The organism is Rubellimicrobium arenae (genome assembly GCF_017916275.1).
Lineage (GTDB): Bacteria > Pseudomonadota > Alphaproteobacteria > Rhodobacterales > Rhodobacteraceae > Rubellimicrobium > Rubellimicrobium arenae.
This window is the reverse complement of sequence record NZ_JAFMST010000011.1, coordinates 57,672-114,728: the sequence shown is the minus strand read 5'-3', so window position 1 is coordinate 114,728 and position 57,057 is coordinate 57,672. Positions and strand designations below refer to the sequence as shown.

Below are 57,057 nucleotides of genomic sequence, written 5' to 3'. Positions count from 1 at the left end.
AGACGCCGTAGACCCCCGTCAGGAGGGCAGGCGCGACGCTGACGATCACCGCGACTCGGGTGGCGTGGATCAGGCTCAGGCTGCGGACATCCGCCCCCGCTTCCTTGCCGAACAGGACCATGTCCTGCGCGCCGCCCGGCATGGCGGCGAAGAACGCCGTGACAAGATCGAAGCCGCAGACCTTGCGGAAGAACGGGATGCCCACGGCGCCGATCAGCACCACGTAAAGAGGCACGATCGCGAGCGACGCGGCCATCGCCGGTAACTGCCGGAGCAACTCGGGCGTGACGGATGCTCCGACCGCCACGCCGAGCACGGTGCGGGCCGCCGTGGAGAGCTCTCCGAGACCCAGAAGCGGCGCGCCCATCAGGGCGGCGGCCAAGCAGGCCAGCATGGGGCCGAACAGGAAGGGCAACGGCAGCCCGGTTCCGAGCGCCAGGAGCAGGCCCGTCGCAGCAAGGGCGAGGGTCAGGAGGCGGCGGAGCCATGGCGCGGGCACGGCCTAGCGTCCTCGCGGGAACGTCGTGGTGCCGGGATGGCGCATCATCGGCATGGTCGGGCCGCCCCGCTGGGGGCCAGGCACCGCGTCGGGTCAGCCGACGCATGGGTCCAGGAGATCCGCATCGGCGCCGTCTCCGCCATGTTCGGAATCCGGGGCGGCACCGCTGACGGGATCCGAGAGGCGTCCGCAGGCCGGCGATCGTGGCGCAGGCCGTCGATCCGCGCTGTGGCGCCGCCTGCCGGCGGGAACCGCGATGCTCGGCAGTCGTGGAAGTGGGGCCGGATGGACAGGCCCGGGCCGACGACCGTGATGCCGTTCATCCTCGTCGTCCCTCGTGCAGTGCTGGCCTGCGGCATCGGCCCGGTTCCGGGTTCATGCCAGGGCGTCCAGCGGCTCTGCGGCACCCTCTGGCCAGGGAACCCCGGCGCGCTCGGCCTCCGCGCGGAGTTCGCCGGCGACCTCGGGGCCGACCGGAATCCCGGTGCGCCGCCGCGCCGCCTCGGTCCGCGACTCGGGTTCGCCGGGCAGGAGGATCTCGTCGGTGCCAGCGGCGCGGGGAAGCGTCTTGATGCGTTCGTAGAAGGCGTCTATCCGCGCTTCGAAGTCGGTCAGGGACAGGAACAGGTCGGGCCGGATCGCAATGAACGTATGGCCCACGTTCTGCGGCTCCGAATGGTCGAAGTAGAGGCTCTTGACCTCGCCGCCGAAGTTGGCGCCGGTCAGCACACCTGCCATCAGGTCCATCAGGGTGCCCAGGACGGAGCCCTTGACGCCGCCGAAGGGTAGGCACACGCCCTCGAAGGCCGCCTGGGCGTCCGTCGTCGGAACACCGTCCCTGTCCAAGGCGAGACCTTCGGGAATGCGCTCCCCCCGTTGTGCGGCCAGGCGGATCTTGCCCCGGGCGATGACCGTCATCGACATGTCCATGACAAAGGGCGGATGGCGGCCCCCTGGAACACCGGCGGCCATCGGACTGGCGCCCAGGAACGGGGTGCGTCCGCCCCACATCGCGATCGCGGGCGAGGAGTTGGTGAAAATCAGCGACACCATCCCGGCCTCGATCGCCTGGAGCGCATAAAGCGCGCCCATGCCGAAATGGGTGGAACGCCGCACTCCGACGAGCCCGATCCCCGACGGCCCGGCCAGCCGCACCGCCTCGTCCATCGCCAGATGGGCGGGGATGAACCCCATCGCGTCGTCCCCGTCCACCAGCGACACGGCCCCTGCGACGTTGCTGACCCTTACGTCCGGGCGGGCGTTCACCAGGCCGCGCCGGAGCCGGTCCAGGTACATCGGGATGCGCGCGACCCCATGGGAGTCGATGCCCCGGAGGTTGGCCCGCACGAGGTCAGCCCCGATCGTGCCCGCGTGATCCGGAGAAAGTCCCGCGCCGGCGAAGAGTGCCGCGGCGAAGCCGGCAAGCGCCTCCGGGGCGAAGTAGCGGGTCGTGTTCATCGCTGTTCCGGGGTCAGGACCATCGGGATCATGTGGCCGCGCGATAGCGTGCCCGGCGCCGCAGGATCGGCGGGAGCGCCACGATGAGCACAGCGATCAGGAGCAGCACGAGCGAGATGGGATGGGTCACGAACACGGTCGCGTCCCCTTGGCTGATGGCCAGCGCCCGGCGGAATTGCTGCTCGGCCAGGGGGCCCAGGATCAGCCCGACGATGGCCGGCGCGATGGGGACATCCAGGGCGCGCATCCCGAACCCGATCACGCCGATGATCCAGAGCGCCGCGACGTCCACGATGTTGTTGTTGAGCGTGTAGGCCCCCATCGTCGCGAAGATGAGGATGCCCGCGTAGAGCCAGGGCCGCGGAATGGCGAGCAGCTTGACCCACAGGCCGGCGAGCGGAAGGTTCAGGATCAGCAGCATCGCATTGCCGATGTAAAGGCTGGCGATGAGGCCCCAGACCAGTTCGGGCTGGCTGTCGAACAGCGCCGGCCCGGGCTGGATCCCATACTGCTGGAACGCGGCGAGCATGATGGCCGCCGTGGCGGAGGTCGGGAGGCCCAGCGCGAGAAGCGGTGCGAGCACGCCCGCGGCCGAGGCGTTGTTGGCCGCCTCGGGTCCGGCCACCGCCTCGATGGCGCCCTGCCCGAACTCCTCGGGGTTCTTGGCCAGGCGCTTTTCGACCATGTAGCTCAGGAACGTCGGGATCTCGGAGCCACCCGCCGGCAGGACCCCGATGGGAAATCCGATGGCGGTGCCCCGGAGCCACGGCCCCCAGGAGCGGCGCCAGTCCTCTCGGCTCATCCACTTGGAGCCGCCGTAGCCCAGGAACTCCTCCGTCTCGAAGCGATGCCGGGCGGCGGTCCAGAGCGTCTCGCCCACGGCGAACAGGCCCACGGCGACGACCACGATGTCGATGCCGTCCAGCAGTTCGCGCACGCCCATCGTGAAGCGCATCTGGCCGGTCTGGAGGTCGATCCCCACAAGGCCCATGGCAAGGCCCAGCATCAGGCTGAACACACCGCGCGAAACGGAATGGCCCAGCAGCGCCGTGACGGTCGTGAGGGCGAGGACCATCAGGGCGAAATACTCGGCCGGCCCGAACAGCAGGGCCAAGTGGACCATCAGGGGCGCCGCGAAGGTGAGGGCCAGGGTTCCGAAGGTCCCGGCGATGAACGAGCCGATCGCGGCGGTGGCCAGCGCCTGCGCCCCACGACCCCGCCGCGCCATGGCGTTGCCGTCGATGGCGGTAACGATCGAGGCGCTTTCGCCGGGGGTGTTGAGCAGGATCGAGGCGGTCGAGCCGCCGTACATCGCCCCGTAGTAGATCCCGGCGAACATGATGAAGGCCGAGGTGGGATCGGCGCCGTAGGTCACCGGCAGCAGGAGCGCGATGGTCAGGGCCGGTCCGATCCCCGGCAGCACGCCGATGGCCGTTCCCAGCGTCACGCCCACCAGCGACCAGAACAGGTTGATCGGGGTGAGCGCCACCGCGAAGCCGTGCAACAGGGCGTAAACGGTATCCATGCGTCGCTCCCCTCGCCGTCAGCCCAGAAGGCCCGTGGGTTCCAGAACCGGCTCGATCCATTCCCCGACGGGCAGGTTGAGCCCGAGTCCGCCGTCGAAGATCACGAACACCAGGATCGTGAGGACAAGCCCGATCACCGCGCTGAGCAGCCAGGCCCGGCTGCCGAAGCCGCGTGCCACGCCCATGAACAGCAGCGTTCCCGACAGGACCCATCCCAACCGTTCAAGAAGCAGGACAAAGGCGAGAAGGGAGCCGCCCACGATCAGGACCGCGGGCCAGTCGATGGGAGGGATCGGCGTCATCGGCGTATCATGCGCCCGGGCGTCATAGAGAAGCCGGACGCCGACCGCCAGAAGCCCGGCGGCGATCAGGGACGGGAACACCCCCGGCCCCACGACCGTCCGCGCGGCCACGGCGGGAGCGGTCCATGTGCCCCAGGCGATATAGGCGGCAAGGACGCAGGCGATGAGGCCCAGGATGGCTTCGCCGATGCGGAAAGCTCCCATGCTGTGCGTCCTCCCCTCTTGGTCTCAGAGCACGCCGGCTTCCTGCAACGCGGTCTGAACGCGGGTGTTTTCCTCTTCGAGGAAGGTGCGGAATTCATCGGCGGGCAGATAGTTGTCCGTCCAGCCCCGCTCCTGAAGCAACTGGGACCAGGCCTCGGTCTTGACCATGGCATCGACCGCGGCGGCCAGCGCGGCCTTGTCCTCGTCGGACATCGCGGGATGGGCGGCGATGCCGCGCCAGTTCGTCACGGCGAGGTCGACGCCACCTTCCTGGAAGGTCGGCACGTCCACGCCTTCGATCCGTTCGGACCCGGAGACGCCCAGGGCGCGAAGGTCGCCGGATTCGATCTGCGGCGCGAACTCCTCGTAGCCCGAGATGCCGACCGTCGTCTGCCCGCCCAGGATCGAGGCCAGCACCTCGCCGCCGCCGGCATGCACGACGTAATTGATCTGGGTGGGGTCCACCCCAGCGGCCTTGGCGAAAAGGCCCGCGATGACGTGGTCGATGCCCCCGATCGAGCCGCCCGCCCAAGACACGCCGGCCGGGTCGGCCTTGAGGGCGGCCACGAGGCCCTGGAGGTCCTGGATCTCGGAATTGGCCGGGACGACGATCACGTCGTTCTCGCCCATGAGCCGGGCGACCGGCTCCACATCGGCCAGCGTGACGGGTGAGCCTGTCGTCAGGATGCCGCCGACGAGCGCGAAGCCCAGCACCATGGCGGCCGGTCCGCGCGGGTTGGAGGTCACGAACTGCGCGAGCCCCACGGTCCCGCCACCGCCCGCGACGTTCTCCACCTCGATCCCCGAGGCGAGCCCTTCATCCGTCATGACCTGCTGGATCGCGCGGGCCAGCTGGTCGTAGCCCGAGCCGGCGCTGGACGGCGCGAGGATGGACAGCGACTCCAGCGGCGCCGCGTCCTGGGCGGCGGCTGGCAGCGCCAGAAGCGAAACCGCGACCGCGGCCAACGTCCGTCGAGTGATCACGAACATGATGTCTCCTCCCCTTCAAGTGCTCTTGTTGTGGCGGGCCACAGCCCTTCTCCGGCTGTGGACCGGGCTCAGTCCGGCGATGCCAGCGCCTGACAGACCCGCGACGTAAACTCCTCGGTGCCCAGATCGCCGCCAAGGTCGCGGGTCCGCGTGTCGGGATCCGCCAGCGTCCTGTGCACCGCCTCCTCGATCAGAGATCCGGCTTTGCTCAAGCTAGGGTTCCCGTGGCGCTGGCCAAGCCAGTCGAGCAACATGGCTGCCGACAGGATCAGCGACGTGGGATTGGCCACTCCCTTGCCGGCGATGTCGGGGGCCGAGCCGTGCTGCGCCTGTGCGACGCAGATCGTGTCGCCCGCATTGATCGACCCCCCCAGTCCGAGGCTGCCGCAAAGCTCGGAGGCCTCGTCGGACAGGATGTCGCCGAACATGTTGGTGGTGACGATCACGTCGAACCGGCCGGGCGAACGGATCAGGTGCGCTGCGGCGGCATCCACGATCAGTTCGTCGAGGACGACATCGGGAAACTCTGCCGCGACCTTGCGGACCTCGCGCAGGAACAGGCCGTCGGACAGCTTGAGGACGTTCGCCTTGTGCACCGCCGTCACCCGGCCCCGGCGACCCTGCGACAGCCGGAAGGCGGCGCGCGCCACCCGGGCCGAGCCGCGCGCGGTGATCTTCCGGACTGACAGGGCCATGTTCTCGTCGGGCATGAACTCGCCCGTTCCCGCGAACATGTTCCGGTCGGAGTAGAAGCCTTCCGTGTTCTCCCGCACGATCACGAGATCCATGGGCGCCCGCAGCACCGAGAAATCGGGATGCGACCGACAGGGCCGGATGTTCGCATAAAGCTCGAAGCCGGTACGCAGCTCGGCCGAGGGGTTCGGGCCACCCTTGTCCTTGGGCGGGTACTCGTAGTGCGAGACGGGGCCGAGGATCACGCCCTCGACCTCGGGAATGCGACGGATCACCGCCTCCGGAAGGGTCGTGCCCTCCGCCGCGAGCGAGGCGAGGCCGATCTCCATTCGCTCCACCGTCAGGCCGAGATGCGACCGATCCTCAAGCGTGGCCAGCACGCGCAGCGTCGCATCCGTGATCTCCGGCCCGATGCCGTCCCCCGGCAAGGCTAGCAAGCGCATCTGCCCACGCTCCTCGTTCGTTCGGCCCGACGGACGTGACGTGGATCCGGGGCAAGTCGCTGAACGAGCTAGCGCGCGGGTGCCGTCTGCAAGGGCGTGGCCGCATCCGAACGGCTGGCCCGGCCCAGCCGCCGCGGTCGAAGCCTCAGATCAGCCCGGCCAGGCCAGCCCGGGCCAGCGCGATCCAGGCGGACAGGTGCAGGGTCCAGACCAGATTGGAAAGCAGCGTCGAGGCCAGGAAGATGGTCCAGTCCCGAAGGGCGAAGCCGTTGTAAAGATGGCTGCCCCGCCGGAGATAGAGCGTCGCCACGACGGGATCCTCCAGGCAGGACAGGATGAAGAAGGCCGGGATGTCCCCTGACCGGATCACGCCCGACACGGCGCGGCGCCACGGCGCCGTCCCTTCGAGCTGCCGCAGATCCTTGATGCTTTCGAGGAGGAGAAAGTCCCGACGGCTCCAGTCGTACACTCGGAGGACGGCGATGTTGACGAGGACCGACGCCGCCGCCATCGCCGCCCCGCCCGCGACATAGCCCAGCCAGAGCAGCGCCGCGGGATAGGCCACGTAGTCGAACAGGTAGTCGGTCCCCTTCTTGAGCACCAGGCCCATGAGGAAGACACCCAACCTGTGTCGCACGTCAGCTGAAGATGGCGCCACGGGGTCCTGCATCCAACGCCCAGCCGGGTTCGTCGGCGGCGGCACAGGGATAGGCATTCCACAGCGGCGACAGCACGCGACGGCCCTGGGTCAGCCGCGCGATCTGGGGCCGTTGTCCGGTCTCATGGCTGACCTTGCGAAACGCCGGATGCACGACCCGGTCGAAGAACTCGGCCGTCCTGCAGTCCGCGATGAAGTCCTCGAAAAGGACAAGGCCGCCGGACAGGAGCCGGAAGAACTCGACATAATATTCCATCGCGGAGCCTGCGGTTCGGCCAAGGACCGAGCCGATCTCGATGTGACGGGGAGCGGACGTTCCCATCACCTCGCCGAGCTTCCGGTGATGATAGGCGACGAGATTCTCGCCCGACCCGGTCTCGAGCGCATTCAGCGGCTGCCCCTCGGCCCGGGTGTGCTCGATGAGCTTCTGCTTCCTCAGGACGATGTGCCGATGTCGGTTGCGCCCGAGAATGATTGGCATGGTCACCAGCGCCCGTTTGTAGCCGTTGTGGGCACAGAAGCGGTCGGCCCCATGTTCGAGCACAAGGGGCTCGAACCCCAGGCGTCGGGCGCGCCGGGTGAACCAGATCACCTCCAGGGAGGGGGTGGCGACCTGCCGGAACAGGATCGCGACGGGGCCGGACAGGCAAGGCGGGAGAGCCGCTCCGGTTGGCGCAACCCGATGAGCCGCACTGGAGGCCAGGATCTCGCGAAGTTCGGGATCCCGGAGGTAGACCCCCGCGTCGGATCCGAACCAGATCTCCATGGATGTCTTCGGCCCCTTTGCCCGAGTCGGACGGAACACCCATCCAACCGGCGGTAGTCTGCTGCAAGATCGTGTCGAGGTTGTGGCGCTGGGCCTGGATCGGATCCGGTCCGAGGCCGACCGGCCACAGTCCGACCCGCATCCGGCGTGGCCCCAAGGTGGCATCGGGAACGTCAGACGGCCAGCTGCGCCGGGACCGGGCCTGACAGCCATCGGGCGCCCAGCGCGTCGATGTGCATAGGTGGGCCGAGATGATACCCCTGCACCAGATCGCACCCAAGCTCCCTCAGGAGAACGAGGTCCTCGTCCGTCTCCACGCCTTCACCGACCACGCTCAGCCCGAGGCCATGGGCCATGTCGATCATGGCTCTCAGGACGGCGCGGCGCCGCCCCGAGTCGCGCACGCCCTGCACGAAGGCCCGGTCGATCTTGAGGGTGTCGAAGCTCATCTGCTCGAGGTAGCCGACCGAGGAATAGCCGGTTCCGAAGTCGTCCAGCGCCGTCGAGAACCCTGCCGTCCTCAGTTTCCTCAGATGGTCCGCCACGAGCTGCGTGTCCTTCACGAGCACGGACTCGGTGAGCTCGACCTGGATGCGGTCCGGTCCGATCCCCCGGATCGAAAGGTCGTGCAACAGATCGGGAACGAAATCCGGCACGACGAGCTGGAGTGGCGAGATGTTCACGCTGACCCGAAGGTCCGGATGAGCGACCAGATCGTCGCGTATCAGCGTCAGGAGCCGGCGTCCCAGCTCGATCATGAGGCCGGCCTGCTCGGCCACGGCGATGAAGCGGCTGGGCGAAACGATGCCGAATTCAGGCGACGACCAGCGGGCGAGCGCTTCCGCCCGGACAAACCTGCCGTCCGTTCCCGTGATGGGCTGGTAGGCGACCGAAAGCTCCCCCCTCGTGGCCAGGGCGCTTCGAAGGCCCTGCTCGATCCGTGTCGCATCGATCGACGCCTGCCCGATCATGGAGCTGAAGGCGACGGCCACCCGGCTGTTCTGCCGCTTTGCCTCGTACATCGCGAGGTCGGCGTGCCGGACCAGATCGTCGCCGGGAAGGTCGTCCACCTCCTGAACGGCATAGCCGACCGCGGCCTGCAAAAGCATCCGATGCCCGAGGATGCTGAAAGGCTCGGACAGGCGGGACTCGATGGCGCTGAGAAGGCGGGAGGTCCGATGCTCGATGTCGGGCCCGGTCACGACGAACACGAACTCGTCGCCGGAGATGCGCGCCAGGAAGGTGCCGGGCGCCCCAAGCCGGGACAGGCGCCGCGCGATGCAGGCGATCACCTGATCGCCGGCGGCGTGACCGATGCTGTCGTTGATCCGCTTGAAGCCGTTGATGTCGAGGAACACGATGCTTCGTCCCCCGGCGCAGGACGGTCGCGCGATCATCTCGTTGAAGGCGGCCCGGTTCGGGAGACCCGTCAAGGCATCCGTCAGCGCCGCCACCGAGGCCCGCCGCTTCGCCTCGAGGAGGTGCTGCGCGCTTCTCCGCACGAGGAGGAGGCCCAGGACGGCCAGGCAGACCGTCAGGGCCATGACGACGCCCAGGACCGGCATGAGCTGATGCAGGGCGTCCCCGCCTGGAAAGGGACGGTCCCAGGCGAGGTAGGCGACGGGCTCTCCGTCCTGGCCGCGCAGCGGCAGGCCCATCTGCCAAGGAGCCACCGAGCGGACGATTCTCAGATCCTTGAGAAGGAAGCTCCTCGCCGTGTCGTCCAGCATATCGTCCGTCAACCGGATGCCCATGACCAGGAAGCCGAAATCCGTGGCCCCGTCTGGAAGAGAGATGACGTTGTCGACCGGCTCGAAGCGGGATGCGCCCAAGGCATAGAGCGAGCCATCCGACCAGCCGAAGAAGTCGATCCCGCCGTAGGAGTCGTCCGGAACGTCGGCCAGCCTGCGTCCGACGGCATCCAGGATCCCCTGGCTCAGGAGGCCGGTCGTCTCCCGTCCGCCCCCTGCATCCGTCCAGCCGATGTCGCCGCGGACCGGGCCGCCCGACAGGACAACGAGCTGCACCGCACGCCCGATCGTGGCTGTCGAGCCGATGTTGTCATAGATCCAGTCGAAATCCCGGACAGCCAGCGCGCTGACGGCCGCATCCCATTTGGTGTAATCCAGGGTGATCATCCTCGCCCGGGCGAGCATGTCGTCCTGTTCGTTCCGCATCTGGACCATGGACTGGTCGGCCGCCTGACTGTCGAGGGTCCGCGTCGTCCAGAGCAGCGCGAACGCCAGGGTGAGCACGAACAGGATGATCGTGCCGGCCATGACAGCGGCGATCCCCCCGGGAAGATGGTCATTCGGCAGTCGCAGCCGCAGCGAGCGCCTTGTTCCCGTGCGATCCGCCGCAGACGGGATCTGGACGGTGTCCTCGGCCCGCCGCCCCGAGTTCATCCGCATCGCGCTGGCCCCCGTCCGATCAACGGCAACTGAGGCGAGGCGGTCCGTTTCATCTGGCGGGACAAGCAGCAGATCGGACCATACCCCCGTTCTGATCACGTCCCCTGCCTACCCGATCATGATTAATGATCCGTTAACCGCTCCTGCGTCGTGCCCTTGCAGCGCTGGGGACCGGTGTCGGCGCTGATCGTGGGGGATGTGAACGGCCCGGCAGGCGAGCGTGGCGGGGCGGCCTGTCTGGAACACGGGGCGTCTCTCTGTGAGCACGAACACAGGCTCCCGCAGCGACTGGCGGAGGGAGCCTGCTCTCGTCTTTCCGGTGTCAGGCCGAACCCTCTGACCCGCCGACGCCGGTCAGGTCGACAGGGTTGGGCGCGACCAGTCGAAGGGGCTCAGAACAGGAAGTCGTTCAATCCGAGATCGGACTTCTGCATGTTCTCGAGCGTCACCGTGGTCCCGGCGGAGAGCGTGAGGACTAGGTCGTCGCCGGTCTGGCGGGCGTTGCTGACGACCGACTGGACCTGCGACCGGCTGAAATCGTCAAGGTCGATGCGGTCCACGCCGTCGGCGAAGTCGGTGATCCGGTCGCGGCCGTCCCCTCGCTCGAACTCGAACACATCTGCGCCCGAGCCGCCCGTCAGAAGGTCATTCCCGGTCCCGCCCTCCAGCCGGTCCCTCCCGGCCCCGCCATAAAGCCGGTCGTTCCCCGATCCGCCATCCAGCTCGTCATGGCCTTCGCCTCCGGACAGCCGGTCCCGTCCCGCGCCGCCGTCCAGCTCATCGCGGCCGTCGCCGCCATACAGGGAGTCGTGTCCCGAGTCGCCCTCGAGCTCGTCGTTGCCAACCCCGCCCCAGAGCCGGTCGTTGCCGTCCCCGCCTTCGATATCGTCCCGCCCCGCATCGCCCCACAGGCGATCGTGACCCTTGCCGCCGTAGAGGTCGTCGTTCCCGCCGCGACCGTAGAGCCGGTCATCCCCCGCAACCCCCCGCAGGATGTCCGCAAGGTCAGTTCCGTTCCGCGTGTCGGCCCCGGAGGTGCCATCGATGCGCGCCATGTTCCGTTCTCCTCGGTGCGTCAGTTGTCAGGGGTTTCGTTCAGGACCGCTCCGCTTTGCGGATCCACGGTCGCTTCGACGGTGTGGCCGTCGGGATGGACCGCCTGGATCTCGATCTGGTCGTTGTCCACGTCGACTTCGGTGACACGGTAGCCGCGTTGCTCGAAGTCGCCGATGATCGCGGACAGCCGGGGTCCGGCGTCCTGCGCGACCGCCGGAAGGGCGACCAGGGCCAAGCCCCCGGCCAGGGCGATACGATTGGTGAAAGACATGCGTGATCCTTTCGATGGGGCCGATGTGCGGCCCGGGACGAATCGCTTTTCGCATGGCGGGCCTGACGGGGTCCTGACGGGTCATGTCAGCGTCCTGTCAGGTCGCATCGGCTATCAGGTCGGTCATGATCCGTATGTTTTCCCTCGTTCTCGCCCTCGCGGTGCCGGGGCCTGCCCTGGCCCAGGAGGACAGCTCCGTCGTCCGCGATGCCGTCGCCAGGGGTGAGATCCGTCCCTTGTCGGACCTCCTGCCCCGGCTGGCCGCGGACTATGGCGGCGAGGTTCTGGACGTGGAACTCGACAACGAGGACGGCGTGCTCATCTATGAGTTCGAGATCCTGACCGGCGATGGGCGGCTGATCGAGGTGGAGATGCTGGCCGCGTCGGGTGAGGTTCTCGAGGTCGAGGATGAGCAGGACGACGAGGACGCCACTTCGGATGACGGCACCGACACGGACGACGATTGATGCGCGCGCTCATCGTCGAGGATGATCCGCGCATCGCCCGCGACCTGATGTCGGTGCTGGATGGGGCGGGCTTTCGGACAGAGCAGGCCGAGGATGGCGAGACGGCCTGGTTCAAGGGCGGGACCGAGGACTACGACCTCATCATCCTGGACCTCGGGCTGCCGCGCCTCGACGGGCTTTCGGTGCTGAAGCGCTGGCGGAGCGAGGGCTGCACGACGCCGGTCCTGATCCTGACCGCCCGGGGAAGCTGGATCGAGAGGGTCGAAGGCATCGACGCCGGGGCGGACGACTACCTCCCCAAGCCGTTCCGGATGGAGGAGCTGGTGGCGCGGGCGCGCGCCCTGGTGCGCCGGTCGGCTGGACGTCCAGCCGCCGTCCAGGTCGTCGGGGATCTGGTTGTCGACCTCAACCGGATGACGGCCAGCCTGAGGGGGGCGCCGGTGGCGCTGACGCCGCTGGAGTTCCGCCTGCTCGCCTACCTGATCCTGCACCGGGACCGCATCATCCCCCCGACGGAGCTGCTCGAGCACCTGCACGGCGACGAGGATTCGCGCGAGGCCAATGCGGTCGAGGCGCTGGTGGCCCGGCTCCGCAAGAAGCTCGGGCCGGGGATCATCGCGACGCGGCGCGGCTTCGGCTACAGGATCGAGGACAGCGGGTCTTGAGCTCCTGGTCCATCCGGCTGCGGCTCCTGCTGGCCGGCGCGGCCGCGGTCTCCTTGGCGCTGGTCCTGTCGACCTGGGGCTTGGCGGTCATGTTCAACCGCCATGTGGAGCGGGTCGCGCTGAACGACCTCAACGACCGGCTCGAGCGTCTCCTGACCGCGGTGGAGTGGACCGACGCCGGCCAGCCCGTGCTGGAGGAGCCACCCCGCGACCCGCTCTACCAGCGGCCCTACTCCGGCCATTACTGGCAGATCCAGATGGACGGCGAACCGCTCCGCTCGCGATCGTTGTGGGACTATGCGCTGCCCCTGCCCGCCCTGGACGGCCAGGAGTCCTGGCAGGGCGACCTTCCCGGACCGGATGGTCAACCGCTGCTCACGCTCGACCGGCGCATCCGCGTGGAACGGCGCGGGGGGGACCGGCCGCTACGCGTCACGGTCGCCGTCGACCGCGCCGACATCGACCGGGCCCGGTCCGACTTCCTGGCCGACCTTGCCCCCTACACCGCACTTCTCGCCGTGGTCCTGATCGCCGGCGGGGCGCTGCAGGTGACCGTGGGGCTCCGGCCGCTCAGCACCCTGGGGGACCGGGTGGCGGCCCTCAACAGCGGGCAGGCGCGGCGGATCGGAACCGACGTTCCCGCCGAGGTCCTGCCGCTGGCCGAGGAGATCGACACCCTCATCGACGGGCAGGAGCACGAGATCGAGCGGGCACGGCAACGAGCGGCGGACCTGGCCCATGGCTTGAAGACGCCGCTTCAGGCGCTCGTGGGCGAGGCGACGCGGCTCCGGGCCGCCGGAGCGGGCGACGCCGCCGAGGGAATCGAGGAGATCGTCCGCACCATGCAGGTCCATGTCGACCGCGAGCTGGCGCGCGCGCGGCTTCGGCTGGACAGCCGGTCGGCCTCCAGCGATCCCCGGTCGGTGGCGGAGTCGGTGGTCGCGGTGCTGCGCCGGACCCCGCGCGGGCGGGAGCTGGACTATCGCGTCGAAGGGCCGACCGGCCTTTCGGTCCGCCTGGATCGGGCCGACCTGACCGAGGCGCTTGGGGCGCTGGTGGAGAACGCCACGCGCCATGCCCGGCACCGGGTGGTCGTGACCTGCGAACCGGCGGGCGCGCGGACGAGCATCCGCGTCAGGGACGATGGCACGGGGACCGACCCCGCCCAGCTGGATCGCCTGCGGGATCGCGGCGTCCGGCTGGACGAAACGGCGCAGGGAACCGGTCTGGGTCTCGCCATCGCCTCCGAGATCACCGAGGCCGTCGGGGGCGAGCTGCACCTCCGCAACCGGGATCGGGGGTTCGAGGCCGAGCTGCTTTTGCCCGCCCGGGCCTGACCCCCGTCCGCGCAATCGCCGCATTGAGGCGGATCAGCTCTCCGCCAGTCCGAGCCGGGCAAAGGCCTCCGGCGGCGCCTCGGTGCTCCGCATCAGCCGGGTCATGGCCGCGACCATCCGCCCCTCGAGCTCGGGATCGGCCAGCGGCTGCTCCTGCCCGGGGTCGCGGGCAAGGTCGTAAAGACGCGTGTCGTTCTCGAGGAGGCAGCCCGGCCCGTAGTTGTCGTACATCGGCGACCGCTGGATCACCGGGACCTTGAGCAGGGGCGCTTCCTTGGTCCATCCGAACGGCGGGGCCAGGGTCGCGCCCTTCAGCTCCTCGGGGGTGAAGCGCGAGGTAATGTGGGTCGGCATCAGGGTGTACTGGTAGATCTCCTGGTCCCGGACATCCGCAGGAAAGCGGTGGTAGGTCAGCTGGCCGTCCGTGACGTTCACCGCGCCGCCGAAGTAGCCGAAGATCACGGCGTCCCGTCTCTCTTTGCCCAGGAGGGACATGCCCTGCGTCTCAGCCGGGGCTTCGGCGTCGAAGAGGTCGAGCATGGTCGGCGCGACGTCCACCGACTGCGTCAGGCGGTCCACGCGTTCGGCCCTCGGGTCGCGGGGGTCGTGGATCATCAGCGGGATGTGCACGATCTCCTCGTACATGTTCATCCGGTTCTTGGCCCAGAAGTCATGCTCGCCCAAAAGGAAGCCGTGGTCGGTCGTGACCACCAGGGCCGTGTCCTTCCAAAGGTCGTGCTCGTCGAAGTAGTCGAGAAGTCGCCCGAGCAGCTCGTCGCAGAGCGCGACGACGGCATAGTAGTTGGCCCGCAGCTCCTCGGCTTCCTCGGGCAGCTCCTCCACTCGGCCATAGCGGGGCCAGTCGCGGATGGGGCCGTTCCAGCCGGTCCGGAACGGCTCCTTGAACCGGTCGGGCGCAAAGAAGGGCTCGTGCGGATCGAAGGTCTCGATTTGCAACAGCCAGTTGTTGGCGTCCCGGTTCATGTCGAGGAAGTCGAACCCGTGCGCGAAGCACTGGACCGAGGGGAAGTCCTTCTCCTCCCGGATGAACTCGCGGTTGATGACGTAGGGACCATACTTGTTGGCCGCGCCGGACGCCTCGAGCGGGTCGACCTGGGCCGACGCCACCATCTGGCGCTCATGATACTTCTCACGGAGCCGCTCCCAGGGGGGCTGGACCATGGCCTTCCAGGGGTCGCTTTCCTGGCCGCGCACGAACTCGAAGGTCGAGTATCGGTTGTGGTAGGTGGCGCCGCCGTCCTCCCAGTAATGGTAGTGATCGGTGACGAGGTGCGAGTGCACGCCCTTGGCCTTGAGGATCTCGGGGAAGGCGTTGTCGAAGGGCTCGAGCGGCCCCCAGCTTCGGTGCAGGAAGGTGAGCCGTCCCGTCAGGAGGTCGCGCCGGGCGGGCATGCAGGGCAACGAACCGACATAATGCCGGTCATAGACCCGCGTGCGGGCGGCCAGCCGGTCGAAGTTCGGGGTCGGCACGCGGGTGCCGCCATAGGCGCCCAGCATGTGACGGTTGAGGGAGTCGAACAGGACGAAGACGCATTTCATGGGGCAGGCTATCCGGATCAGAGGCGGTTGCCGGTGGCGGGATCGAAGACATGCAGCCGGTCGGGATCGGGGCGCAGGCGCAGGTCCTGCCCCGACGGGAAATCGACGGTCCCGGCGACGCGCCAGGTCAGGGGCGCGGCCTCGGGACCGAAAAGGACATAAGTCTCGGCCCCAAGGTGCTCGACGAGGCGGACCGGGCCGCCGATCGGTCCCGAGGGGTCGAGCACCAGGTCCTCGGGTCGGATGCCGATCTGGACCGTGCCGTCCCGGAGCCCGTGTGGCGCGGGCAGCCGTCCGCCGTTCGCCAAGGCCACGGCGCCCCCGGCTTCCACGCGGCCCTCGACGATGTTGATCGAGGGCGAGCCGATGAACTCGGCCACGAAGCGGTTCGCGGGACGGCCATAGAGCTCGAGCGGGCTGCCCGACTGGACGATGCGCCCTGCCTCCAGCACGACGATGCGGTCCGCCATGGTCATGGCTTCGACCTGATCGTGGGTGACGTAGATCGAGGTGGCGCCCAGCCGGTCATGGAGGCCCCGGATCTCGGCCCGCATCTGGACCCGCAGCTTGGCATCCAGGTTCGACAGCGGCTCGTCGAAGAGGAAGACCTGCGGGCGGCGCACGATGGCGCGGCCCATGGCGACCCGTTGCCGCTGGCCGCCCGACAGCGCGCGGGGCTTGCGGTCGAGGAACGGCTCCAGCCCAAGGATACGGGCAGCCTCGGTCACGCGGGCGTCGATCTCGGGCCGGGGGGTGCGCCGGACGTCCAGGCTGAAGGCCATGTTGTCCCGCACGGTCATGTGCGGGTAGAGCGCATAGCTCTGGAACACCATCGCGATGTCGCGGTCGCGCGGCTCTAGGTCCGTCACGTCGCGCCCGCCGATCCGGACGGCGCCGGCGCTCACGTCCTCGAGCCCGGCGATGGCCCGGAGCAGCGTGGACTTGCCGCAGCCCGACGGTCCGACCAGGACGACGAACTCGCCATCCCGCACCGTGAACGTGATCGACTTCAGCGCATGGGCGCTCCCATAGTGCTTCTCCAGGGTCTGGATCTCGACGGTGGCCATGGCTGCTCCTTACTTGACTGCGCCCATGGTCAGGCCCTGCACCACGAAGCGCTGGCCGAAGATCATGAGGATCAGCGCCGGAATGGTGGACAGGACCGAGGCTGCCGCCATGTTCCCGTTCTGCACCTCGTACTGCTCGGCGAAGTTGGCGATGCCGACCGGCACGGTGGCGGTGCCGCGGCTGGTGAGGTTCAGGGCGACCGTGAACTCGTTCCACGAGAAGACGAAGGCCAGCACGCCCGCCGCGATCAGCCCCGGGACGACCAGGGGCAGGATCACGCGCCGGAACGCCTGCGCCTGCCCGGCCCCATCGACCCGCGCGGCCTCTTCCAACTCGGCCGGGATGTCGCCGAAGAAGGTCATCATCAGCCAGACCGTCATCGGCAGGTTGATCGCGACATGCGTCAGCACAAGCCCCAAAAGGGTGTCATAGAGCCCGGCTTGCTGGAACATCAGGTACCAGGGGCCGACCACCGTCAGGACGGGGATCGTGTTGAAGAGCATCGTCCAGCCCAGGAACGCGCCCGAGATCCAGCGGGCCCAGCGCAGGCGGCTCAGCGAATAGGCGGCCAGGGTGCCGACGGTCAGGACGATCAGGGTGCTGGCCCCCGCGACGATCAGGCTGTTCGTGATGTTGCGGACGAAGTTCGACCTGCGCCCGAACAGGACGTCGTTGTAGTTGTAGAGCGTCGGCTCGAAGATGACGCGGCCCTGCATGATCGCGATCTCGTACTTGAGCGAGGTCGCGAGGATGAACAGGAACGGCACCACGATGGCGAGGACGCCGGCGGCCAGGAAGGCGTAGCCGAGCCAGAGTTCGCGACCCTTCAGCGGAATCATCGGCCGACCCTCCGCGCCAGGGCGCCCGCCGTGAGCAGGAACGCCACCACGGCCAGGATGATGACGACCGACAGCAGCGCGCCGTAGCCGAGCTCGTTCTGGTCGAAGAACACCCGGTAAAGGCGCAGGCTGACCACTTCGGTCGCCGTCCCCGGCCCGCCCGAGGTCAGCAGGAAGATCTGGTCGAACACCTTGAAGGCCAGGATGGCCCGGAAGATGAAGGCCACCGCGATGGCGGGCGCCATCAGGGGCAGGACGATGCGCCGGACGATCTGCCAAGTCGTGGCGCCGTCGACCCGGGCGGCCTCGATGACCTCGCGCGGGAGGCCCTCGATCCCGGCGAAGAGGATCAGGAACACGAACGGGGTCCAGTGCCACACATCGACCAGGACCACGGACCAAAGCGCGAGATCCGGGTTGGACAGCCAGCCGACCGGCCCCAGCCCGACGACCCCCAGCGCCTGGTTCAGGATGCCGAAGTCATGGTTGTAGACCAGCTTCCACATGCTCCCGATCGCGACCGGGGGCACGAGGATCGGCAGGATCATGAGCGTGCGGACAAGGCCCTTGCCGCGCGGCACGCCCGACACCATCAGCGCCAGGAGGAAGCCCAGGACCATCTCGAGGATGACCGACACCACCACGAAGATCACGGTGGTGCGGAGGTTGATGAAGAACAGGTCGTCCCCGGCCAGACGGCGCAGGTTCTCGGCGGGGGTGAAGGCGAAGGACGCGCCGTCGCGCGTGAACTCGATCGTCGACACCGCCATGCGGAGGAGGTTCGCCACCGGCCAGACCGTAAGCACGACGAGAACGATCACGGCCGGCAGCAATGTCGCCCAGCGGAACCAGCGGTCGCCGGAGGGCTCGCGGCGATGGCGGCGCGGAGGGACGGCGGCGGGCGCCGCCCCTGACGAGATCTCGGACGGGAAGCTCACCCGGGACTCACTCGGGCAGCGGATCGAGCGATCCGGTCTGGCGGCCGCTCTGGGCAAAGATCTCCTGGATCTCCCGGGCGGCGGAGTTGAGGGCAGCGGCGGGGCTCAGCTCGCCGACCAGGGCCTGGTTGAGCCTCAGGCCCATCACCTGCTCGACCGCCGCGCCCTCCGAGAAGCCCAGAGGATGCACGCCCGCCTCCAGGTTGGTCTGGTAGGCCGCCATCCATTCGTAGCCGGGCTGCTGGCCCAGCGTCTCGATGACGTCCCGGCGGACGGGGATGCCGCCGGCCTCGGCATAGGCCGTCTGCGCGCCTTCGGTGAGGAACCACTGCATGAAGGCCATGGCGGCCTGGGCGCGCTCGTCGGGGATGTTGCGGGGAACGGCGAAATGCCAGTTGCCGATCGCCACGCCACGGCCCCCAGGTCCTTCCGGCATCGGGGCGGCGGCCACCGTGTCCACGACGGCGGATTTCGTCGGGTCGACATAGTTCGCCCAGGCCGCCACGACCGTCTCGACCATTGCGGCGTTCCCGGCGGCCATGAGCTGGATCACGTCCCCCTGCCCCATGGCGCCGACATTGGCGGGGGCACAGCCATGCTCGACCTCTATGAACCGCTCCAGCGCCGTCAGGGCCTCGGGACTGTTGATGGTGACGGTGTAGTCGCCCGAGGCCGGGTCGGCGACGATCCGCCCCCCGTAGCTGAGCAGGAACGGCATGAAATCATAGTGAATCCCGTTGCCGCGCTCGCCGCGCGTGGCGAAGCCGTAGACCTCCGGCGGGCTCTGGATGGCCTGGCACTGGGCGAGCAGGTCGTCATAGGTGGCGGGCGGCGTCTCGACGAGGTCCGTCCGATAGACGAGGACATGCACGTTGCAGTTCGGCGGGACCGCCATCAGCGTGCCGCCCTCCGAGGTCCGGTACTGCTTTTCCTCGTTCCAGAAATAACTGTCGCCGCAGGTGTAGACCTCCTCCGGCAGCGTGTAGCCTTCGACGATCTCACCCAGGGGACGAAGGACGTCGGATTCGTAGAACTCGATGGTCCAGCCGCTGTCGATGTTCAGGATGTCATAAGGGCTCTCGGCCGTGCGGACGGCGTTGCGGGCCTTTTCCAGCACGCCGTTGTACGGCGTCGCATCCAGCTCGACGAGGTTGCCGGTCTGCTCCTCATAGAGCGCCACGACAGATTCGAACCCGCCATACCAGGGCGACGAGTTGATCAGGATCGTGATCGGCTCCTGCTCGCCCACGTCGAGGAAGCTGTCCTGCGCCAGTGCCGGAACCCCCGCGAGGATCACGGCCAGGGCCGTGCCTGCCAGGTGGGCGCGACGGGTCGCGTGGATGATCATGGCGTTTTCCCTCCATTGACGTCAGGGGAAGCTTCGGAAGGCGTCCCTCATGCTCACCACGGTAGGTGGCATCCTGCTGAAGGGTAGAGGCTGGTCCGCCACCAGGAAAATGATAATTGCCACATCAAGGGATAACTTCCGGGAATGGAATGGACCGAACGCTACGCGCCTTCCTCGCCGTGGTCCGCACCGGCAACCTGACGGCTGCGGCGGATCGGATCGGGCTCACGCAGCCTGCGCTGACCAAGACGATCCGGCGGCTCGAAACCGACCTGGGCGCGCCATTGTTCACCCGCTCTGCGAAGGGAATGACGCTCACCGAGGTGGGCGAGCTCTTCTTCGAACGCGCGCGCGCCATCGAGACCCATTGGGCGCAGGCCCGCGAGGAAGCCCATGCCCGCTCGGGCGGCGTCCTGCGCGAGTTCCGCATCGCCTCCGGGGCGGCCTACCATATGCGGATCGCGCCCCAGCTCGTGCGGCAACTCGCCATGGAGTTTCCGGAAACCCGGTTCGTGCTGGATTTCGACGTCGCGGGCGCGATGCTGCCCAAGCTCCAGACCGGCGACATCCACCTCCTGTTGGGGGCCTTCGTCCACGAACCCCCCGAGGGGATCGTGACCGAAAAGCTTCTGGACGTGGTGACCGGGGCGATGTGCTGCCGCTCCCATCCCCTGGCCTGGCTGCCGCGCGTGCCCCCCGAAAGCCTGAGGGAGCATCGCTGGGTCATCTACAAGCGCGACATCTTCATGCAGCGCCGCCTGACCGAATACTGCCTCCAGTTCCGGCTCGAGATGCCGCGCGTCATCATGGAGGTCGATGCCCTCGCCTCGAGCTTCATGATCATCCGCGGCACCCCCTACCTGACCGCGGCCCCGACGACGCTGCGCCCCATGGCCGAGGAGGCGGGGCTGGTCGTCCTTCCCCTCGATGTGCCCATCTGGTCCTTTCCGTCCGGCGCCTGGATGCGGCGGTCCACGCGCGAATACCCGATCATGAAGCGCGCCCTGGCCCTGCTGCGGGAGTATGTCGCCGCAACGCTGGAGCCGGCCCCCGGTCATTCCGTGAGGTTATCGCCCCCGCCGCATTAGTCATTTTCGATGCCTGAGCCCGGCCCGTAAGGTCCGCCCTGTCGCCACGGACAGGGAGCCCCGGCCATGAAGCCCAACGTGATCGTCTTCTTCACGGACCAGCAAAGACACGACACGACGGGCGCGCACGGCAACCCGATGGGGCTCACGCCCAACTTCGACCGCTTCGCCCGCGCCGGCACCCATCTTTACAACAGCTTCGCCTGCCAGCCCCTTTGCGGGCCGGCGCGCGCCTCGCTCCAGACGGGGCGCTATGCGACGCAGACCGGCGTCTTCCGCAACGAGATCACCCTGCCCGGCGGCCAGGACACGCTGGCGCAGGTTTTCGCCCGGGCGGGCTACCGGACCGGCTACATCGGCAAGTGGCATCTGGGGGATGCCGATCCCGTCCCCGCCGACCAGCGGGGCGGCTACATGGACTGGCTTGGGGCGAACCACCTGGAGTTCGTGTCCGACGCCTATGACTGCGTCCTGTACGACAACGACGGCGAGGCGCGGAAGCTGCCCGGCTACCGCGTGGACGCCATGACGGACGCCGCGATCCGCTATGTCGACGCCCACCGGGACGAGCCTTTCCTGCTGTTCCTGTCGTTCCTCGAACCCCATCACCAGAACCACACCGACGACTACCCGCCCCCCGACGGCTGGCGCGAGATGATGGCGGCGCAGCAATGGACTCCGCCGGACCTTCAGGCGCTGGGTGGCACCAGCCCCTGGCACCTGTCGGGCTACTACGGGATGGTGAAGCGGCTGGACGAGGCCTTCGGACGCCTGATGGACGCGCTCAGGTCGCTTGGCATGACCGACGACACCATCGTCATGTTCACCTCGGACCATGCCTGCCACTTCAAGACCCGCAACGCCGAGTACAAGCGGTCCTGCCATGAGAGCGCGGTCCGTGTGCCGTCGCTGATCACCGGTCCCGGGTTCATGGCCGGCGGCCAGGTCCGGGCGCTCTTCTCGACCCCCGACATCGCGCCGACGCTGATCGACGCCGCGGGGCTCGAGGTGCCGGAGTCCATGACCGGGCGGTCGATCCTTCCGGTGATCCGGGACGCGCGCGCCGCCTGGCGCGACGACGTCTTCTTCCAGATCAGCGAAACCGAGACCGGCCGCGCCCTTCGCACGCACCGCTGGAAGTATGGCGTCACCTCGGCCTACGACGAGGCTGCGCCACGGTCCGACGTATACCGGGAGGTCTATCTTTACGACTTGGATGCCGACCCTTGGGAGATGGTGAACCTGATTGGGATGCCCGCATTCCGGGCCACCGCCGACGATCTCAAGGCGCGGCTCCTCGCCTGGATCGCGGAGGTCGAGGACGGGCACGCCCCGCAGATCCAGGAGCACGAGCCACGTCGGCAACGGCAGCACCGTCCGTCGGTGGAGATGCTGTTGCGGGACTTCGAAGCGGACCCGCTGCTAGGGGACGCGCCGGGCACCTAATACCGGTCCATACGCCGAGACGGTCCGGAATCCCTGATTGGAGGCCGAGCTGTCGGGCGTGTTCGAGTTGCGGGCGGCAACCCGGTACCGGCTGCAATAGCTCGCATGGCAAAGGTACGACCCGCCCCGGGTCACCCGCCGCGTGCCCTGCGCGGGTCCTGCGGGATCGCGCTGCGGCCCGCTCACATACCACGTCGGCGAGAACCAGTCGGCGCACCATTCCCATACGTTGCCCACCATCTGGTCGAGCCCGAACCCGTTCGGATCGAAGGCGCCGACCGGAGCGGTGGAATGCCAGCCGTCCTCGGCGGCGTTGCGGACGGGAAACTCGCCCTGCCAGATGTTGGCGAGATGCCGCCCGTCCGGCGTCAGGTCATCGCCCCAGGGAAAGCGGAACCCTTCCAGGCCGCCGCGCGCCGCATACTCCCATTGCGCTTCGGTTGGCAGGTCGCGGCCCGCCCAGCGGCAGAATGCCAGCGCGTCATGATGGCTGACATGGACGACCGGATGATCCATGCGGTCGCGGATCGACGACAGGGGCCCGCCGGGGTGCCGCCAGTCCGCGCCCCGGACCGCGCGCCACCAACCGGTGCCATAGTCGCCGACCACGTCGTCGGGCCCGGCCGCGACGTCCAGATGAAAGACCGCCGAGCTGCCTTCGGCTTCGGCTGTCGTCCGGTAGCCGGTGGCGGCGACGAAGGCGGCGAACCGGGCGTTCGTCACCGCTGTCCGGTCGATCGCGAATGGCGACAGCAGCACCGCATGGACCGGAGTTTCCCCATCGGCGTGATACCCCTCGGCGAAATGGTCTCCCATCAGGAAGGCTCCGCCCGGCAGCGGCACGTCGTCCGGCGCGTCCCTTGCCCCCGGGCCGCGATCGGGACTCCTGGCCCCCTCGGCCGCGCCGTCTGTCGGCATCCGGCTGGGCGAGCAGCAGCCCGAGCGCACCTCCTCCATGTCCAGACACCCCTCTTCGCGACGCTCCGGGTTTTCAGATTGCTCCCAAAACGGGCGAGTGCAATGCGGGTTCGCCGTTCGGGCTGACTCGGACCGGCGCGGTGTCGGCGGCATGACCGGCGCCCCACCGCAAGATTGTTGACGCAATTCACGGGTGCTTCATAGTTTCCGTCAACAATAACCGCGGCCCGGATGGTTGGACGCGGACGACAGGGAACGCCAGCGAGCCATGCACCAGGTGACAGCACCGTCACCCTTCCAAACCGTGACAGACGCGATCCTTTTGGCAGCCGCGGTCGCGCTGCTCATGGGGGCGGTGGCCCTGGTCTTTGGCCTCCCGGGCCAGCGGACCGCCACCCTCTTCGGCGTCAACCTGTGCGCCGTCCTGGCCTTTCAGGTCTTCAGCGGCAATTCCGGGATCGTGTCGTTCGGCCATACGGCCTTCATGGCCATCGGCGCCTACCTGTCGGCCTGGCTCACCATGCCGGCCAGCATGCTCCGGGTGACATTGCCGAACCTGCCCTCCTGGCTCGGCGGCCATGAATTGCCTGTCCTGGTAGCCCTTGCCGCCGTGTTCGTGCTGGGCCTGGGGGCTGCGCTGTTCAGCGGCGTCCCGGTCGCCCGCCTCAACGGAGCCTCGGCCTCGATCGCGACTCTGGGCATCCTGATCATCGTCTACTCCGTCCTGTCGGCCGCGCGCGATCTGACGGGGGGCAACAGGGCCTTCTATGGCGTGCCGCGGGCCACGGGCTTCGGCCTCGCGGCGGCCTTCGCCTGCGGCTTCGTTCTTCTGGCCCGTCTTTACCGCGACAGCCGATGGGGCCTCATGCTCCGGGCCGCCCGCGACAACGAGCCCGCGGCCCGGGCCTGCGGCATCGATCCGGTGCGCCTGCGGCTTGGCGCATGGGTGCTGTCCGGGGGCATGGGAGCCGTGGCGGGCGCCCTCTACGGCCACATGCTGGGGGCGTTCACGCCGCGCGACTTCCAGTTCGATCTCGCCTTCGGACTGGTCGCCATGATGATCGTGGGCGGCATGGGCACGGTGACGGGCGCGGCTGGCGGCGTGGCGCTGATCATGGCGCTTCAGGAGGGCCTGCAACGGCTCGAGACAGGCTTCACGCTCGGTCCGCTTCAGGTGCCGCAGGTCTTCGGGCTTCCCATCCTCGGCACCAGTCTGGTGATCCTGCTCGTCCTGCTCCTGCGCCCCCAGGGCCTGTTCGGCGACCGGGAGCTGACGCTGCCTGCACGGCTGCGGACCCGGCAGGCCGTCGGCACGGAGGGGATGTCGCGGCCGGCAGGCGGCACGCGCAGCCTGCGGCTCGACGCCGTCACCAAGGCCTTCGCCGGCCTGACCGCCCTTCGGAACGTGTCCGCGGACATTCCGCCGGGCCGGGTGACCGGACTCATCGGGCCGAACGGGGCCGGCAAGTCGACACTGGTGAACGCGATCACCGGCCAGCTGCCCCTGTCCTCCGGACAGGTGACGTTCGGGACTGAACGGCTCGACCGGCTCGCGCCGCAGGACGTCGCACGGACCGGAATCGCGCGGACCTTCCAGAACATCAGGCTCTTCGAACGCCTCTCGACCGAGGAGAACGTCACGGTCGCCGCCCTCGCCCAAGGGGTGCCGCTGTCCCGCGCCCGCGACCGCGCCGCCCAGGAGCTCGATCATGTGGGACTGGCCGGCATGGCCGAGCGTCGGGCCGGATCGCTGCCCTACGGCGCGCGACGGCGGCTCGAGATCGCGCGCGCCCTTGCCACCGATCCCGCTTTCCTGCTCCTGGACGAGCCGGCGGCAGGCATGAACCCCGAGGAGACCGCCGACCTCGCCCGACGGCTGCGGAGCCTGCCCGCCGCGCGCGGCGCAGGCCTCCTGCTGATCGACCACGATCTGCCGTTCGTGATGTCGCTCTGCGGCCGGGTGATCGTGCTGAACCGGGGCGAGGTCATCGCCGACGGAACCCCGGAGGCTGTCCAGCGCGACCCCGGCGTCATCGAAGCCTATCTCGGCACGCGCGCCTCCCGCGGGCCGACCGCACGGCAGGAGGCGACCCCGCCACCCCCGACCGAGGAGATGACCCATGCGCCGACCTGACTCCGGAACACTGCTGCTCCTTTCTGCCGCCCTCCTCGCCGCCCCTGCCGCCGTCGCGCAGGAGGAGTACGTGATCGGCGTCGCCGCCGCGCAGTCCGGGGGGCTGGCGCCCTTCGACCAGCCGTCCTTCGCCGGCTTCCAGTTCTGCGTGGACGAGATGAACGCCCAAGGCGGGATCGCAGGTCAGCACCCGATCCGCCTCGAGGTTCGCGACACACGTTCGGACATGGCCGAAACGGTCAAGTTCGCGCAGGAGTTCGTGGATCTGGGGGTCAACTTCGTCGTTGGTCCGGCCGATGGCGATCCGACCATGGCCATGGGCCAGATCACCGGCCCCGCCGGGATCCCCACGATGACCTTTGCCGGAACCGCCCCGATCCTGACCCAGGTGAGCGACTACGTCTTCGGCTCCTACCCCGCCGACAACCAGCAGGCCGCCGTCCTGGCCTCCTACGCGCGCGAACTGGGCTACGGGTCCGCCTGGCTGCTCAAGTCGCCGGACGCCGCCTACACCCTGATAGGTCCCGAATACTTCGGCCAGGCTTTCCAGACGCTGGGCGGCACCGTGCTGGGCGAGGGATCCTACACCATGAACCAGCCCGAGTTCTCGGCCATCGTCACGACCATCCAGGCGCTCGACCCCCAGCCCGACGTGATCGTGACCTGGGCCTGGGAGCCTGACTTCCCCGCCTTCATCCGGGCGCTTCGCGACGCGGGCGTGACCACGCCGGTGATGGGCGCCGACGTGCTGGACACCCCCACCGTCCGGGGCTTGGGCGATGTCGTCGAAGGCGTGGTGCACACCTCCGGGGGCTACGCCGAGGAGGGCTCCGCCCATGCGGACTTCAACGCGCGCTACCTGGCCGCCACGGGGCTGGCCGCCGACACGAATTATCACGTCAACGGCTGCGACATCGTCGGCATGATCGACGCCGCCGTGCGCGCGGCGGGCTCGACCGACCCCTCGGCTGTCCGTGATGCGTTGGCCGACCTGCCGGAAACCCAAGGGATCATGTCGAGCTATACCTTCGCCGGCACGGACCGGATGCCGCTCCGCTCGGTGGTCCTCGCGCGGATCGAGGGCGGCCAGAAGGTCTTCATTCGCCGCGGCCTCGCCGACCCGGCGATCATCCCGGCGCCCTGATCGTGAACCGGCTGTCCGTCACCGGCCTCCGCGTGCGCTACGGCCCCATCGAGGCGGTCCGGGGCCTCGATCTGGAGGTCGGGCCCGGCGAGATCGTGGCGCTCCTTGGAGCCAATGGGGCGGGCAAGACCTCGACCCTGTCGGCCATCGCCGGGCTCGTGCCGCCATCCGGAGGACGGATCCTTCTCGACGGCGAGGATGTAACGGGCCTGCCGGCCGAGGCGCTGGCGCGGCGCGGCGTGGGCCTCGTGCCCGAGGGGCGGCGTGTCTTCGCCTCCCTCACCGTGGCCGAGAACCTTCTTCTGGGCGGCGCCGTCCATGCCCCGCCACCCGAGCGGCGGGCCCGGCTCCGGCGCATGGAGGACCGCTTCCCCGTGCTGGGCGAACGGCGCGACCAGAAGGCGGGCCTGCTCTCGGGCGGCGAACAGCAGATGCTCGCCATCGCGCGCGTCCTTATGGCGGCGCCGCGCCTCCTTCTCATGGACGAGCCGTCGCTCGGCCTTGCCCCGCAGATGGTCGAGCGCGTGTTCGACCTTATCGCCCAGCTTCGGTCCGAGGGCCTCACCATCCTACTCGTGGAGCAGAACGTGCCCATGTCCCTCGATATCGCGAACCATGGCGTGGTCCTGGCCAACGGACGGGTCTCTCTCCGGGGAACGGCCCGGGACCTGCTGGCCTCGGACGCCGTGCGCGGCGCCTACCTGGCGGGGTGACCGGGATGGGAACGCTCCTGCAGCAGACGGTGAACGCGCTCAGCCTCGGCGGGGTCTATGCCCTCCTGGCGCTCGGCCTCGCGACGGTGTTTTCCATCGTCCGGCTGATCAACTTCGCGCATGGCGAAGTCATGACCATCGCGGGCTACGGCATCTGGTGGGCGCTCCTGCTCGCCCTTCCGGCCCCGGTCGCCATCCTGGCGGGCGTCGCCGTCGCCGTCGGCGCGGCTCTCGCCATGGAGCGGATCGCGTTCCGCCCCATGCGCGGGGCCGATGTCACCACCCTGCTCATCACCTCCTTCGCCGTCAGCGAGATCATCAAGGTGCTGTTCCAGAACGGGATCTCGGCCAGGCCCGTCCCGATCGTGCTGCCGGCCTGGCTCACGAGCACGATCGACCTCGGAGCCGTCCGCATCGGCATGATCTCGGTCGTCTCCATCGCCGCCGTCGTGCTCGCGCTCGGGGCCATGGCCCTGCTGCTCCGCCGCACGCCGCTGGGCCTCGCCATGCGCGCCGCGGCCGAGGATTTCGCGGTCGTGCGGCTGATGGGGATCAAGGCCAACCATGTCGTCGCGCTGGCCTTCGCGATCTCGGGCGCCTTGGCGGGGATCGCGGCGGTGCTCTGGGTGGCGCAGCGCGGGTCGGTGGATCCCCTGATGGGGGCCACGCCCGTCCTCAAGGCCTTCATCGCCACCGTCCTGGGGGGATTGGGGTCGCTGGGCGGCGCGGTCCTGGGGGGATTCGTGGTCGGAGCCGTCGAGGTCTTCCTCCAGGGCTTCCTGCCCGAGGCGGCGCTGCCCTACCGCGAGGCGATCTCGCTGTCGATCATCATCGGTCTCCTTGTGCTGCGTCCGGACGGGCTCTGGCCCGCGGCGAACGTCAGCCGGAGCTGACGCGCCCCGTCCGGTTGGCCCGTTAGGTTTCGGCGGGTCGTGGGCTGAAGACCGCGCGAAGGCTGTCGACCTCGGCGATGCGGCTGCTGGTGGCGGCCCAGTCCACCTCGGACACCCGGGTGATGACCGCTTCGACAAAGGTCACCAGGGCGACATGGGTGTCCCACGGGGTGCCGACATCGGTGGGCACGGAAAAGCTCGACTTCGCGTGCACCGTGACGGGCGACAGCCATTTGTCCGTCACCGCGACCACCGTCGCGCCGCGCGAGGCCACCAGCCGCGCCAGATCCGCCAGCCGCGGATCGTAGCGCCGGATGTCGAAGACGATGACCACGTCGCGCTTCTGCAGGCCCAGGACGATGTCGGGCCATTGCTCGGGATCCGCCGGGAGGTGATGCACGCGGGTCCTGATCTGGCGGAGATGCACGGACAGGAGCTGGGCGATGCTGTCCGTCACGCGGCCGCCGATCAGGTGAAGGCCCCGGCCCCGATCGGCCAGCATCCGGCAGAAGTCGTCGAACTGCTGAGGATTGATGCTCGCGGCGGTCTGCTGCACCACCGCGGCCACCCGGGACGCATAGCCGGGCAGGAAGTGTGCGCCATCGCCCTCCCCACCCTCGCGCTTGAGCTGGACGGGCGACAGCTCGCGCTCCTTCAGCTCCCCGATCAGCTGGCGCTGGAAGTCCTGGTAGCCCGCGCAACCGATCTTGGCCACGAAGCGCGTGATCGTGGGGGCCGAGACCCCGGCCCGGTTCGCAAGCTCCTGGATGGGAACGAGTCCACCATAGGGATAGTCCGCCAGGATCGCCTGCGAAATCCGCCGCTCGCCCGCCGTGAAGGTCGGGATCAACTGGTCGAGCCGTGTCCGGAGAGAAGCCGCTTCGCGCAAGGAGGTCCTGGGGAGGGAATGCAGGATTTCTGTGCAGTAGCATGACCTCTGCGGCGGGGCGAACAAAAATTTTCATTCGTCCATCGCAAATCCTTTGACTTTGATCTGGTGCTTTCATCAGATCAATCTGTCCATGGCGACAATCGGGCTATCCCAAGCCCGACCTTGCACGCTCTGGCCCCCGCAGATGGACGATCCATGGACCAGACCCCCACCTCCAAGCGGCCGGCCGGGACCCTCCTTCGGGAGTCCGATCCCGACCCCGTCGAGATCGTGAACGGGGCGGGCACGGCCGACATCCTGCTGGTCTGCGAACATGCGGGGCGGGCCGTCCCAGGAGGACTGGCGCGCCTCGGCCTGGACGACGGGGCGTTCGAGCGTCACATCGCCTACGACATCGGGGCCGAGGGGCTGTCCCGGGCACTGTCCGCCGAGCTCGACGCGCCGCTCGTGCTCCAGCGCTACAGCCGGCTCGTGGTCGACTGTAACCGGCCTCCCTCTGCGCCCGACTTCATTCCCGAGGCCAGCGACGGGACCCTCGTCCCCGGCAACGCGAGCCTGAGCGAGGACGGGCGCGCGCAACGTCTGGCCGAGATCCATGCGCCGTTCCACGAGGCGGTGGCGCGCCTGCTGTCGGAACGGCCCCCGGCGGCGCTTGTCGCGGTTCACAGCTTCACGCCCAAGCTGGAGGTCATGGGGGTCCAGCGGCCCTGGCACGCGGGCTTTCTGTTCCATCGTGACGACCGGCTCAGCCGGGGCCTGCTCGGGGCCCTGCTCGCCCAGTCGCCCGGCACGGTGGCGGCCCTGAACCAGCCTTACTGCGTCACGGACGAAGGCGACTACACCATTCCCGTCCATGGCGAGGCGCGCCGCCTGCCGCATACCCTGGTCGAGATCCGCAACGACCTGATCGCCACGCCCGAGGGCCAGGCCGCCTGGGCCCGCAGGCTAGCCTCGGCCCTGACCGCCGCCCTTCCCGCCCTTCCGGAGTCTTGACCGTGCCGAACCCGCATCCGACGACGCGCGACCTGCCCCTCGACCCGTCGCAATCCGCCCTTCTCTTCATCGACGTCCAGAACTTCTCGTGCCGCCGCGACGGGGGCGAGTTCGGGCACCTGCCGGACGAGGAGGTCGCACGGGACTACGGCTACTTCTTCGACCGCCTGGAGAACGTCGCCATTCCCAACATGCAGCGGCTCCAGGAGGCGTTCCGGGCCGCGGGGGTCGAGGTGCTCTACACCACCATCGAGAGCCTCACCAAGGACGGCCGGGACCGAAGCCTTGATTACAAGATCACCGGGTTCAACGTGCCCAAGGGGTCCTGGGACGGGAAGGTCCTCGACCAGATCGCGCCGGGCGACGACGAGATCGTCCTGCCGAAAAGCTCGTCCTCGGTCTTCGTCTCGACCCATGTGGACTACATCCTGCGCAACCTCGGCGTGAGGCAGCTCGTGCTGTGCGGCTGCCTGACGGACCAATGCGTCGAATCCGCGGTGCGGGACGCCTGCGACCTCAACTACCTTGTCACGCTCGTTCCCGATGCCTGCGCCACCTACACGCAGGAACGGCACGACAACACGCTGCGCGCGATCAAGGGCTACTGCCGGCAGGTCTCGACCGACGACCTGATCGCCGAGATCACCCCCTGACCCGGAAAGGAGCCGCCATGTCCAGGACCGACGAAGCCATTGCCGCCGTCCGCGAGGCCCTGCGGTCGGATGACGCCTATGTCGCCGAGCTGACGCGCGACCTCGTTCGCATCCCATCCGTCAACCCGCGCTTCGTCCAGGACCCCGCCGTCAACGGCGAGGCCAAGGTGCAGGATCGGCTTCAGCAGGATCTGACCGCGCTGGGCTTTGGCGTCGATCGCTGGGACGTGTCGCCCGGACGGCCGAACATCGTCGCCGACTGGGAGGGCTCCGAGGAGCGGAGCCTCCTGCTGTGCGGCCATGTGGACGTGGTCCCCATCGGTGATCCCGCGCAGTGGACCGTCGAGCCTTTCGGCGGCGAAACCAAGGACGGACGCCTTTACGGGCGGGGCGCGGTCGACATGAAAAGCGGCGTCGCGGCCTGCGTGGCCGCCGCCCGCGCCATCCGCAAGGCAGGGATCACCCTGGACGGGCGCCTGTCGATCCACACCGTCGTGGACGAGGAGGCCGGAGGGTTCGGCGCCATGGACGCCGTGGCCAAGGGCCGCCTCGCCCGCGCCGGGATCATCGCCGAGCCCACCTGGGATGCGGTCATGCCGGCGGAAGGCGGGCTGTTCTGGGTGCGGGTCACCATCCGGGGGCGTCAGGGCCATGCGGGCTGGCGCTTCAACGAGGTCTGGCCCCAGCCCGAGGCCGCCGACCGCCTGCTCCCCGGCGTGAACGCGATCGAGCTCGCCACGAGGTTCCTGGCCGCCCTGCGCGAATTCGAGAGCATCCGCTGCCGGACCACCTACCACCCGCTCGTTCCGCCCGGACTGAACACCATCAACCCGGGCGTCATTCGGGCCGGGGCCGGGCTGGGACCGGACGGGCTGCCGGTGACGATGACCAATCCCGCCATCATCCCGGATACGGCGGTGATCGACCTGGACTACAAGTTCCTGCCCAACGAGGACCCCGCCCAGGTCCGGGCCGAGTTCGAGGCCTTCGTCCACCACTTCTGCCAGATGGACCGCTGGCTCCGCGACAACCCGATCACCGTCGATTGGGATTACGCGCAGCTCTACTTCCCGCCGATGGACACGCCGGTGGACCATCCGCTGGTCACGTCGCTCGTCCGCCGGGCCGGGGAGAACGGCAAGCCGCCCGCGATCAAGGGCTTCGAGGCCGTGGCCGACTGCGCCCACTACGCGGGGGCGGGCGTGCCCTGCGTCCTCTTCGGGCCATCCGGCGACGGACTCCACGGCTACGACGAATACGTCAACCTCGACTCGCTCGAGAGGGTGACCCGGACGCTGGCCGAAACCGTCATCGACCTTTGCGGCGTCCGGTGACGCCGCCCTCCACGACAAGAACAAGACGCACAAAGCAACAAGGGGGTATCACCACGATGAAAGCGACAACCTGCCTCGGGAGCCTGGCCCTCGCCTTGGGCGGCCTCGGAGCTCTGCCCGCCTTGGCCCAGGACCAGATCGCCCGGATCGGCGTCCTGGCCCCGCTCACCGGCGGGTCGGCGGCGGACGGACAGGAGATGGTCAACGGCGCCCAACTGGCCGTGGACGAGATCAACGCCGCCGGCGGCGTGGCCGGCTACATGCTCGAGATCGTCGAAGGCGACACGCAGGACCAGACCGCCGAGGCGGTCACCACCGCCTTCGAACGGCTGGCCGGCGACCCGGACGTGAACGTCATGATGAGCGGCTACGCCTCGGGCTCGAACTTCGAGATCGAGATGATGGCCGAACAGGAGATGCCCTATCTCATCTCGGGCAACTCCGCGCAGACCCGCGACATCATCGCGCCCGACCCGGACTCCTTTCCGACGGTGTGGTCCATCACGCCGTCCTACGACGCCTACGAGACCGAGATGATCCCGGTGCTCGATGCGCTGTCCGCCTCCGGCGCGCTGGCCCTGCCCAACAAGAAGGTGGCGCTGATCTCGTCCGACAACCCCTACTCCAAGACCATCATGGACGGGTTGGCCGAAAGCTTCGGCGCGGGGGGCTGGGACGTGACCTCGACAGACCTCCTGCCTTTCGGTGCGATCAACGACTGGCGCGCCTTCCTCGCGGGCGTGCGCCAGAACGAGCCTGCGGTCATCATCAACACCGACTATCAGCCCGGCAACGCGGCGACCTTTGTCCAGCAGTTCCTGGAACAGCCCACCAACAGCCTCGTATTCATCCAATACGCGCCCTCGGTCCCCGAGTTCACCGAGCTGACCGGCGACGCTTCGACGGGGATCATCTACAACCTCCTGGGCGGGCCGCTGGAATCCGAGCAGAACCCCCGCGCCGCCGAGGTGATCGGCAAGTACGAGGAGCGCTTCGGCACGACGCCGGGCTTCTACGGCCCAGCCCTCTACGAGCAGGTCTATCTTTACGCCGAAGCCCTGGAGAAGGTGGGCGACCCGACCGACCGGCTCGCCATCGGCGAGGCGATCGCCGCCGCCGACAAGCAGATCGTGTCCGGCCATCTCCGCTTCGATCCGGCCACGCACCTCGCGGTGCAGGGCAACGAAGGCATCCCGATCCAGTTCTTCCAGATCTGGGACGGCGAGCGCGTGCTGTTCTACCCCGACCAGTACGCCACCGGCGACTTCCGCCTCCCGCCCTGGATGAAGTGACGTGGCCCGGGGCCGCGCGCAACCTGGGCGGCGCGGCCCTGCCCCAGATGGATGATCCGATGGTTCCTGCCGCCGCCCCGTCGTCGCCCCTGCTCGAAGCGCGCCACCTCGTGCGGCGCTTCGGCGCGCTGGTCGCCGTCAACGACGTGTCGTTCACCGTCCCGTCCGGGGAGGTGCTGGGCATCGCCGGGCCGAACGGCAGCGGCAAGAGCACGCTGTTCAACGTCATCACCGGCATCCCGTTCGGGCCGTCCTCGGGCGAGGTCCTGCTGGACGGCCGGCCGATGACCGGCCAGGGCGCCGAGCGGATCGCCCGCTCCGGCCTCCTGCGGACCTTCCAGAAGGACGCCGAGTTCGGCACCCTCACGGCCTTCGAGAACGCCTATGCCAGCGCCTGCTTCAACGCGGGCCGCAAGGGCGAGGAGGGCCGCGACGCCGCCGCGCGGGCGCTCAAGGATGCGGGCCTCCCCGAGGCGCGCTGGTCCCTGCCCTCGCACGCGCTGACCGTCTTCGAGCGCAAGCAACTCATGATCGCCTCGGCCCTGGCCGGAGCGCCGCGCCTCCTTCTCCTCGACGAACCCGCCGCGGGGCTGACCCAGCCCGAGGTCGCGGGACTGGACGCCCTGATCCGGACGGTGCGCGACCGCGGGGTCACGATCCTCCTGATCGAGCATGTCCTGTCGCTGCTCCTGGCGGTGTCGGACCGCCTCATGGTGCTCGACCAGGGCCGGATCATCGCCGAGGGCCTCCCGTCCGAGGTCGTTCGCAATCCGGCGGTCGTCACCGCCTATCTCGGGTCACGGGGGGCGGCGGCATGACGGACGCCTTGGAGGTCGACGGCCTCAGCGGGGGCTATGACGACTACGACGTGGTCTCGAACATCGGCCTGACGGTTGGCGCATCCGAACGGGTGGGCCTCTTCGGGCCGAATGGCCACGGCAAGACCACGATCCTCAACGCCATCTCCGCGACCCTGGCGCGGCGACGGGGCACGGTGCGGTTCTTCGGCCAGCCGGTCGACCGGGCGCGGCCGCAGGCCATCGTCGCGGCGGGGCTGATCCATGTGCCCCAGGCCAACACCGTCTTTCCGGACATGGAGATCCAGGAAACGCTGGAGCTCGCCGCCTGGACCCCACGCGCCCGCGCCGCGCGCGCCGAGAACCTCGACCGGGTCCTCGCGCTCTTTCCCCGCCTGGCCGAGCGGCGGCGCCAGCTCGCCCGGACCCTGTCGGGGGGTGAGCGGCAGATGCTCTCGATCGGGGTTGGCCTCATGTGCGCGCCGCGGATGCTCATGCTGGATGAGCCGACGCTGGGCCTTTCGCCCAAGCTCAAGGACGAGCTCGCGCAGGCGATCGCGACGATCTCGGCCGGCGGCATCCCGATCCTCGTGGTCGAACAGGACGTGGCCTTCGTCCTGTCGCTGGTGGACCGGATGTACTTCGTCAACCATGGCGCGATCACGCGGGAGATCGGCCGGCGCGACGCCGTGGACCACGACGAGATCATGGCCATGTACTTCGGCGCAGGAGCAACCGCATGACCCTCGACGCCCTCGCGACCGTCCTGGTCAGCGGCCTCGTCATGGGCTCGGTCTACGCGCTCATGGCCTCGGGGCTGTCGCTGGTCTGGTCGACGCTCGGCATCTTCAACTTCGCGCATGGCGCCCTGATGACGCTGGGCGCCTACCTCGCCTGGACCCTCGCGGGCAGCGGTGTCTTGGGCCTGCCGCCCTGGATCGCCATGCTGGTCGCCGTCGCCTTGGTGGCCGCCGTCGGGGTGCTGCTGGAGCGCCTGCTTATTCGACCCTTCTACGGGCATCGGGCCATGCTCCTCGTGACCGTCATGACGACGCTGGCGGCGACGGTCTTCCTGTCCAAGGGAATCCAGCTCGTCTGGGGTCCGCGCCTCAAGGAGCTGCCGGCGCTGGCGCCCGGGAACGTCTCGATCCTTGGGACCAGCATCTCGGCGCAGGAGGCGCTGATCGTGGGGGTGGCCCCCATCGTCCTGGGCGCGCTCTGGGCGTTTCTGCGGTTCTCTTCCACCGGGCGCGGCATCCGCGCCGTGGGCCAGAACCCGCAGGCCGCGCAGCTGATCGGCATCGACGTGCCCCGCCTGTTCGCCATCGCCTTCGCCCTCGCCGCCGCCCTCGCCGCCCTGACGGGCATCCTGATCGGGTCCGTCCGCCTCGTGACGCCGTCTCTGGGGGACGAGCCCCTCATCAAGGCGCTCATCATCGTCATCTTCGGCGGCCTGGGCTCCATGGCAGGCACGATCTGGGCCGCCTACCTGATCGGCCTGGCCGAGGCGCTGCTGGTCTTCACCATCGGCATCTACTGGGCGCCCTCGACCCTGTTCCTCCTGCTGATCCTGGTGCTCGTCCTTCGGCCGCAGGGCCTGATGGGAAAGGTGGTGCGATGATCGCCCGACTTCTCTCCTCGCGCGGGCCGATCGTGGCGATCCTCCTGCTGGCCGTGGCGCTGGCGCTGCCGTTCCTCAGCGACAGCACCTACCTGCGGCATCTCATGATCCTGGTCTTCATCTACGGCATCGTCGCGGCGAGCTGGGACGTGACGCTCGGTTACACCGGGATCTTCAACTTCGCGCACACCGCCTTCTTCGGGCTGGGCGTCTACGCGACCGGGCTGCTGGCCAAGCTGGGGGGGCTCGACCCCTGGGCGTCCATGCTGCTGGGCAGCGTGCTCGTGGCCGGGATCGCGGCGCTGGTCGCCTGGCCGGTGGTGCGCCTCCAGGGCATCTACGTGGTGCTCGTGACCTTTGCCTTCAGCCAGCTCGCGCTCCAGTTCGTCATCAGCCAGTCCGACCTGACCGGAGGGACCCAGGGCCTGGTCCGCATCCCGACGATCCAGCTGCCGGGCTACAATTTCCTGCGCGACTACAAGCTTGGCTACTACTACGTCGGCCTGGCCCTGCTGGGCCTCAGCGTCCTCGGCCTCCAGATACTCGTGCGGTCCGACTTCGGCCTCTCGCTCCGGGCCTTGCGCGACAATGAGGATTATGCCCGGGCGCGCGGCATCCCCGTGGCCCGGCAGCGGCTCAAGGCGCTGGTCGCCTCGGCCTTCGTGGCCGGGCTCGCGGGCGGGTTCTACGCCGTCTACCTCCGCGTCGCCTCGCCCGAGGTGTTCAGCTTCGCCACCACCTCGCTGATCCTCAGCATGGTGCTCGTGGGCGGAGTGGGGACGCTCTGGGGCCCCGTGCTGGCCGCCGTGGTCCTGACGCTCGGCTCCGAGGCCCTGGCGAACGTGCGGGGACTGGACGAGGGCCGGCACATGCTCGTCGCCGTGGCCATGATCCTCGCGCTCCGCTTCCTCCCCGGCGGCCTGATCTCCGCCCTCCTGCCCCGCCGTGGCGCGCCCGACCGTGCCGCCCGGCCCACCGTCCAAGGACCCACCACGCCATGATCCGCGAGCCGCTCGTCTTCGCCGCCCTGACCGACATCGCCGGAAAGCTCCGGGGCAAGGGGTTCCCCGCCGCGCAGCTCGACACGCGGCAGCGGTCCGGCATCGGCTGGACGCCGACCAACGTCCAGATCACCTGCTTCGACGCGATCGCGCCCAGCCCCTATGGCGCGCTGGGCGACCTCGTCCTGGTCCCCGAACCGGGCTCGCGGGCCACCGTGGACTTCCAGGACGGACGCCCGCCCGAGGACATGATGCTGGGCGACGTGCGCTCCCTCGAGGGGGAGCCGTGGGAGTGTTGCACCCGCTCGATCCTCAGGGGGGCCCTGGACCGGCTCGAACGGGTGGCCGGCCTCCGCGTCCGCGGCGCCTTCGAGCAGGAGTTCCAGCTGACCGGCGCCGCCGTTCCGCCCGGCTGGGCCTACAGCCATGCGGGCTTCGCAGCGCAGGCGCCGTTCCTGGGCGCCGTCATGGCCGGGCTCGGGCAGGCGGGACTGACCCCGGACAGCATCATGAAGGAATACGGCGACAACCAGTACGAGGTGACCATCGCCCCCGAAGAGGGCGTCCGCGTGGCCGATGCCGCGACCTATGTCCGCATGATCGTGCAGCAGGCGGCGCTTGGACTGGGGGAGCGGGCGACCTTCACCCCCATCCTTGACCCCAAGGGCGTGGGCAACGGCGTCCACATCCACCTCAGCTTCCTCGACGCGGAGGGCCGCCCGGCGACCTGGGACCCGGACGGCCCCTCCGGCATGTCGCGCCAGACCGGTGCCTTCGTGGCCGGCATCCTGCGCCATCTGGGGAGCATCGTGGCCATCACCGCGCCATCGGCCATCTCCTACCTGCGGCTCACGCCCCATCGCTGGAGCGCGGCGTTCAACAACCTCGGATTCCGCGACCGCGAGGCGTCGGTCCGCATCTGCCCCGTGGCGGGCGACACGCCCGAGGCCGTGGCGCGCCGCTACAACTTCGAATTCCGGGCCGCCGATGCCACGGCCTCCCCCCATCTGGCCCTGGCGGCCATCCTTCATGCGGGCGCCCAGGGAATCGAGGACGGCCTTCCCGCCCCCTCGGCGACCGAGGAGGACCTCGCGGAACTTTCGCCCGAGGACCTCGCCCGGCGTGGCTATGAACGGCTGCCCGCATCGCTCGAGGAAGCGCTCGACCGGTTCGAGGCCGACGAGGTCGTCCGCGCCTGGTTCCCCGGCCGCTTCAGCGAGGTCTACCTCGCGCACAAGCGGTTCGAGGCCGCGATGATGGCGGACAAGAGCATCGCCGACCGTTGCGCGGCCTACGCCGGGGTCTACTGACCGCCCGGTCGGGGCCGGGCTCCGGGCGGGCTGGCGTCCGGGTTCCGATCCCCCGCGGCGCGGTTCCGAATCCGTTCGGCCCACGGCCTGTCCCGTGATAGGCTCGTCCGGCCAACCCCGAGCCCACATCCCGACGGAGGACGTCCATGTTCCATCCGGCCCCTTCGTGGCGCGTGCTTCCGGCCGCCACGCTGATCGCGATCTCATCCCTCTGGCCCATGCAGCCGCACGCGCAGGAGGCGGCACTGGATCCCGCGCCCGAAGCCGCGACCGGACGGACGGCCCGCAGCCAGGGCGAGGCGTCCGAGCAGATGGTCGCGGCGGCCAACCCTCTCGCGGCGCAGGCCGGCCTCGACATCCTCCGGGCCGGAGGCAACGCGGTGGATGCCGCCATCGCCGTCCAACTCGTGCTGAACCTCGTGGAGCCGCAAAGCTCCGGGATCGGCGGCGGCGCGTTCCTCCTGCACTGGGACGCCGGGCGGCGGGAGCTCTCGACCCTGGACGGCCGCGAGACGGCCCCCGCCGCCGCGACGCCCGACCGCTTCCTCGGCCCGGACGGCGAGCCGCTGGACTTCATGGCCGCCGTGGTGGGCGGGCGCTCGGTCGGGGTGCCGGGAACGGTGCGGCTCCTCGAGGCCGCGCACGACCGCTGGGGCCGGCTGCCTTGGCAACGGCTCTTCGAGCCGGCGATCCGGCTGGCCGAGGAAGGCTTCCGGATCTCGCCCCGTCTCGCCGGGCTCCTTGCGCAGGAGGAGGCGCTGGACGACGACCCGAGGGCCCGCGCCCTCTTCTTCGAGGCCGACGGCACGCCCAAGGCGGCAGGCACCCTCCTCCGCAATCCGGCGCTGGCCGAGACCCTGCGGCGGATCGCGAACGAAGGCGCCGATGCCTTCTACACGGGTGCGGTGGCGGAGGACATCGTCGCGACCGTGACCGGGCACCCGTCCAACCCCGGCGACATGACGCTCGCCGATCTCGACGGCTATCGGGTGGTCGAGCGGGACCCGGTCTGCGGGCCGTATCGCGCCTACCGGGTCTGCGGCATGGGCCCGCCCTCGTCCGGGGCCGTCGCCATCCAGCAGATCCTCGGCGCCATCGAGGCCGTCGACATGGCGCAGCTGGGCGCCGGGCCCGAAGCGGTCCACTGGTTCTCCGAGGCCGGGCGGCTCGCCTTCGCCGACCGCGCCCGCTATCTCGGCGATCCCGATTTCGTCAGCGTTCCCCTGCGCGGGCTGCTCGACGACGGCTATATCGACGGCCGGGCCGCGCTGATCGATCCGGCCCGCTCCATGGGCGAGGCCGAGCCGGGGAACCCGCCGTTCCAGCAAGGCGCGCGCCAGGCCGCGGCCGACGGCATCGAGAACGGCACCAGCCACATTTCCGTCGTGGACCGTGACGGCAACGCGGTTTCGATGACGACCACCATCGAATCCGGCTTCGGATCGCGGTTGATGACGGCCAGCGGGTTCCTCCTGAACAACGAGCTCACCGACTTCTCCTTTTCCCCCGAGGAGGACGGCGTCGCGGTCGCCAACCGCGTCGAGCCCGGCAAGCGCCCACGCAGCTCCATGGCACCGACCATCGTCTTCGACGCCTTCGGCCGCCTTTACGTCGTCACCGGATCGCCGGGGGGGAGCCAGATCATCAACTTCGTGGGCAAGACGCTGGTCGGCATCCTCGACTGGGGCCTCGACCCGCAGGAGGCCGTGGACCTTCCCAACTTCGGCTCCCGCAACGGCCCGACGGAACTCGAGGCGGGAACCGAGGCCGAAGCCTGGCAGGCGCCGCTGGAGGCGATGGGCCACGAGGTGAGCGTGATGGAGATGAACTCCGGCATCCAGGCCATCGTGGTGACGCCGAGGGGACTTGTCGGGGGGGCCGACAGCCGCCGCGAGGGGGTGGCCATCGGCGACTGAGCGACCCCGCCAGGGTTGATGCCTGTGCCGGGGCCAGGGCCGCACCGACTAGGGCTGCCAGACCTGCCCTGTCGGGTCCGACAGCTGGCGGTCGAGGAAGAACGCCGCGCTGACGAAGGCCAGATGGGTCAGCGCCTGGGGGAAGTTGCCCAGCGGCTCGCCCAGGGCGCTCCACTCCTCGGAAAAGAGGCCAAGGTGGTTGGCGTGGCGCAGCCCGCGTTCCATCACCAGTTGCGCCTCGTCCAGCCGTCCCGCCCGGGCCAGGCATTCCGCATACCAGAAGGTGCAGGTCGAAAACGCGCCTTCCTGCCCCGGCAGCCCGTCCTCGGCGCGGTAGCGCAGGATGAGCCCGTCGTCCGACAGATGGTTGCGGATCGCCACGAGCGTGGACAGCCAGACCGGGTCCGTCGCCGAGACGAACCGCACGAGCGGCATCATCAGAAGCGCGCCATCGAGCTCGGTGCTTCCCCGGGCTCGGACGAAATAGCCGTGCTGGGGATGGCGGAACTCGTCCCAGATGTTCTCGGCGATGCGGTCGCGCTCGGCCTCCCATTCGACCACCGGCGCAGGGAGCGATCGCTTCCGCGCCAGCCGCGCCGCCCGGTCGAGCGCCACCCAGCACATCAGGCGGGAATGCAGGAACTCCTGCGCCTCGCCCCGGACCTCCCAGATTCCGGCGTCGGCCTCGCGCCAGTGGGCGCGGACATGCTCCACGATCTCCCGGATGTGGCTCCATCCCTGCCGGCTGATGGCCGAGCCGTATTTGTTGGACAGGTAGACGCTGTCCAGAAGCTCGCCATAGATGTCGAGTTGGCGCTGGTGCCCGGCGGCGTTGCCGATCCGGACCGGACGCGCGCCGCCATAGCCGGCCAGGTGCGACAGCTCCTCCTCGCGGGCCACCTCGCCCCCGGCCAGGGCGTAGACGACCCGGAGCGGATCCTGGTCGCCGCTCGTGATCATGCATCGGCCCACCCAACGGCGGAACCGCTCGGCCTCCTCGAGGTAGCCCAGCCGCATAAAGGCATAGACCGTGAACGAGGCGTCGCGGATCCAGGTCGCGCGGTAGTCCCAGTTGCGCACGCCTCCCTCCGCCTCGGGCAGGCCGAAGGTCGCCGCAGCCGCCACGGACCCATGCTCGGCCGAGGTCAGCAGCTTCAGGACGAGCGCCGAGCGCGTGACGTGCTCCCGCCAGCGGCCCCGGTAGGTGGACCGCCGCGCCCAGCTCCTCCAGGCTGCCGCTGTCCGGTCCGTGACAGCCCGCACCTCCTCGCCCGAGGAGGCAGGCGCATCGGCTTCGCCCAGGACGAACCAGGCCTCTTCGTGGGTGTCCAGGACCAGATCGGCGCGGCCTTCGCCCTCGGCCGCCTCGATGGGCACCGAGCCGTCGAGCCGGAGCGCGATGTCGCGACCCTGGAAGAGGGCGCCCTGCCCGGCCCGCCTGCAGGCCGGAGTTTCGCGGGCATAGTCAAAGCGCGGCCGGCATCGCAGGTGAAAGGCGACCCGTCCCTTGGTGACGCGCAGGCGACGGATCAGGCGCCGGGCCGTCGCGTCGCCTTCGTCAGGATGGGGCATCAGGTCCACCACCTCGGCGCAGCCCTCTGCGGACAGCCACCGCGTCATCAGGACGTTGGTGTCGGGCAGGTAGATCTGCACGGCGCGTGCGCCCTCCAGATCCGGCCAAAGCTCGAAGGCGCCGCCATGGTCGGGGTCGAGCAGCGCGGCAAAGACGGACGGACTGTCCAGGCGGGGCCAGCACAGGAAGTCCACCGTTCCGTCCCGCGCCACCAGCGCGGCGGTCTCCTGGTTGCCGATCATGCCGTGGTCCCCGATCTCCCGTCGCGGGCGCGGGTTGGACTCCGGCATCTCGATCATCGTCCGGCGAGGACCTGAGCCGGCCGGGCCGGGACCAGCTCGGGACCTGATCCGTCCCGGCTCCATGTGGGACCAGGTTCGGGTCCGGTGGTGGCCGGCATCGGCATGAGTGCTCTCCTGTCCATTGCGGGCGATCCGTCAGGCATGCGCCTGGGCCGCAAGGTAGAGCCAGCCGGCAACACCTCCATGGCTCGGGCGAACGTCAGGTCCGGCGCGGGGTTCCGGTCCTGGGCTGGGGGCGCCTACCGGTCCGTCCCACCCGCCGGGCCGGGGCCCAACTCCCAGACCCGCAGGTAATCGATCTCGGCCGCGATCTCGCCCCCGCCCCCCATCGCGACCAGGCCGATCTGCGGCGACGGGCCAAGGTCGTGGCCCCACGCGCCGCCCCGAACCCAGTGGCGGCCGTCCCGGCTGGTGTAGGGCGTGGCGAGCACGCCCACTTCCTGTCGGCGGACCTTCAGCCGGAGCCAGGTCCAGTCCTCGCCCGGCGGACCTACCACGGTATTGCCATAGCGGGGCACGCCCGGCCCAACCTGGGACAACTCTCGCGCGAACTCGGTCTGACGGGTCTCCCAGATCGATACGACGACCAGCTTGAGATAGTCGTCGTCGTCCTTTCGGATCACCATGCCGACCTGCGCATAGTTGTAGCAGCATCCCTCGTCCGGGACGTCCAGCCTGACGCGAGCCTCGGCGACGAAATCGCCGGCCGGAGCCGCCCTGACCAGGACCGGGGCATCGTCCTGGTCCTCGTGAAGGTCCCCCTGAGCAACCTCGAGCCGCAAGGCGCCCTGATCGACCACCGTGGCGTCGGGAGGCCGCACCCAGGACCAGCCGTCGCCCAGCGAGGCGCGCTCGAACTCGTCCGAGGCGCCGGGCAGCGCGGTCCCAAGGGTCACGGCCCCGGACGCAGGCACCACGTCCTGGCGATCCGGCGCGCCGGGCTCGAGGGCCGGGCCGACCTGCGGACCGGACACGCGCGCCGCCACCGGCCAGCCCCCCACCCAGTCTACCCGTTCCATCAGCGCCGGACGGCGCGTGAAGCCCGGCTCGCCCGGAAAGAAGGGGTCACTTTCCTCGACGGCGTGGTAGATCGTCCACCACTGCCCCGAGCGGTCCCGGATGAGCGAATTGTGCCCCGGCCCCACCCAGCCGTCGCCGGTCTGGACCAGGAACGGCGTCCCGCCCACCAGCGGATCGAGCATCGACACCCCCAGCGCATCGACGAAGGGACCGGTCGGACTGGCCGACGCCCCCACGAACACGGCGTAACCCGTCTGGGGCCCGGCACAGCAGTTCGTGGCCGAAGCGAACAGGTAGTATCGCCCCTCGTGCTGGATGACCTCCGCCCCCTCGTAGCGGTTCGGGATCGTCACCTGCACCGTGCTGTCCGGGGGCGCGGAGACCGATCCGTCCCCGGCGACGATCAACTCGCGGGCCTCGATGCCGCCGTAGAAGCTCCCGAAATACAGGGTGTGCCGCCCGTCCGGCGTCGTCTCGACCTCCGGATCCAGGGTCCACAGGAACTCGCACCCCTCGCCGGCCCGTCTGGGCTCGACCAGCGGCGCCGGGGCCGGCTCCCAGGGGCCGGCGGGGCTGGGGCTGGTGGCGATGCCGATGGCGCTGTCCTCGTCGCAGCCGGGCTCCCCGCCCGCGGCCTCGGTCACGTCGGTCGCGGCGAACAGCAGGACATAACGGTCGCCCATCCGCTCGATCTCCGGCGCCCAGAGCATGGCCGTCGGGTCGATCCAGTCGGGCAACGCGGGTGTGGCCGATCGAGGGTCGCGGTCGAACGAGTCGCCCACATGATCCCACGAGACCAGGTCCATCGACCGGAAGATCGGCAGGAGGTGGAACACCAGATCGCCCTGCGCGTCCCGGTCCCCGCCATGCAGGGGGTCGGTCGTGCAGATCATGTACCAGGCCGGGTCGCCCTCCGGTCCCTCGATGACCGAAGGATCGGCGCAGCTCGTGACGGGCGTTCCATCCGCCGTTCGGACGGTGAGCGGGTTGGCGAACAGTCCGGACGCCCGGGCCTCCGGCCCGTCCGCCAGCGCGGCACCCCCGAGAATGCCGAGGATGATCGTCCATGCGATCCCCGCTCCTGTCGCACACCTCATCCGAGTCGCCTCCACGGACCACGCCCCAGGGCCGCCCTGCGGTCACCTGCACCAACGCGGGCGCGCGGCAAGGGGGCTCCGGGCGTTCAGCTCCGGACGGACAGCGGCAGCGGCGCGGCGAGTCGGGCCGACCTCCCCTCCGGCGCCGCGACGGACTGGCGCGAGATCAGGGGGCAGTCGATCTTGATCCGCGGGTGCCGGGGGACCGCGCCTGGCCTCAGGATCATCCGGTGAAGCTCCTCGACCGCGTGGCGCGCCATGTCGGCGTGCGGCAGCTCCATGGTCGTCAGCGGCGGCATCATGTCGGCCGTGAACAGCTCGTTGTCGAAGCCGATGACCGATAGGTCACGCGGGATGGTCAGGCCCAGCTCGACCGCCGCGTTGTAGACCCCCACCGCCGCGCGGTCGCAGAAGCAGAACACCGCGGTCGGCGGGTCGGCCAGCGCCCGCAGCCGCCGGAACGCGGCATGGCCGCCCTTGATCGTCCAGCTTCCCTTCTCGACCAGCGCCGGATCGGCGGGCACGTCCCGCATGGCCAGAGCCCGCCGGTAGCCCTTGAGCCGCTCGCGCGAGGCTTCGATGGAATCCTCGCCCCCGATGAACGCGATCCGCCGGTGGCCCGCGTCCAGCAACGCCAGCGTGGCCGTCATTCCGGCGGCCAGGTCCCCGGGCACGACGCTTGGGGCGGCCGACCCAGGCGCGTAGCAGTTCAGGAGCACCGTCGGCCCCGCGCTCAGCCCCGCCGGCAGGACGACCTCCTGCGTGATCAGCCGGGCATAGATGAAGCCCTGCGCGCCCGCCCGTTGAAGGCAGTCGATCGCGGCCGCCTCGAGCGCCGGGTCGCCCCCGGTCGGCATCACGGACACCAGAAGCCCCGCCTCGGTCGCCGCATCGGCGACGCCGTCGATCAGGCCCGCGATATGGGGCGACGACGTGACTTCGTTGATGATCATGGCGACAAGGGGGCGCCGGTCCCCGGACCGCCCGGACCGGCGCCCGTATCCCAGTTCCTCCGCCTTGGCGATCACGGCCTTGCGCGTCGCGGCCGACACGCGCGTTCCGGGGGCGGCGTTCAGAACCAGGGACACCGTCGCCTGAGACACACCGCAGGCGGCTGCGATGTCGCTCATTGTGGGCTTGCTGGACAAGGGTGGCGCCGCTCCTACCTGCCGGTCGGTGGAATAGAGCACGGAACCGGGCCGGCCACAACGAATGCCCCTTGATGGTGGCATCGGGATTAGTCATCATCAAGTTAAATTATAACCTGGGATAACTTTCCGGGTCGGGAGGATACACATGGCCGAGGTCACCCTTCACGGGGTCTCGAAGGCTTATGGCGGGACGCAGGTCATCCACGACGTCTCGCTCGAGGTGGCCCAGGGGGAGTTCGTCGTCTTCGTCGGTCCGTCCGGCTGCGGGAAATCCACGCTCCTGCGGATGATCGCAGGGCTCGAGGAGGTGACCGGCGGCGACGTGCTGATCGGGGGCCAGCGGGTGAACGACACCGCGGCCCGCGACCGTGGCGTGGCCATGGTGTTCCAGAACTACGCGCTCTATCCGCACATGAGCGTGCGCGACAACATGGCCTTCGGCCTGCGCAACATGGGCACGGCCCGCGCCGACATCGACCGGCGGATCGCCAAGGCCGCCGGCATCCTCCAGCTCGAACCCTATCTCGACCGAAAGCCGCGGGCGATGTCCGGGGGCCAGCGCCAGCGCGTCGCGATCGGCCGCGCCATCGTGCGCGAACCCGAGGTCTTCCTGTTCGACGAGCCGCTGTCGAACCTCGACGCCGCCCTTCGCGTCCAGATGCGGACCGAGATCGCCAAGCTGCACCATGCGCTGGGGGCGACGATGATCTACGTGACGCACGACCAGACCGAGGCCATGACCATGGCCGACCGGATCGTCGTGCTGCGCGCCGGCCGGATCGAGCAGGTCGGGGCGCCGCTGGAGCTTTATGAACGGCCCGCCAACCTGTTCGTGGCCGGTTTCCTGGGCTCCCCCAAGATGAACTTCCTCCGGGGGCGGGTGGCCGTGGCCCAGGGGTCCGATATCGGCATCGATCTCGCGGGCGGGGTCCGCCTGCCGGCCCGCGTCCGCCCGGGATCGGTCCGGCAGGGCGACGAGGTCACGCTCGGGCTGCGCCCCGAGAACCTGGGCGTCGCCCCGGACGGCGAGCTCCGGGGCCATGTGGACGTGGTTGAGCAGCTGGGCTCGGTGCAGCTCGTCTATGCCACCGTCCCGGACGGCACCACCGTCGTCGCCGAGCTGCGCGACCGGCGCGCTCCGGCCGTCGGCTCCGAGGTGCCTCTGGTGATCGGGCCGGGCATCCGCCACGTCTTCGACGCCGACGGGGCCGCCGTGACCCTGCCCGAGGGGGATCTGCCATGACGGCCGCCGCCCGGCCCGCGACTCGCAGCCCCCGAGGCCGGTCCCGGTCCAGGGGATGGCTGACCGCCCTCCTGTTCCTCGCGCCGTTCCTGGCCGTCTACCTGGTTCTGCTGGTCTATCCCCTGTTCCTCGGGATCTGGATCAGCTTCCGCGACTGGGACCTGATGGCGGGCGACTACGGGCCGGTCGGCCTTCTGAACTACCAGGACCTCTGGACCGATCCGGTCTTCTGGCGCTCGACGCGGAACACGCTGTACTTCGCGCTGCTGACCGTGCCGTCCATGACGATCATCGCGATGCTCCTCGCGCTGGCCGTGCAGGGACCCGGGCGGATCCGCGCGATCTGCCGGTCGGTGTTCTTCCTGTCCTCGGTGTTCTCGGTCACCGTGGTCACGCTGGTCTGGCAGATGGTCCTGGCGCCCGACCGGGGCCTGATCGCACCGATCGTCCAGTTCCTGGGCTTCACGCCCGTCAACTACCTCGGCAGCACGACCTGGGCCATGCCCGCGATCGTCGTCACCACCCTCTGGTGGGGCGTGGGACTGCCGATGGCGCTGTTCCTGGCCGCCCTAGGCTCCATCCCGAAGGAACTCTACGAGGCCGCCGAGCTCGACCACGCCTCGCGCTGGTCGGTGTTCTGGCGCATCACCCTGCCCTCGATCCGGCACACGGTGATCCTTGTGATCGTCCTTCAGATCGTCGCCCAGTTCCAGATCTTCGGGCAGCCGTTCCTGATGACGCAGGGCGGGCCGGCCAACTCGACCCGGTCGCTGGTCCAGTACATCTACGAGACGTCTTTCCGCGACTGGCTCGTGGGGTACGGCGCGGCCATGGCCATGGTGCTCTTCGGGATGATGCTGGTGTTCTCGATGCTCCAGCTCTGGCTGGGACGGCAGGGGGACGACCGATGAACGCCACGCGCTCGGGCTGGGCCCTTTGGGGCGACCGCCTCCTCCTCGCCATCACGGTCCTCGTCGCGATCCTCTGGTTCCTGCCGGTGCTCTGGGTCGTGACCATGTCGCTCAAGCCCAACTCGGAGCTGATGCGGTCCACCTGGGGCTTCATCCCCTATCCGTTCACGCTCCAGAACTACGCCGACCTGGTGCGGCTCGCGACGGTGCCGCGCTGGCTGACGAACAGCCTGATCGTGGCCGTCGGCATGACGATCCTGGTGCTGGTGGTGTCCTCCCTGGCCGGCTATGCCTTCGCGCGCCTCCAGTTCCCGTTCAAGCGGACGATCTTCGTCCTGATGATCGCGGGCCTGATGATCCCCGAGCAGGCGGTCTTCCTGCCGCTTCACCAGATGTTCGCGGACTGGGGCATCCACAACACCCACGCGGCCCTGATGTTGCCTCGGGTGGCCGTGCCCATCGGCGTCTTCCTGATGATGCAGTTCTTTCGCGCGGTCCCGCGCGAGCTCGAGGAGGCGGCCGAGCTCGACCATGCCTCGCGCTTCACCATCTTCTGGAAGATCATGCTCCCGCTGTCGGTCCCGGCGCTGACGACCCTCGGGCTCTTCACCTTCATCCACGCCTGGAACGACTTCCTGTGGCCGCTCGTCTCGGCGACGAACGCGAACATGTACACCGTGACGGTGGGCCTCGCCTCGATCCAGGGCAACTTCGCCCAGACGCAGGGGCTGGGCTCGATCATGGCCTCGGCGGTCTTCGCCTCTCTGCCCATCGTGCTCCTGTTCCTGATCTTCCAGCGCTTCATCGTGGCGGGCGTCGCCATGAGCGCCGGCAAGTGAACGACCGCCCCTCGGGGCCACCAAGAACCTGCATCGATTAGGAGGATAAGATGCACCATTCCAAGGCGCTCGCCGCCCTCGCCCTGACCACCGCCCTGACGGCGGGCGGCGCGGCCGGCGCGGCCGAGATCCAGCTCATGCGCTTCTTCGGCGACTGCCAGAACGAATACGGCAACGTCAACGACGCGTCCCAGGCCAATGGCGAATGCGGGATCATCACCGCGCTGGTGAACCAGTTCAACGCCACGAACGAGGGCGGCCACACGGTCGTCGTGCAGACCGCCGACTGGGGCGCCTACTACGACCTGCTCACCGCCACCTACCAGACCGGGAACATCCCGGACGTGGCCGTGATGCACGCCTCGGTGCTGCCGGACTTCGTGGCGCGCGACCTCGTGACCCCTCTGGGATCGCTGTTCCAGGAGGCCGGGATCGACACCGCGGACTTCGTGCCCGCCGCGCTCCAGAACGCCAGCGCGAACGGCGAGGTCTACGCCCTGCCCTTCGACCTGCACGCCCTGCTGTTCCACATCAACATGGACCTGATGCAGCAGGCCGGCTTCGTGAACGAGGATGGCACCGTGCGCCTGCCCACCTCGCCCGAGGAGTTCATCCAGATGGGCAAGGAGTTCGAGGAAAAGACCGGCCAGAACTACTTCGCCACGGAATCGCAGGCGAACGAAGGGATGATGGTCCGCTTCTTCAACTCGCTCATGTGGCAGCAGGGCGTGGACGTGATCTCGCCGGACGGCACGACGGCCAGCATCAACTCGCCCGAGGGCCTCAAGGCCGCCACCTTCATCAAGCAGATCTATGACGAGGGCCTCGCCGACCCGAACCTCGATGCGCTCGGCGCCGATCAGGCCTTCCTGTCGGGCCAGGCCGGGATCGAGCTGATCGGCACCTGGATGGTGGACAACTTCAACGCCCAGGCGGCCGGGGGTCAGGTCGCCCTCAAGAACTATGCCGTGGCCAACGTCCCCAACCTCTTCGGCCAGGACGCCGTCTGGGCCGACAGCCACATGTGGGTCGTGCCCAAGGACGAAGGCCGGTCGCCCGAAGAGCAGGAGGCCGCGGTGGCCTTCCTCAAGTTCCTCAACGACAACAACTTCCAATGGTCCCGCACCGGGCACCTGTCGGTCCGCCAGTCGGTGATCGACAGCCCCGAATTCGCCGCGCTGCCGCACCGCTCCAGCTATGCGAACACGGCGCAGATCGCGCGGTCCCTGCCCCAGACCCAGAACCAGCGCGCGATCTACAACGCGATGATCTCGGACATCACCGCCACCTGGCTGGCCGGGGCCGAGCCGCAGGCGGCGCTCGACTCCGCCCAAAGCCAGGTCGAGCGGATCCTGCGCCGTTCGAACCGCGGCGGCTGACGCCCCGCGCCGCTGGTCCCGGGTTCCCTCCCGCCCGGGGCCAGCCCCCTTCCGTCCGGGTGTTGCGCCAACCCGCAGGCCACAGCGCGGTGCTGTGACGGACCGGTCATTCCTCCTGTGGCATCAACGTCGCCGCACCCCTCCCAGTCTAGGATCGCCTTGCCGATGAACCTGCCCCTCACCGTTCCCCTCGCCGCCGCGACCCCGCTCCGCGACGCCCTCTCGCTCGATGGCCCCTGGGAGTTCCGGCACGAGTCCGACGCGGCTTGGCGCGAGGTGCCGGTGCCCGCACCCTGGCAGATCCTGCCCGGCCTGAACTGGAGCTTTGGCCGCGCCCAGTACCGGCGGCACTTCACGCTGCCCGACGGCTGGCGCGGCCGCGAGGTGGCGATCCATTTCGGCGCGGTCAGCGAGATCGCGACCGTGCGCGTGAACGGGCGGGACCTGGGCCGCCACGACGGCGGCTACCTGCCCTTCGAGGTCGTCGTGCCCGCCGACCTTCTGGAGGAGACCAACCTCCTCGAGGTCGAGGCGATCCTCCCCGACGCGAGCGACCTGGAGCCCGGGCTCAACTTTGCCGAGATCCCCCATGGCAAGCAGAGCTGGTATGGCCCGCAGGGCGGGATCTGGCAGTCGGTCCGCCTCGTGGCGCGCAACGCCGCGCATATCCGCTCGGTCCGGCTTGATCCGCACTGGCCCGACGGCCGGCTCGAGCTTCGCCTGGGGCTCTCGCAGCCCTCGGGTGGCCAGCTGGCGCTCGAGGTTCTGGCCCCCTCCGGCCAGACGGTCCACACGGAGACCCTGCACGTCGCGGCGGACCAGCTGACCCACGCCCTGACCCTGCCCGGCCCGGTCGAGCCCTGGTCTCCCGACAGCCCGGCCCTTTACACCTTCCGCGCCACGCTGCGCGACGGGGGCCAGGACCTCGACTCCTGCGAGGAGCGCTTCGGCTTCCGCCGGATCGAATCCCGGGACGGCGTGCTGCTCCTGAATGACAAGCCGTTCTACATGCGCGGCGCGCTGGATCAGGACTACTACCCCGACGGCTTCGGCACGCCCCCCTCGCTCGACCTCCTCGAGGATCAGGTCCGCAAGGCCAAGGCGATGGGGCTCAACTGCCTGCGCTGCCACATCAAGGTGCCCGACCCGCGCTACTACGAGGTGGCCGACCGGCTCGGCATCCTGATCTGGACCGAGATCCCGAACATCGAAACCTTCACGCCCGCCTCGGCCCCGCGCCTCCGCGCGACCATGGAGGGCATCCTCGCCCGGGACCGAAACCACCCGTCGATCGTGATCTGGACCCTCATCAACGAGGACTGGGGCACCCGCCTGCGCGAGGTCGCGGACCAGCGGACCTGGATCGTCGAGCTCTTTGACTGGCTCAAGCAGGAGGATCCCCTCCGCCTTGTCGTGGACAACTCGGCCTGCTTCCCGAACTACCACGTCAAGACCGACATCAACGATTACCACTACTACCGCACCGCGCTCGACCGGCGCGAGGAATGGGAAGCCCTGTCGCGCGAATTCGCCGGCGCGGCGAACTGGACCTTCTCGGCCCAGCCCGAGGCCGAATGGCAGGGGAACGAACCCCTGATCGTGTCCGAGTTCGGCGTCTGGGGCCTGCCTGATCCCGCCAGGCTCCGGGGCGAGGATGGCAAGGACCCCTGGTGGATGCCCTATGGCGCGACCTGGGCGGTGGGCGTGGCGCTGCCGCAGGGGGTCGAGCACCGCTTCCACGAGCTGGGGCTCGACCAGGTCTTCGGCAGCTTCACGCAGTTCATCGAGAAGGTGCAGTGGCACCAGTTCATGAACCTGAAGTTCGAGATCGAGGACCTACGCTCGCACCAGCCGATCGCCGGATACGTCATCACCGAATTCACCGACGTCCACTGGGAGGGCAACGGCCTCATGGACATGGCGCGCAATCCGCGCGTCTTCGCCCAGGCGCTGTCGCATGTGAATGCGGACGTGGTGATCGCGCCGGGCGCACGCCATCATGCGGCGCGCGCGGGCCAGGACATCCATCTCGACCTCAAGGTCGCGACAGGCGGCGCGGAGCTGCCGGACGGCGCGCATCTCGAATGGCGGCTGAACGACGACCGGGGCACGGTCGCGCTCCCGGCGACCGCGCCGATGGAGGTGGCCGGCGTGGCCCTGACCCTGCGCGCGCCGCAGGTCGCGGCCGCCGAGATGGCAGCCCTCGAGCTGGCCGTCCTCGCGCCCGACGGACGCATGATCGCCGAGAACCGCGAGGCCTTTGCTCTCTACCCCGAGCGGTCCGGCCCGAGCCGTCAGGTCCGCTTCCGCACCGACCGGCCCCTGGTGGGCGAGCGCCTGCTCGTGCTGGGCCACCGGGAGGTCGAGGCCGAGGACGCCGAGCTCTTCGTGACCGACGTGCTCGACGGGCCCCGGGTCGAGGCGATCCACGCCGGCGCGCATTACCTGCAGATCGTGGACCACGGGCAGCGCCGTCTCCGGGACGACACCTCGCCGCGCGATGGGCCGATGACGCTCCAGATCGAGGACGCTCCGGGCGGCACCCGGTCCGAGCCCTACTTCAGCTTCCCTGGCTATGCCCTCCAGAACCGCCACAACACGATCTGGCGCGGCGACTGGGTGGGCAACTTCCCGTGGCTGCGCCGGGATGGCGCCTTTGCCCGTATTCCGGGCGGCCCGCTGCTGGACCTGAGCTTTGCGCGGGTGATCCCGCACCAGGTCCTGACGCATCAGCGGTCGTGGGAGTTCCGGGGCCGCGTCCATTCCGGGACGGTCGTGGGCTGGGTCCACCGCCCCGCGGCCTTCGTGATCGAGAAAAGGCTTGGAAAGGGCAAGCTCGTGATCTCGACCTTCCGGCTGATGCGCGACTCCTTCGACGCCGACCCCACGGCCACGGCGCTGTGGGACGGCCTCATCGACCTCGCGCTGGCGCCCTGACCTCAGTCTGGCTTCTGCCGTTCGATCTGGGCGCTGGCGCCGACCTGCTGCTGCTGACCGAGGCTTCCGGTCGGCAGCGCCGCTGTGACGCTTGGCGGCGGGTCAGAGCCCGAGGGCGATCTCCCTCGCGCCCTGCTCCAGGAGTTCGCCCACGTGGGGGGCGAAGCTCCGCCAGACGGACAGGGTAAAGCGGTGCTCCGCCTCGCGGACCAGGACCGCCTGCACTCCATCGAACACCGTGCGGGCACCCCGTCCGACCTCCAGGCGGCTCAGGTCCCGGGCGATGCCGATCGCGAGGAGGTCCAGCGCGCCGGGCCCGTCGATCTGGAACGTGATCTCCCGGTCGGTGATCTCGACGAGGGCGTGGGGCACCAGCCCGTCCAGCGCGGACCGGATCGCGTCCGCCTCGGCCGCAGGAGCGTCGATCCACCATTCGTCGGGACCCAGGCAGATCGCCTGCCGGGTCGCGCCGACCGACCGGCGCCCGATCCGGTCGGGGAGCGGCAGAGCCAGCGCCGTCTCGGCCACCGGGCGAGCCTCGGCGCGGAGGCGCAGCGAGAATCGCGCCGCGGGGGGGAGCACCTCGACGGTCACCGGCGGCTGGGCAAGGGAGCGGGGATGTGCGGTCATGGAAGCCTCTCAGACCTTGAGCCGTTGGCCTTCGGGATCGACGAAGGCGGTGCCGGTCACCTTGGCGCGCAGGGTGCGGCCCGGCATGGGGATGTGAAGGGTCTCGCCCTGCCGGTCGCGCCCGCCCTCGATCAGGGCCATGGCGATGGAGCGGCCCAGCGCCTCGGACCAGTAGGAGGAGGTGACGTGGCCGATCATGGTCATGGGCAGCGGCTGGTTCGGGTCCGCGACGATCTGCGCCCCTTCCTCCAGCACCACGCTCGGGTCCTCGGTCAGGAGGCCGACGAGTTGCTTGCGTCCCTTGGCCACGATGTCGGGCCGCTGGAGCGAGCGCTTGCCCACGAAGTCGGGCTTCTGCTTGCCGATGGCCCAGTCGAGCCCGGCGTCGCCGGGGGTCACGGTGCCGTCGGTGTCCTGGCCCACGAGGATGAAGCCCTTTTCGGCGCGCAGGACGTGCATCGTCTCGGTGCCGTAGGGGGTGATCCCGTGCGCCTGCCCGGCGGCCCAGATCGCCTCCCACAGCGCGCGGCCGTGGCGGGCGGGGACGTTGACCTCGAAGCCCAGCTCCCCGGTGAAGGACACGCGGAAGAGGCGCGCGGGGAAGCCCGCCACCGTGCATTCCGCGACCGCCATGTGCGGGAAGGCTGCATCCGACAGGTCCAGCCCTTCGACCAGCGGCTCCAGCACCTTGCGGGCGTTGGGGCCCTGGACGGCGACCACGGCCCATTGCTCGGTCGTGGAGGTGAGCCAGACGTTCAGGTCGGGCCATTCGGTCTGGAGGTAGTCCTCCATCATGTTCAGGACCCGCGCCGCGCCGCCCGTCGTGGTGGTCACGTGGAACTTGTCGACCGCAAGGCGCCCGATCACGCCGTCGTCGCGGATGAAGCCGTCCTCGCCCAGCAGGAGGCCATAGCGGCAGCGGCCCGGCTGCAGCTTGGCCCAGGGATTGGTGTACATCCGCTCCAGGAAGGTGGCGGCGTCCGGGCCCATGACCTCGATCTTGCCGAGGGTGGAGGCGTCGAACAGGCCGACCGAGGTCCGCACCGCCCGGCATTCGCGGGCGACGGCGGCGTGCATGTCCTCGCCGGCCTTGGGGAAGTACCACGCGCGCCGCCAGAGCGAGACGGGCTCGAATACGGCGCCCTGCGCCTCGGCCCAGGCGTCGATGGGCGTCTTGCGCGTGACCTCGAAGTGGCGGCCCCGGCGCAGGCCCGCCAGCGCGCCGAAGGTCGTCGGCGTGTAGGGCGGGCGGAAGGTGGTCAGGCCCACTTCGGGCGCGGGCTTGCCCAGCGCGTCGGCGGCGACCATCAGGCCGTTGATGTTCGACAGCTTGCCCTGGTCGGTCGCCATGCCGTTGGTGGTGTAGCGCTTCACGTGCTCGATGGAGCGCATCCCCTCGCGCACGGCGAGGCGGATGTCCTTGGCGGTCACGTCGTTCTGGAAGTCGATGAAGGCCTTGGCCTTGCCCGGATCGCGGTCGGTCGGCAGTTCCTTGACGACGACGCCGTCCCCGGTCCGGTCCCCCTCGACGGCGAAGCTGCCGACGCCCGCGGCCCGGCCCAGGGCCTTGGCCGCCGCCGCGCCCGCCCTGGCGCCATCCTCCAGCGCCGCGGCGATGCCCCAAAGGCCGCGTCCCGCGCCGGCGATGTGACATTCCTCGGTCTTGCGGTCGGGGAGGAAGGCCCCGGCCTGCGCGTCCCAGGCCAGGGAGCCCTTGGTGTGAGAGAAGAGGTGGAGCGAGGGTGTCCAGCCGCCGCACATCAGCAGGGCGTCGCAGTCGATGCTCCGCCAGGGGTCGACGTGGCCGTTGCGCACGCGGTTGACATGCACGGAGGCCACGCGCAGCCGCCCGGTGGTGCTGGTGACGGTGTGGCTGGCCAGCACCTCAATGCCCAGGGCCTTGGCGCGGGCCGTCAGCTCCGCCGACACTTGGGGACGGATGTCGACGATGGCCGCGACCTTCACGCCCGCTTGGGCGAGGTCGAAGGCGGTGTGCCAGGCGCTGTCATGACTGGTCACTACGACGGCACGGGTGCCGACCTTGACGCCGAAGCGCTGGAAGAAGGTCTGCGCCGCACCCGCCAGCATCACGCCGGGCCGGTCGTTGCCGTCGAAGACCAGCGGCTTTTCGATCGCGCCCTGCGCCAGCACGACCTGTCCGGCCCGCACGCGCCAGAGCCGTTCGCGCGGCGCGCCCTCGGGCGGGGTGGCCAGGTGATCGGTCAGCTTCTGGCACAGGCCCACCATGTTCTGGTGGTAGTAGCCGATGGCGGTCGTGCGGCTCATCAGCCGGACGTTGGGCAGGGCACGCAGTTCGGCCAGCGTCGTTTCCAGCCAACCCCAGGCCCCCTGCCCGTCGATGCGGACGCCGGGCTCCGACAGGAGGGTGCCGCCCAGTTCGGCATGTTCATCGACCAGCACGGTCTGCGCGCCCGACCGGCCCGCCGCCAGCGCCGCCGCCAGCCCCGCCGGGCCGCCGCCCACCACGAGCACGTCGCAATGCAGGTTCCGGCTGGTGTAGTGATCGGGATCGGGCTCGGTCGGGGACTTGCCCAGACCCGCGGCGCGGCGGATGAAGGGCTCGTAGACCTTGTCCCAGAAGGACCGCGGCCACATGAAGGTCTTGTAGTAGAACCCGGCCGAGAACAGCATGTAGAGCCGGTCGTTGATCGCGCCGACGTCGAAGGCCAGCGAGGGCCACTTGTTCTGGCTTTCGACCGTCAGGCCGTCCCAGACCTCCTGCATGGTGGCGCGGGTGTTGGGCTCGAAGCGGCCCGGGCCGCGCGAGGTGCCGACGAGGGCGTTGGGCTCCTCGGAGCCGGCCGAGACGATGCCGCGCGGGCGGTGGTACTTGAAGCTGCGGCCCAGGAGGTGGACGCCGTTCGCCAGCAGCGCCGAGGCGACGGTGTCGCCCTCGCGGCCCTCGATGATCTTGCCGTCGAAGGTGAAGCGGACGGCCTTGGCGTGGTTGACCCGACCGGCGCCGGGGATGCGGAACGCTTGCGTCATTCTGCGGCTTCCTTGAGGGCGTCGAGGTTCGGGCGCGGCTCACCGGCGCGGTAGGTCATGACGAACTTGTCGCTGACGGTGTCGCGGATCGCGTTGAAGAAGCGCCCGCAGCCATGGATGTGCCGCCAGCGTTCGTAATGCGTGCCGCGCGGGTTCGAGCGGATGAAGAGGAAGTTCTTCCACTCCTCGTCCGAGAGGGCCATGGGATCGGCGGGGCGCGCGATGTGCGCCTCGCCCGCGTAGGCGAACTCGGGCTCGGGCAGGGTGTCGTCGCAGTAGGGGCAATGGATCAGGAGCATGGGCGTGTCCTTTAGTGCGCGACGGCGGCGGCGGCGGCTTCGTCGATCAGCCGACCGGTGGTGAAACGTTCGAGCGTGAAGGGCGCGTTGATCGGGTGCGGCTCGTCCTTGGCGACGGTCCAGGCGAGGAGGTGCCCGGCGCCCGGCGTGGCCTTGAAGCCGCCGGTGCCCCAGCCGCAGTTCACGTAAAGCCCCTTGACCGGCAGCTTGCCCAGGATGGGCGAGCGGTCGGGCGTCACGTCCACGATGCCACCCCATTTCCGCAGCATCCGCATCCGCGAGAAGATCGGGAACACCTCGCAGATGGCCGCGACGGTATGCTCGATCAGCGGCAGGCCGCCGCGCTGGGAGTAGCTGACATACTGGTCGGTGCCCGAGCCGATCACCAGCTCGCCCTTGTCGGACTGGCTGATATAGGCGTGCACGGTGTTCGACATCACCACGCAGGGGAAGACCGGCTTCACCGGCTCGGAGACCAGCGCCTGCAGCGGATAGCTTTCGAGCGGCATCCTGAGCCCGGCCGATTGCATGACGACCGAGGTGTTCCCGGCGGTCGAGACGGCGACCTTCTTGGCCTTAATGAAGCCCTTGGCGGTGTCCACGCCCTGCACGGCGCCGTCGGGCCCGCGCCGGATCGCGATGACCGGGCAGTTCTGGATGATGTCGACGCCCCGCGCGGCGGCGGCGCGGGCATAGCCCCAGGCCACCGCGTCGTGCCGCGCCGTCCCCGCCCGCATCTGCAGCGCCGCGCCCATGACCGGGTAGCGCGCGTCCTTGGAGATGTTGAGCGGCGGGCAGAACTCCTTGGCCTCTTCGGGCGTGAGCCAGCGGTTATCCACGCCGTTCAGCCGGTTCGAGTGGATGTGGCGCTTGAAGCTCTGGATGTCGTGGACGTTGTGCGCGAGCATCATGACGCCGCGCTTGGAGTACATGACGTTGTAATTGAGGTCCTGGCTCAGGTCCTCCCAAAGGTCGAGCGCGTGGTCGTAAAGCTTGGCGCTTTCGTCATACAGGTAGTTCGAC

At 69.4% G+C, this 57,057-nt stretch carries 49 protein-coding genes (2 of these 49 running past the window's edge); 24 read left to right on the top strand and 25 right to left on the bottom strand.

What is annotated here, in order from left to right; all coding sequences use genetic code 11:
• The 11 genes from J3P31_RS17150 to J3P31_RS17100 all read right to left on the bottom strand — a co-directional run.
• Positions 1-499, bottom strand: the 5' end (the start) of a protein-coding gene (locus tag J3P31_RS17150; RefSeq protein ID WP_438270307.1) for an AbrB family transcriptional regulator. Its footprint begins 536 nt before the window's first position; 499 of the gene's 1,035 nt are visible here — the first part of the coding sequence; the start codon lies at positions 497-499; its stop codon lies off the left edge, out of view.
• A 375-nt stretch (positions 500-874) separates the two neighbouring features.
• Positions 875-1,957: an Ldh family oxidoreductase gene (locus J3P31_RS17145; protein WP_210529723.1), complete on the bottom strand. Its 1,083-nt coding sequence runs from the start codon at positions 1,955-1,957 to the stop codon at positions 875-877.
• Positions 1,958-1,985: 28 nt separating this feature from the next.
• Positions 1,986-3,482: a tripartite tricarboxylate transporter permease gene (locus J3P31_RS17140; protein WP_210529722.1), complete on the bottom strand. Its 1,497-nt coding sequence runs from the start codon at positions 3,480-3,482 to the stop codon at positions 1,986-1,988.
• A gap of 18 nt (positions 3,483-3,500) precedes the next feature.
• The gene (locus tag J3P31_RS17135; RefSeq protein WP_210529721.1) at positions 3,501-3,989 is read right to left on the bottom strand and encodes a tripartite tricarboxylate transporter TctB family protein; all 489 of its coding nucleotides are present in this window, start codon (positions 3,987-3,989) and stop codon (positions 3,501-3,503) included.
• 24 nt (positions 3,990-4,013) lie between these two features.
• On the bottom strand, positions 4,014-4,979 hold the full coding sequence (locus J3P31_RS17130) for a Bug family tripartite tricarboxylate transporter substrate binding protein (RefSeq protein WP_210529720.1): 966 nt from the start codon (positions 4,977-4,979) through the stop codon (positions 4,014-4,016).
• Positions 4,980-5,047: 68 nt separating this feature from the next.
• A complete protein-coding gene (locus tag J3P31_RS17125; RefSeq protein WP_210529719.1) occupies positions 5,048-6,115 on the bottom strand; it encodes an isocitrate/isopropylmalate dehydrogenase family protein in 1,068 nt (355 codons plus the stop codon).
• 145 nt (positions 6,116-6,260) lie between these two features.
• Positions 6,261-6,725, bottom strand: coding sequence for a hypothetical protein (locus J3P31_RS17120; protein ID WP_210529718.1), 465 nt, complete (start codon positions 6,723-6,725; stop codon positions 6,261-6,263).
• A gap of 28 nt (positions 6,726-6,753) precedes the next feature.
• Positions 6,754-7,539 carry a hypothetical protein gene (locus J3P31_RS17115; protein WP_210529717.1) on the bottom strand — a complete coding sequence of 262 codons (786 nt, stop codon included), beginning with the start codon at positions 7,537-7,539 and terminating at the stop codon, positions 6,754-6,756.
• Between the two features lie 173 nt (positions 7,540-7,712).
• Positions 7,713-9,818: a putative bifunctional diguanylate cyclase/phosphodiesterase gene (locus J3P31_RS17110; protein ID WP_210529716.1), complete on the bottom strand. Its 2,106-nt coding sequence runs from the start codon at positions 9,816-9,818 to the stop codon at positions 7,713-7,715.
• Positions 9,819-10,342: 524 nt separating this feature from the next.
• The gene (locus tag J3P31_RS21770) at positions 10,343-11,005 is read right to left on the bottom strand and encodes a calcium-binding protein (RefSeq protein WP_210529715.1); all 663 of its coding nucleotides are present in this window, start codon (positions 11,003-11,005) and stop codon (positions 10,343-10,345) included.
• 20 nt (positions 11,006-11,025) lie between these two features.
• Positions 11,026-11,277, bottom strand: coding sequence for a PepSY domain-containing protein (locus J3P31_RS17100; RefSeq protein ID WP_210529714.1), 252 nt, complete (start codon positions 11,275-11,277; stop codon positions 11,026-11,028).
• Between the two features lie 125 nt (positions 11,278-11,402).
• Between J3P31_RS17100 and J3P31_RS17095 the strand changes: the two genes are divergently transcribed.
• Genes J3P31_RS17095 through J3P31_RS17085 form a run of 3 tightly spaced genes read left to right on the top strand, consistent with a single transcriptional unit; the run spans position 11,403 to position 13,746 of the window.
• Positions 11,403-11,744 (top strand): PepSY domain-containing protein, encoded by a 342-nt coding sequence (locus J3P31_RS17095; protein WP_210529713.1) that lies wholly within the window; start codon positions 11,403-11,405, stop codon positions 11,742-11,744.
• Entirely contained in the window at positions 11,744-12,409 is a 666-nt protein-coding gene (locus tag J3P31_RS17090; protein WP_210529712.1) for a response regulator transcription factor, read from the top strand. Before J3P31_RS17095 ends, J3P31_RS17090 begins: the two co-directional genes overlap by 1 nt.
• Complete coding sequence (locus J3P31_RS17085; RefSeq protein WP_210529711.1) at positions 12,406-13,746, top strand: sensor histidine kinase; 1,341 nt, start codon at positions 12,406-12,408, stop codon at positions 13,744-13,746. The genes J3P31_RS17090 and J3P31_RS17085 overlap by 4 nt, the downstream gene beginning before the upstream one ends.
• Before the next feature lie 33 nt (positions 13,747-13,779).
• Here the strand turns inward: J3P31_RS17085 and J3P31_RS17080 are convergent, their stop codons facing one another.
• Genes J3P31_RS17080 through J3P31_RS17060 form a run of 5 tightly spaced genes read right to left on the bottom strand, consistent with a single transcriptional unit; the run spans position 13,780 to position 19,499 of the window.
• Complete coding sequence (locus J3P31_RS17080) at positions 13,780-15,306, bottom strand: sulfatase (RefSeq protein WP_210529710.1); 1,527 nt, start codon at positions 15,304-15,306, stop codon at positions 13,780-13,782.
• 17 nt (positions 15,307-15,323) lie between these two features.
• The gene (locus J3P31_RS17075; RefSeq protein ID WP_210529709.1) at positions 15,324-16,373 is read right to left on the bottom strand and encodes an ABC transporter ATP-binding protein; all 1,050 of its coding nucleotides are present in this window, start codon (positions 16,371-16,373) and stop codon (positions 15,324-15,326) included.
• Between the two features lie 9 nt (positions 16,374-16,382).
• Complete coding sequence (locus J3P31_RS17070; protein WP_210529708.1) at positions 16,383-17,213, bottom strand: carbohydrate ABC transporter permease; 831 nt, start codon at positions 17,211-17,213, stop codon at positions 16,383-16,385.
• Entirely contained in the window at positions 17,210-18,151 is a 942-nt protein-coding gene (locus tag J3P31_RS21460) for a carbohydrate ABC transporter permease (protein WP_210529707.1), read from the bottom strand. The genes J3P31_RS17070 and J3P31_RS21460 overlap by 4 nt, the downstream gene beginning before the upstream one ends.
• A gap of 7 nt (positions 18,152-18,158) precedes the next feature.
• Entirely contained in the window at positions 18,159-19,499 is a 1,341-nt protein-coding gene (locus J3P31_RS17060; protein ID WP_210529706.1) for an extracellular solute-binding protein, read from the bottom strand.
• Positions 19,500-19,648: 149 nt separating this feature from the next.
• Between J3P31_RS17060 and J3P31_RS17055 the strand changes: the two genes are divergently transcribed.
• Positions 19,649-20,587 (top strand): LysR family transcriptional regulator, encoded by a 939-nt coding sequence (locus tag J3P31_RS17055; RefSeq protein ID WP_210529705.1) that lies wholly within the window; start codon positions 19,649-19,651, stop codon positions 20,585-20,587.
• A 66-nt stretch (positions 20,588-20,653) separates the two neighbouring features.
• Entirely contained in the window at positions 20,654-22,033 is a 1,380-nt protein-coding gene (locus tag J3P31_RS17050) for a sulfatase family protein (protein WP_210529704.1), read from the top strand.
• Here J3P31_RS17050 and J3P31_RS17045 read toward each other — a convergent pair.
• Complete coding sequence (locus J3P31_RS17045; protein WP_246849802.1) at positions 22,010-22,849, bottom strand: formylglycine-generating enzyme family protein; 840 nt, start codon at positions 22,847-22,849, stop codon at positions 22,010-22,012. The two genes, J3P31_RS17050 and J3P31_RS17045, sit on opposite strands and share 24 nt — an antisense overlap.
• A gap of 406 nt (positions 22,850-23,255) precedes the next feature.
• Here J3P31_RS17045 and J3P31_RS17040 point away from each other — a divergent pair, with 406 nt between their 5' ends.
• From J3P31_RS17040 to J3P31_RS17025, 4 genes are read left to right on the top strand one after another with little or no spacing between them, the layout of a single operon-like run.
• The gene (locus J3P31_RS17040; RefSeq protein ID WP_210529703.1) at positions 23,256-25,085 is read left to right on the top strand and encodes a branched-chain amino acid ABC transporter ATP-binding protein/permease; all 1,830 of its coding nucleotides are present in this window, start codon (positions 23,256-23,258) and stop codon (positions 25,083-25,085) included.
• Positions 25,072-26,229: an ABC transporter substrate-binding protein gene (locus tag J3P31_RS17035; RefSeq protein ID WP_210529702.1), complete on the top strand. Its 1,158-nt coding sequence runs from the start codon at positions 25,072-25,074 to the stop codon at positions 26,227-26,229. Before J3P31_RS17040 ends, J3P31_RS17035 begins: the two co-directional genes overlap by 14 nt.
• Before the next feature lie 2 nt (positions 26,230-26,231).
• Entirely contained in the window at positions 26,232-26,942 is a 711-nt protein-coding gene (locus tag J3P31_RS17030; protein ID WP_438270306.1) for an ABC transporter ATP-binding protein, read from the top strand.
• A 5-nt stretch (positions 26,943-26,947) separates the two neighbouring features.
• On the top strand, positions 26,948-27,835 hold the full coding sequence (locus tag J3P31_RS17025; protein WP_210529701.1) for a branched-chain amino acid ABC transporter permease: 888 nt from the start codon (positions 26,948-26,950) through the stop codon (positions 27,833-27,835).
• Positions 27,836-27,857: 22 nt separating this feature from the next.
• Here J3P31_RS17025 and J3P31_RS17020 read toward each other — a convergent pair whose 3' ends face one another.
• Positions 27,858-28,724 carry a MurR/RpiR family transcriptional regulator gene (locus J3P31_RS17020; RefSeq protein ID WP_246849601.1) on the bottom strand — a complete coding sequence of 289 codons (867 nt, stop codon included), beginning with the start codon at positions 28,722-28,724 and terminating at the stop codon, positions 27,858-27,860.
• 198 nt (positions 28,725-28,922) lie between these two features.
• On the opposite strand from J3P31_RS17020, the gene J3P31_RS17015 reads away from it, so the two are divergent.
• The 10 genes from J3P31_RS17015 (at position 28,923) to ggt (ending at position 39,644) form a co-directional block, all read left to right on the top strand.
• Entirely contained in the window at positions 28,923-29,720 is a 798-nt protein-coding gene (locus tag J3P31_RS17015; RefSeq protein ID WP_210529700.1) for an N-formylglutamate amidohydrolase, read from the top strand.
• A gap of 2 nt (positions 29,721-29,722) precedes the next feature.
• Positions 29,723-30,373, top strand: a complete 651-nt coding sequence (locus J3P31_RS17010; protein ID WP_210529699.1) for a cysteine hydrolase family protein — start codon at positions 29,723-29,725, stop codon at positions 30,371-30,373.
• A gap of 17 nt (positions 30,374-30,390) precedes the next feature.
• Positions 30,391-31,707, top strand: coding sequence for a M20 family metallopeptidase (locus J3P31_RS17005; protein WP_210529698.1), 1,317 nt, complete (start codon positions 30,391-30,393; stop codon positions 31,705-31,707).
• A 56-nt stretch (positions 31,708-31,763) separates the two neighbouring features.
• Positions 31,764-32,999, top strand: coding sequence for an ABC transporter substrate-binding protein (locus J3P31_RS17000; protein WP_210529697.1), 1,236 nt, complete (start codon positions 31,764-31,766; stop codon positions 32,997-32,999).
• Positions 33,000-33,058: 59 nt separating this feature from the next.
• Positions 33,059-33,817, top strand: coding sequence for an ABC transporter ATP-binding protein (locus J3P31_RS16995; RefSeq protein WP_210529696.1), 759 nt, complete (start codon positions 33,059-33,061; stop codon positions 33,815-33,817).
• Positions 33,814-34,539 carry an ABC transporter ATP-binding protein gene (locus J3P31_RS16990; RefSeq protein ID WP_210529695.1) on the top strand — a complete coding sequence of 242 codons (726 nt, stop codon included), beginning with the start codon at positions 33,814-33,816 and terminating at the stop codon, positions 34,537-34,539. The genes J3P31_RS16995 and J3P31_RS16990 overlap by 4 nt, the downstream gene beginning before the upstream one ends.
• Positions 34,536-35,417, top strand: a complete 882-nt coding sequence (locus tag J3P31_RS16985; RefSeq protein WP_210529694.1) for a branched-chain amino acid ABC transporter permease — start codon at positions 34,536-34,538, stop codon at positions 35,415-35,417. The genes J3P31_RS16990 and J3P31_RS16985 overlap by 4 nt, the downstream gene beginning before the upstream one ends.
• Positions 35,414-36,418, top strand: a complete 1,005-nt coding sequence (locus J3P31_RS16980) for a branched-chain amino acid ABC transporter permease (RefSeq protein ID WP_210529693.1) — start codon at positions 35,414-35,416, stop codon at positions 36,416-36,418. The genes J3P31_RS16985 and J3P31_RS16980 overlap by 4 nt, the downstream gene beginning before the upstream one ends.
• Positions 36,415-37,728: a glutamine synthetase family protein gene (locus tag J3P31_RS16975; protein ID WP_210529692.1), complete on the top strand. Its 1,314-nt coding sequence runs from the start codon at positions 36,415-36,417 to the stop codon at positions 37,726-37,728. Before J3P31_RS16980 ends, J3P31_RS16975 begins: the two co-directional genes overlap by 4 nt.
• A 146-nt stretch (positions 37,729-37,874) precedes the next feature.
• Positions 37,875-39,644 (top strand): gamma-glutamyltransferase, encoded by a 1,770-nt coding sequence (gene ggt, locus J3P31_RS16970; RefSeq protein WP_246849599.1) that lies wholly within the window; start codon positions 37,875-37,877, stop codon positions 39,642-39,644.
• 48 nt (positions 39,645-39,692) lie between these two features.
• On the opposite strand, the gene J3P31_RS16965 is transcribed toward ggt, so the two are convergent.
• From J3P31_RS16965 to J3P31_RS16955, 3 genes are all read right to left on the bottom strand, one after another.
• Positions 39,693-41,507 (bottom strand): glycoside hydrolase family 15 protein, encoded by a 1,815-nt coding sequence (locus tag J3P31_RS16965; RefSeq protein ID WP_210529691.1) that lies wholly within the window; start codon positions 41,505-41,507, stop codon positions 39,693-39,695.
• A 251-nt stretch (positions 41,508-41,758) separates the two neighbouring features.
• A complete protein-coding gene (locus tag J3P31_RS16960; RefSeq protein WP_210529690.1) occupies positions 41,759-43,636 on the bottom strand; it encodes a family 43 glycosylhydrolase in 1,878 nt (625 codons plus the stop codon).
• Positions 43,637-43,722: 86 nt separating this feature from the next.
• On the bottom strand, positions 43,723-44,766 hold the full coding sequence (locus J3P31_RS16955) for a LacI family DNA-binding transcriptional regulator (RefSeq protein WP_210529689.1): 1,044 nt from the start codon (positions 44,764-44,766) through the stop codon (positions 43,723-43,725).
• 166 nt (positions 44,767-44,932) lie between these two features.
• Here J3P31_RS16955 and J3P31_RS16950 point away from each other — a divergent pair, with 166 nt between their 5' ends.
• From J3P31_RS16950 to J3P31_RS16930, 5 genes are all read left to right on the top strand, one after another.
• Positions 44,933-46,030, top strand: a complete 1,098-nt coding sequence (locus J3P31_RS16950) for an ABC transporter ATP-binding protein (RefSeq protein WP_210529688.1) — start codon at positions 44,933-44,935, stop codon at positions 46,028-46,030.
• On the top strand, positions 46,027-46,941 hold the full coding sequence (locus tag J3P31_RS16945; protein WP_210529687.1) for a carbohydrate ABC transporter permease: 915 nt from the start codon (positions 46,027-46,029) through the stop codon (positions 46,939-46,941). Before J3P31_RS16950 ends, J3P31_RS16945 begins: the two co-directional genes overlap by 4 nt.
• Positions 46,938-47,780, top strand: coding sequence for a carbohydrate ABC transporter permease (locus J3P31_RS16940; RefSeq protein WP_210529686.1), 843 nt, complete (start codon positions 46,938-46,940; stop codon positions 47,778-47,780). Before J3P31_RS16945 ends, J3P31_RS16940 begins: the two co-directional genes overlap by 4 nt.
• 50 nt (positions 47,781-47,830) lie before the next feature.
• On the top strand, positions 47,831-49,159 hold the full coding sequence (locus J3P31_RS16935; protein WP_210529685.1) for an extracellular solute-binding protein: 1,329 nt from the start codon (positions 47,831-47,833) through the stop codon (positions 49,157-49,159).
• 165 nt (positions 49,160-49,324) lie between these two features.
• Positions 49,325-52,096 carry a glycoside hydrolase family 2 protein gene (locus J3P31_RS16930; protein WP_210529684.1) on the top strand — a complete coding sequence of 924 codons (2,772 nt, stop codon included), beginning with the start codon at positions 49,325-49,327 and terminating at the stop codon, positions 52,094-52,096.
• A gap of 102 nt (positions 52,097-52,198) precedes the next feature.
• Here the strand turns inward: J3P31_RS16930 and J3P31_RS16925 are convergent, their stop codons facing one another.
• The 4 genes in view from J3P31_RS16925 to J3P31_RS16910 are tightly spaced (at most 11 nt apart) and all read right to left on the bottom strand, a layout consistent with a single transcriptional unit that may run on beyond the window.
• Positions 52,199-52,726, bottom strand: a complete 528-nt coding sequence (locus J3P31_RS16925; RefSeq protein WP_210529683.1) for a sarcosine oxidase subunit gamma — start codon at positions 52,724-52,726, stop codon at positions 52,199-52,201.
• A gap of 9 nt (positions 52,727-52,735) precedes the next feature.
• On the bottom strand, positions 52,736-55,735 hold the full coding sequence (locus tag J3P31_RS16920) for a sarcosine oxidase subunit alpha (protein ID WP_210529682.1): 3,000 nt from the start codon (positions 55,733-55,735) through the stop codon (positions 52,736-52,738).
• Positions 55,732-56,034 carry a sarcosine oxidase subunit delta gene (locus J3P31_RS16915; RefSeq protein WP_210529681.1) on the bottom strand — a complete coding sequence of 101 codons (303 nt, stop codon included), beginning with the start codon at positions 56,032-56,034 and terminating at the stop codon, positions 55,732-55,734. Before J3P31_RS16915 ends, J3P31_RS16920 begins: the two co-directional genes overlap by 4 nt.
• 11 nt (positions 56,035-56,045) lie before the next feature.
• Positions 56,046-57,057 carry the 3' portion of a sarcosine oxidase subunit beta family protein gene (locus J3P31_RS16910; RefSeq protein ID WP_210529680.1) on the bottom strand. The gene runs 242 nt beyond the window's last position, so only the last 1,012 of its 1,254 coding nucleotides appear in the window; the start codon falls outside the window, past its right edge — the gene reads right to left on this strand; the stop codon is at positions 56,046-56,048.

Coding starts and splice junctions, on each gene's coding strand:
- J3P31_RS17145 (WP_210529723.1), bottom strand. CDS start 1,957: ATGAACACGACCCGCTACTTCGCCCCGGAGGCGCTTGCCGGCTTCGCC.
- J3P31_RS17140 (WP_210529722.1), bottom strand. CDS start 3,482: ATGGATACCGTTTACGCCCTGTTGCACGGCTTCGCGGTGGCGCTCACC.
- J3P31_RS17135 (WP_210529721.1), bottom strand. CDS start 3,989: ATGGGAGCTTTCCGCATCGGCGAAGCCATCCTGGGCCTCATCGCCTGC.
- J3P31_RS17130 (WP_210529720.1), bottom strand. CDS start 4,979: ATGTTCGTGATCACTCGACGGACGTTGGCCGCGGTCGCGGTTTCGCTT.
- J3P31_RS17125 (WP_210529719.1), bottom strand. CDS start 6,115: ATGCGCTTGCTAGCCTTGCCGGGGGACGGCATCGGGCCGGAGATCACG.
- J3P31_RS17120 (WP_210529718.1), bottom strand. CDS start 6,725: ATGGGCCTGGTGCTCAAGAAGGGGACCGACTACCTGTTCGACTACGTG.
- J3P31_RS17115 (WP_210529717.1), bottom strand. CDS start 7,539: ATGGAGATCTGGTTCGGATCCGACGCGGGGGTCTACCTCCGGGATCCC.
- J3P31_RS17110 (WP_210529716.1), bottom strand. CDS start 9,818: ATGGCCGGCACGATCATCCTGTTCGTGCTCACCCTGGCGTTCGCGCTG.
- J3P31_RS21770 (WP_210529715.1), bottom strand. CDS start 11,005: ATGGCGCGCATCGATGGCACCTCCGGGGCCGACACGCGGAACGGAACT.
- J3P31_RS17100 (WP_210529714.1), bottom strand. CDS start 11,277: ATGTCTTTCACCAATCGTATCGCCCTGGCCGGGGGCTTGGCCCTGGTC.
- J3P31_RS17095 (WP_210529713.1), top strand. CDS start 11,403: ATGATCCGTATGTTTTCCCTCGTTCTCGCCCTCGCGGTGCCGGGGCCT.
- J3P31_RS17090 (WP_210529712.1), top strand. CDS start 11,744: ATGCGCGCGCTCATCGTCGAGGATGATCCGCGCATCGCCCGCGACCTG.
- J3P31_RS17080 (WP_210529710.1), bottom strand. CDS start 15,306: ATGAAATGCGTCTTCGTCCTGTTCGACTCCCTCAACCGTCACATGCTG.
- J3P31_RS17075 (WP_210529709.1), bottom strand. CDS start 16,373: ATGGCCACCGTCGAGATCCAGACCCTGGAGAAGCACTATGGGAGCGCC.
- J3P31_RS17070 (WP_210529708.1), bottom strand. CDS start 17,213: ATGATTCCGCTGAAGGGTCGCGAACTCTGGCTCGGCTACGCCTTCCTG.
- J3P31_RS17060 (WP_210529706.1), bottom strand. CDS start 19,499: ATGATCATCCACGCGACCCGTCGCGCCCACCTGGCAGGCACGGCCCTG.
- J3P31_RS17055 (WP_210529705.1), top strand. CDS start 19,649: ATGGACCGAACGCTACGCGCCTTCCTCGCCGTGGTCCGCACCGGCAAC.
- J3P31_RS17050 (WP_210529704.1), top strand. CDS start 20,654: ATGAAGCCCAACGTGATCGTCTTCTTCACGGACCAGCAAAGACACGAC.
- J3P31_RS17045 (WP_246849802.1), bottom strand. CDS start 22,849: ATGGGAGACCATTTCGCCGAGGGGTATCACGCCGATGGGGAAACTCCG.
- J3P31_RS17035 (WP_210529702.1), top strand. CDS start 25,072: ATGCGCCGACCTGACTCCGGAACACTGCTGCTCCTTTCTGCCGCCCTC.
- J3P31_RS17025 (WP_210529701.1), top strand. CDS start 26,948: ATGGGAACGCTCCTGCAGCAGACGGTGAACGCGCTCAGCCTCGGCGGG.
- J3P31_RS17015 (WP_210529700.1), top strand. CDS start 28,923: ATGGACCAGACCCCCACCTCCAAGCGGCCGGCCGGGACCCTCCTTCGG.
- J3P31_RS17005 (WP_210529698.1), top strand. CDS start 30,391: ATGTCCAGGACCGACGAAGCCATTGCCGCCGTCCGCGAGGCCCTGCGG.
- J3P31_RS17000 (WP_210529697.1), top strand. CDS start 31,764: ATGAAAGCGACAACCTGCCTCGGGAGCCTGGCCCTCGCCTTGGGCGGC.
- J3P31_RS16995 (WP_210529696.1), top strand. CDS start 33,059: ATGGTTCCTGCCGCCGCCCCGTCGTCGCCCCTGCTCGAAGCGCGCCAC.
- J3P31_RS16990 (WP_210529695.1), top strand. CDS start 33,814: ATGACGGACGCCTTGGAGGTCGACGGCCTCAGCGGGGGCTATGACGAC.
- J3P31_RS16985 (WP_210529694.1), top strand. CDS start 34,536: ATGACCCTCGACGCCCTCGCGACCGTCCTGGTCAGCGGCCTCGTCATG.
- J3P31_RS16980 (WP_210529693.1), top strand. CDS start 35,414: ATGATCGCCCGACTTCTCTCCTCGCGCGGGCCGATCGTGGCGATCCTC.
- J3P31_RS16975 (WP_210529692.1), top strand. CDS start 36,415: ATGATCCGCGAGCCGCTCGTCTTCGCCGCCCTGACCGACATCGCCGGA.
- ggt (WP_246849599.1), top strand. CDS start 37,875: ATGTTCCATCCGGCCCCTTCGTGGCGCGTGCTTCCGGCCGCCACGCTG.
- J3P31_RS16965 (WP_210529691.1), bottom strand. CDS start 41,507: ATGCCGGAGTCCAACCCGCGCCCGCGACGGGAGATCGGGGACCACGGC.
- J3P31_RS16960 (WP_210529690.1), bottom strand. CDS start 43,636: ATGAGGTGTGCGACAGGAGCGGGGATCGCATGGACGATCATCCTCGGC.
- J3P31_RS16955 (WP_210529689.1), bottom strand. CDS start 44,766: ATGAGCGACATCGCAGCCGCCTGCGGTGTGTCTCAGGCGACGGTGTCC.
- J3P31_RS16950 (WP_210529688.1), top strand. CDS start 44,933: ATGGCCGAGGTCACCCTTCACGGGGTCTCGAAGGCTTATGGCGGGACG.
- J3P31_RS16945 (WP_210529687.1), top strand. CDS start 46,027: ATGACGGCCGCCGCCCGGCCCGCGACTCGCAGCCCCCGAGGCCGGTCC.
- J3P31_RS16940 (WP_210529686.1), top strand. CDS start 46,938: ATGAACGCCACGCGCTCGGGCTGGGCCCTTTGGGGCGACCGCCTCCTC.
- J3P31_RS16935 (WP_210529685.1), top strand. CDS start 47,831: ATGCACCATTCCAAGGCGCTCGCCGCCCTCGCCCTGACCACCGCCCTG.
- J3P31_RS16930 (WP_210529684.1), top strand. CDS start 49,325: ATGAACCTGCCCCTCACCGTTCCCCTCGCCGCCGCGACCCCGCTCCGC.
- J3P31_RS16925 (WP_210529683.1), bottom strand. CDS start 52,726: ATGACCGCACATCCCCGCTCCCTTGCCCAGCCGCCGGTGACCGTCGAG.
- J3P31_RS16920 (WP_210529682.1), bottom strand. CDS start 55,735: ATGACGCAAGCGTTCCGCATCCCCGGCGCCGGTCGGGTCAACCACGCC.
- J3P31_RS16915 (WP_210529681.1), bottom strand. CDS start 56,034: ATGCTCCTGATCCATTGCCCCTACTGCGACGACACCCTGCCCGAGCCC.